The sequence below is a fragment of the Calothrix sp. CCY 0018 genome, assembly GCF_963920925.1.
Lineage (GTDB): Bacteria > Cyanobacteriota > Cyanobacteriia > Cyanobacteriales > Nostocaceae > Rivularia.
This window is the reverse complement of the sequence record NZ_CAWUDI010000025.1, coordinates 1-57,671: the sequence shown is the minus strand read 5'-3', so window position 1 is coordinate 57,671 and position 57,671 is coordinate 1. Positions and strand designations below refer to the sequence as shown.

The 57,671-nt window shown below is 37.4% G+C and carries 61 protein-coding genes and 1 pseudogene (1 of these 62 running past the window's edge); 29 read left to right on the top strand and 33 right to left on the bottom strand.

Going from position 1 to position 57,671, the window contains the following annotated elements; all coding sequences use genetic code 11:
• From ACM03V_RS18740 to ACM03V_RS18725, 4 genes are all read right to left on the bottom strand, one after another.
• Positions 1–561, bottom strand: the 5' portion of a protein-coding gene (locus tag ACM03V_RS18740; RefSeq protein ID WP_414622307.1) for a glycosyltransferase family 2 protein. It extends 483 nt beyond the left edge of the window; 561 of the gene's 1,044 nt are visible here — the first part of the coding sequence; it begins with the start codon at positions 559–561; its stop codon lies off the left edge, out of view.
• Between the two features lie 252 nt (positions 562–813).
• Entirely contained in the window at positions 814–2,289 is a 1,476-nt protein-coding gene (locus ACM03V_RS18735) for an NAD(P)/FAD-dependent oxidoreductase (protein ID WP_414622306.1), read from the bottom strand.
• 41 nt (positions 2,290–2,330) lie between these two features.
• Entirely contained in the window at positions 2,331–3,353 is a 1,023-nt protein-coding gene (locus tag ACM03V_RS18730) for a glycosyltransferase (RefSeq protein WP_414622305.1), read from the bottom strand.
• 412 nt (positions 3,354–3,765) lie between these two features.
• Positions 3,766–5,025, bottom strand: coding sequence for a hypothetical protein (locus ACM03V_RS18725; RefSeq protein ID WP_414622304.1), 1,260 nt, complete (start codon positions 5,023–5,025; stop codon positions 3,766–3,768).
• A 263-nt stretch (positions 5,026–5,288) separates the two neighbouring features.
• On the opposite strand from ACM03V_RS18725, the pseudogene ACM03V_RS18720 reads away from it, so the two are divergent.
• Positions 5,289–5,525, top strand: a pseudogene (locus tag ACM03V_RS18720) (ISAzo13-like element transposase-related protein); the annotation flags it as partial.
• A gap of 264 nt (positions 5,526–5,789) precedes the next feature.
• Here ACM03V_RS18720 and ACM03V_RS18715 read toward each other — a convergent pair.
• Positions 5,790–6,113: a hypothetical protein gene (locus ACM03V_RS18715; protein WP_414622303.1), complete on the bottom strand. Its 324-nt coding sequence runs from the start codon at positions 6,111–6,113 to the stop codon at positions 5,790–5,792.
• 328 nt (positions 6,114–6,441) lie between these two features.
• On the opposite strand from ACM03V_RS18715, the gene ACM03V_RS18710 reads away from it, so the two are divergent.
• The gene (locus tag ACM03V_RS18710; protein ID WP_414622302.1) at positions 6,442–6,879 is read left to right on the top strand and encodes a peroxiredoxin; all 438 of its coding nucleotides are present in this window, start codon (positions 6,442–6,444) and stop codon (positions 6,877–6,879) included.
• 90 nt (positions 6,880–6,969) lie between these two features.
• On the opposite strand, the gene ACM03V_RS18705 is transcribed toward ACM03V_RS18710, so the two are convergent.
• From ACM03V_RS18705 to ACM03V_RS18695, 3 genes are all read right to left on the bottom strand, one after another.
• Entirely contained in the window at positions 6,970–7,392 is a 423-nt protein-coding gene (locus tag ACM03V_RS18705) for a hypothetical protein (RefSeq protein WP_414622301.1), read from the bottom strand.
• Positions 7,393–7,431: 39 nt separating this feature from the next.
• Positions 7,432–8,328: an ABC transporter permease gene (locus ACM03V_RS18700; RefSeq protein ID WP_414622300.1), complete on the bottom strand. Its 897-nt coding sequence runs from the start codon at positions 8,326–8,328 to the stop codon at positions 7,432–7,434.
• Positions 8,329–8,435: 107 nt separating this feature from the next.
• Complete coding sequence (locus ACM03V_RS18695) at positions 8,436–9,455, bottom strand: ATP-binding cassette domain-containing protein (protein ID WP_414622299.1); 1,020 nt, start codon at positions 9,453–9,455, stop codon at positions 8,436–8,438.
• 287 nt (positions 9,456–9,742) lie between these two features.
• On the opposite strand from ACM03V_RS18695, the gene ACM03V_RS18690 reads away from it, so the two are divergent.
• Positions 9,743–10,159 (top strand): hypothetical protein, encoded by a 417-nt coding sequence (locus tag ACM03V_RS18690; RefSeq protein ID WP_414622298.1) that lies wholly within the window; start codon positions 9,743–9,745, stop codon positions 10,157–10,159.
• 454 nt (positions 10,160–10,613) lie between these two features.
• Here the strand turns inward: ACM03V_RS18690 and ACM03V_RS18685 are convergent, their stop codons facing one another.
• The 7 genes from ACM03V_RS18685 to ACM03V_RS18655 form a co-directional block, all read right to left on the bottom strand.
• The gene (locus ACM03V_RS18685; protein ID WP_414622297.1) at positions 10,614–11,114 is read right to left on the bottom strand and encodes a YceD family protein; all 501 of its coding nucleotides are present in this window, start codon (positions 11,112–11,114) and stop codon (positions 10,614–10,616) included.
• Between the two features lie 85 nt (positions 11,115–11,199).
• Positions 11,200–11,715 (bottom strand): protein jag, encoded by a 516-nt coding sequence (locus ACM03V_RS18680; protein WP_414622296.1) that lies wholly within the window; start codon positions 11,713–11,715, stop codon positions 11,200–11,202.
• Positions 11,715–12,869: a membrane protein insertase YidC gene (gene yidC / locus ACM03V_RS18675; RefSeq protein ID WP_414622295.1), complete on the bottom strand. Its 1,155-nt coding sequence runs from the start codon at positions 12,867–12,869 to the stop codon at positions 11,715–11,717. Before yidC ends, ACM03V_RS18680 begins: the two co-directional genes overlap by 1 nt.
• 264 nt (positions 12,870–13,133) lie before the next feature.
• Positions 13,134–13,526, bottom strand: coding sequence for a PH domain-containing protein (locus ACM03V_RS18670; protein ID WP_414622294.1), 393 nt, complete (start codon positions 13,524–13,526; stop codon positions 13,134–13,136).
• The gene (rnpA, locus tag ACM03V_RS18665) at positions 13,513–13,935 is read right to left on the bottom strand and encodes a ribonuclease P protein component (protein ID WP_414622293.1); all 423 of its coding nucleotides are present in this window, start codon (positions 13,933–13,935) and stop codon (positions 13,513–13,515) included. The genes ACM03V_RS18670 and rnpA overlap by 14 nt, the downstream gene beginning before the upstream one ends.
• A gap of 34 nt (positions 13,936–13,969) precedes the next feature.
• Positions 13,970–14,104, bottom strand: coding sequence for a 50S ribosomal protein L34 (gene rpmH, locus ACM03V_RS18660; protein WP_414622292.1), 135 nt, complete (start codon positions 14,102–14,104; stop codon positions 13,970–13,972).
• 193 nt (positions 14,105–14,297) lie between these two features.
• Positions 14,298–14,819: a DUF2808 domain-containing protein gene (locus ACM03V_RS18655; RefSeq protein ID WP_414622291.1), complete on the bottom strand. Its 522-nt coding sequence runs from the start codon at positions 14,817–14,819 to the stop codon at positions 14,298–14,300.
• Between the two features lie 893 nt (positions 14,820–15,712).
• Between ACM03V_RS18655 and ACM03V_RS18650 the strand changes: the two genes are divergently transcribed.
• From ACM03V_RS18650 to ACM03V_RS18640, 3 genes are all read left to right on the top strand, one after another.
• Entirely contained in the window at positions 15,713–16,873 is a 1,161-nt protein-coding gene (locus tag ACM03V_RS18650; protein ID WP_414622290.1) for a Re/Si-specific NAD(P)(+) transhydrogenase subunit alpha, read from the top strand.
• Positions 16,874–16,983: 110 nt separating this feature from the next.
• Entirely contained in the window at positions 16,984–17,271 is a 288-nt protein-coding gene (locus tag ACM03V_RS18645; protein WP_414622363.1) for an NAD(P) transhydrogenase subunit alpha, read from the top strand.
• 95 nt (positions 17,272–17,366) lie between these two features.
• A complete protein-coding gene (locus ACM03V_RS18640; protein WP_414622289.1) occupies positions 17,367–18,764 on the top strand; it encodes an NAD(P)(+) transhydrogenase (Re/Si-specific) subunit beta in 1,398 nt (465 codons plus the stop codon).
• An 806-nt stretch (positions 18,765–19,570) separates the two neighbouring features.
• On the opposite strand, the gene ACM03V_RS18635 is transcribed toward ACM03V_RS18640, so the two are convergent.
• The 3 genes from ACM03V_RS18635 to ACM03V_RS18625 form a co-directional block, all read right to left on the bottom strand.
• Positions 19,571–20,116, bottom strand: a complete 546-nt coding sequence (locus tag ACM03V_RS18635) for a hypothetical protein (protein ID WP_414622288.1) — start codon at positions 20,114–20,116, stop codon at positions 19,571–19,573.
• Between the two features lie 98 nt (positions 20,117–20,214).
• Positions 20,215–20,526, bottom strand: coding sequence for a sugar-transfer associated ATP-grasp domain-containing protein (locus ACM03V_RS18630; protein WP_414622362.1), 312 nt, complete (start codon positions 20,524–20,526; stop codon positions 20,215–20,217).
• Positions 20,527–20,760: 234 nt separating this feature from the next.
• Positions 20,761–22,038, bottom strand: a complete 1,278-nt coding sequence (locus ACM03V_RS18625) for an ABC transporter substrate-binding protein (protein ID WP_414622287.1) — start codon at positions 22,036–22,038, stop codon at positions 20,761–20,763.
• Between the two features lie 395 nt (positions 22,039–22,433).
• Here ACM03V_RS18625 and ACM03V_RS18620 point away from each other — a divergent pair, with 395 nt between their 5' ends.
• A complete protein-coding gene (locus ACM03V_RS18620) occupies positions 22,434–23,936 on the top strand; it encodes an MFS transporter (protein WP_414622286.1) in 1,503 nt (500 codons plus the stop codon).
• 275 nt (positions 23,937–24,211) lie between these two features.
• Here ACM03V_RS18620 and accD read toward each other — a convergent pair whose 3' ends face one another.
• The 4 genes from accD to leuB form a co-directional block, all read right to left on the bottom strand.
• Positions 24,212–25,198, bottom strand: a complete 987-nt coding sequence (gene accD, locus ACM03V_RS18615) for an acetyl-CoA carboxylase, carboxyltransferase subunit beta (RefSeq protein ID WP_414622285.1) — start codon at positions 25,196–25,198, stop codon at positions 24,212–24,214.
• A 614-nt stretch (positions 25,199–25,812) separates the two neighbouring features.
• Positions 25,813–26,649 carry a prepilin peptidase gene (locus ACM03V_RS18610; RefSeq protein ID WP_414622284.1) on the bottom strand — a complete coding sequence of 279 codons (837 nt, stop codon included), beginning with the start codon at positions 26,647–26,649 and terminating at the stop codon, positions 25,813–25,815.
• Between the two features lie 221 nt (positions 26,650–26,870).
• On the bottom strand, positions 26,871–27,131 hold the full coding sequence (locus ACM03V_RS18605) for a hypothetical protein (RefSeq protein WP_414622283.1): 261 nt from the start codon (positions 27,129–27,131) through the stop codon (positions 26,871–26,873).
• Between the two features lie 147 nt (positions 27,132–27,278).
• Positions 27,279–28,364 (bottom strand): 3-isopropylmalate dehydrogenase, encoded by a 1,086-nt coding sequence (gene leuB, locus ACM03V_RS18600; RefSeq protein ID WP_414622282.1) that lies wholly within the window; start codon positions 28,362–28,364, stop codon positions 27,279–27,281.
• Between the two features lie 473 nt (positions 28,365–28,837).
• Here leuB and ACM03V_RS18595 point away from each other — a divergent pair, with 473 nt between their 5' ends.
• From ACM03V_RS18595 to ACM03V_RS18565, 7 genes are all read left to right on the top strand, one after another.
• Positions 28,838–29,788 carry an ABC transporter ATP-binding protein gene (locus ACM03V_RS18595; protein ID WP_414622281.1) on the top strand — a complete coding sequence of 317 codons (951 nt, stop codon included), beginning with the start codon at positions 28,838–28,840 and terminating at the stop codon, positions 29,786–29,788.
• A gap of 112 nt (positions 29,789–29,900) precedes the next feature.
• Positions 29,901–31,622 carry a hypothetical protein gene (locus ACM03V_RS18590; protein ID WP_414622280.1) on the top strand — a complete coding sequence of 574 codons (1,722 nt, stop codon included), beginning with the start codon at positions 29,901–29,903 and terminating at the stop codon, positions 31,620–31,622.
• A 129-nt stretch (positions 31,623–31,751) separates the two neighbouring features.
• Entirely contained in the window at positions 31,752–33,377 is a 1,626-nt protein-coding gene (locus ACM03V_RS18585; RefSeq protein ID WP_414622279.1) for a hypothetical protein, read from the top strand.
• 189 nt (positions 33,378–33,566) lie between these two features.
• Positions 33,567–35,024 carry a signal recognition particle protein gene (ffh, locus tag ACM03V_RS18580; RefSeq protein ID WP_414622278.1) on the top strand — a complete coding sequence of 486 codons (1,458 nt, stop codon included), beginning with the start codon at positions 33,567–33,569 and terminating at the stop codon, positions 35,022–35,024.
• 707 nt (positions 35,025–35,731) lie between these two features.
• On the top strand, positions 35,732–35,992 hold the full coding sequence (gene rpsP, locus ACM03V_RS18575; RefSeq protein ID WP_414622361.1) for a 30S ribosomal protein S16: 261 nt from the start codon (positions 35,732–35,734) through the stop codon (positions 35,990–35,992).
• On the top strand, positions 35,955–36,392 hold the full coding sequence (locus ACM03V_RS18570; RefSeq protein ID WP_414622277.1) for a KH domain-containing protein: 438 nt from the start codon (positions 35,955–35,957) through the stop codon (positions 36,390–36,392). The genes rpsP and ACM03V_RS18570 overlap by 38 nt, the downstream gene beginning before the upstream one ends.
• A gap of 190 nt (positions 36,393–36,582) precedes the next feature.
• Positions 36,583–37,536: a PhoH family protein gene (locus ACM03V_RS18565; RefSeq protein ID WP_414622276.1), complete on the top strand. Its 954-nt coding sequence runs from the start codon at positions 36,583–36,585 to the stop codon at positions 37,534–37,536.
• A 111-nt stretch (positions 37,537–37,647) separates the two neighbouring features.
• Here ACM03V_RS18565 and ACM03V_RS18560 read toward each other — a convergent pair whose 3' ends face one another.
• Positions 37,648–38,739, bottom strand: coding sequence for a WD40 repeat domain-containing protein (locus ACM03V_RS18560; protein ID WP_414622275.1), 1,092 nt, complete (start codon positions 38,737–38,739; stop codon positions 37,648–37,650).
• A 271-nt stretch (positions 38,740–39,010) separates the two neighbouring features.
• Between ACM03V_RS18560 and ACM03V_RS18555 the strand changes: the two genes are divergently transcribed.
• The 3 genes from ACM03V_RS18555 to ACM03V_RS18545 all read left to right on the top strand — a co-directional run bounded on the left by ACM03V_RS18555 (position 39,011) and on the right by ACM03V_RS18545 (position 42,010).
• Complete coding sequence (locus ACM03V_RS18555; RefSeq protein ID WP_414622274.1) at positions 39,011–39,664, top strand: bifunctional 4-hydroxy-2-oxoglutarate aldolase/2-dehydro-3-deoxy-phosphogluconate aldolase; 654 nt, start codon at positions 39,011–39,013, stop codon at positions 39,662–39,664.
• 101 nt (positions 39,665–39,765) lie between these two features.
• Positions 39,766–40,269 (top strand): L,D-transpeptidase, encoded by a 504-nt coding sequence (locus ACM03V_RS18550; RefSeq protein WP_414622273.1) that lies wholly within the window; start codon positions 39,766–39,768, stop codon positions 40,267–40,269.
• Positions 40,270–40,960: 691 nt separating this feature from the next.
• A complete protein-coding gene (locus ACM03V_RS18545; RefSeq protein WP_414622272.1) occupies positions 40,961–42,010 on the top strand; it encodes a transporter in 1,050 nt (349 codons plus the stop codon).
• 96 nt (positions 42,011–42,106) lie between these two features.
• Here the strand turns inward: ACM03V_RS18545 and ACM03V_RS18540 are convergent, their stop codons facing one another.
• Positions 42,107–42,835, bottom strand: coding sequence for an HAD family hydrolase (locus tag ACM03V_RS18540; protein ID WP_414622271.1), 729 nt, complete (start codon positions 42,833–42,835; stop codon positions 42,107–42,109).
• A 220-nt stretch (positions 42,836–43,055) separates the two neighbouring features.
• On the opposite strand from ACM03V_RS18540, the gene ACM03V_RS18535 reads away from it, so the two are divergent.
• Positions 43,056–43,526, top strand: coding sequence for an ABA4-like family protein (locus ACM03V_RS18535; RefSeq protein WP_414622270.1), 471 nt, complete (start codon positions 43,056–43,058; stop codon positions 43,524–43,526).
• Between the two features lie 151 nt (positions 43,527–43,677).
• Here the strand turns inward: ACM03V_RS18535 and ACM03V_RS18530 are convergent, their stop codons facing one another.
• Positions 43,678–44,391: an ROK family protein gene (locus ACM03V_RS18530; RefSeq protein WP_414622269.1), complete on the bottom strand. Its 714-nt coding sequence runs from the start codon at positions 44,389–44,391 to the stop codon at positions 43,678–43,680.
• A 320-nt stretch (positions 44,392–44,711) separates the two neighbouring features.
• On the opposite strand from ACM03V_RS18530, the gene ACM03V_RS18525 reads away from it, so the two are divergent.
• Both ACM03V_RS18525 and ACM03V_RS18520 read left to right on the top strand, forming a co-directional pair.
• A complete protein-coding gene (locus ACM03V_RS18525) occupies positions 44,712–45,212 on the top strand; it encodes a 2TM domain-containing protein (protein ID WP_414622268.1) in 501 nt (166 codons plus the stop codon).
• A 164-nt stretch (positions 45,213–45,376) separates the two neighbouring features.
• On the top strand, positions 45,377–45,721 hold the full coding sequence (locus ACM03V_RS18520) for a winged helix-turn-helix transcriptional regulator (protein ID WP_414622267.1): 345 nt from the start codon (positions 45,377–45,379) through the stop codon (positions 45,719–45,721).
• 130 nt (positions 45,722–45,851) lie between these two features.
• Here ACM03V_RS18520 and ACM03V_RS18515 read toward each other — a convergent pair whose 3' ends face one another.
• The 6 genes from ACM03V_RS18515 to ACM03V_RS18490 form a co-directional block, all read right to left on the bottom strand.
• Positions 45,852–46,286 carry a salt stress protein, Slr1339 family gene (locus ACM03V_RS18515; RefSeq protein WP_414622266.1) on the bottom strand — a complete coding sequence of 145 codons (435 nt, stop codon included), beginning with the start codon at positions 46,284–46,286 and terminating at the stop codon, positions 45,852–45,854.
• 27 nt (positions 46,287–46,313) lie between these two features.
• Positions 46,314–46,919, bottom strand: a complete 606-nt coding sequence (locus tag ACM03V_RS18510) for a vWA domain-containing protein (RefSeq protein WP_414622265.1) — start codon at positions 46,917–46,919, stop codon at positions 46,314–46,316.
• A gap of 267 nt (positions 46,920–47,186) precedes the next feature.
• On the bottom strand, positions 47,187–47,792 hold the full coding sequence (locus tag ACM03V_RS18505) for a vWA domain-containing protein (protein WP_414622264.1): 606 nt from the start codon (positions 47,790–47,792) through the stop codon (positions 47,187–47,189).
• A gap of 66 nt (positions 47,793–47,858) precedes the next feature.
• Entirely contained in the window at positions 47,859–48,464 is a 606-nt protein-coding gene (locus tag ACM03V_RS18500) for a vWA domain-containing protein (RefSeq protein WP_414622263.1), read from the bottom strand.
• Between the two features lie 162 nt (positions 48,465–48,626).
• Positions 48,627–48,821 carry a phosphodiester glycosidase family protein gene (locus tag ACM03V_RS18495; protein ID WP_414622262.1) on the bottom strand — a complete coding sequence of 65 codons (195 nt, stop codon included), beginning with the start codon at positions 48,819–48,821 and terminating at the stop codon, positions 48,627–48,629.
• Positions 48,822–48,843: 22 nt separating this feature from the next.
• Positions 48,844–49,548 carry a phosphodiester glycosidase family protein gene (locus tag ACM03V_RS18490; protein WP_414622261.1) on the bottom strand — a complete coding sequence of 235 codons (705 nt, stop codon included), beginning with the start codon at positions 49,546–49,548 and terminating at the stop codon, positions 48,844–48,846.
• A gap of 196 nt (positions 49,549–49,744) precedes the next feature.
• Here ACM03V_RS18490 and ACM03V_RS18485 point away from each other — a divergent pair, with 196 nt between their 5' ends.
• A complete protein-coding gene (locus tag ACM03V_RS18485; protein WP_414622260.1) occupies positions 49,745–50,569 on the top strand; it encodes a pentapeptide repeat-containing protein in 825 nt (274 codons plus the stop codon).
• Between the two features lie 121 nt (positions 50,570–50,690).
• On the opposite strand, the gene ACM03V_RS18480 is transcribed toward ACM03V_RS18485, so the two are convergent.
• Positions 50,691–51,032 (bottom strand): ArsR/SmtB family transcription factor, encoded by a 342-nt coding sequence (locus ACM03V_RS18480; RefSeq protein ID WP_414622259.1) that lies wholly within the window; start codon positions 51,030–51,032, stop codon positions 50,691–50,693.
• A 66-nt stretch (positions 51,033–51,098) separates the two neighbouring features.
• Here ACM03V_RS18480 and trxA point away from each other — a divergent pair, with 66 nt between their 5' ends.
• From trxA to ACM03V_RS18455, 5 genes are all read left to right on the top strand, one after another.
• Positions 51,099–51,440 (top strand): thioredoxin, encoded by a 342-nt coding sequence (gene trxA / locus ACM03V_RS18475; protein WP_414622360.1) that lies wholly within the window; start codon positions 51,099–51,101, stop codon positions 51,438–51,440.
• Positions 51,441–51,663: 223 nt separating this feature from the next.
• Positions 51,664–52,329, top strand: coding sequence for a dTMP kinase (gene tmk, locus ACM03V_RS18470; protein WP_414622258.1), 666 nt, complete (start codon positions 51,664–51,666; stop codon positions 52,327–52,329).
• A 162-nt stretch (positions 52,330–52,491) separates the two neighbouring features.
• Positions 52,492–53,433: a DNA polymerase III subunit delta' gene (locus tag ACM03V_RS18465; RefSeq protein WP_414622257.1), complete on the top strand. Its 942-nt coding sequence runs from the start codon at positions 52,492–52,494 to the stop codon at positions 53,431–53,433.
• Between the two features lie 266 nt (positions 53,434–53,699).
• Positions 53,700–53,840, top strand: coding sequence for an excalibur calcium-binding domain-containing protein (locus ACM03V_RS18460; protein WP_414622359.1), 141 nt, complete (start codon positions 53,700–53,702; stop codon positions 53,838–53,840).
• Between the two features lie 130 nt (positions 53,841–53,970).
• The gene (locus ACM03V_RS18455; RefSeq protein ID WP_414622256.1) at positions 53,971–54,984 is read left to right on the top strand and encodes a YkvA family protein; all 1,014 of its coding nucleotides are present in this window, start codon (positions 53,971–53,973) and stop codon (positions 54,982–54,984) included.
• Positions 54,985–55,306: 322 nt separating this feature from the next.
• Here the strand turns inward: ACM03V_RS18455 and ACM03V_RS18450 are convergent, their stop codons facing one another.
• Entirely contained in the window at positions 55,307–55,441 is a 135-nt protein-coding gene (locus tag ACM03V_RS18450) for a hypothetical protein (protein ID WP_414622255.1), read from the bottom strand.
• A gap of 423 nt (positions 55,442–55,864) precedes the next feature.
• Here ACM03V_RS18450 and ACM03V_RS18445 point away from each other — a divergent pair, with 423 nt between their 5' ends.
• The 3 genes from ACM03V_RS18445 to ACM03V_RS18435 all read left to right on the top strand — a co-directional run bounded on the left by ACM03V_RS18445 (position 55,865) and on the right by ACM03V_RS18435 (position 57,635).
• A complete protein-coding gene (locus ACM03V_RS18445; protein ID WP_414622254.1) occupies positions 55,865–56,881 on the top strand; it encodes a sulfate/molybdate ABC transporter ATP-binding protein in 1,017 nt (338 codons plus the stop codon).
• Positions 56,882–57,276: 395 nt separating this feature from the next.
• Positions 57,277–57,468 (top strand): DUF433 domain-containing protein, encoded by a 192-nt coding sequence (locus ACM03V_RS18440; RefSeq protein ID WP_414622253.1) that lies wholly within the window; start codon positions 57,277–57,279, stop codon positions 57,466–57,468.
• Entirely contained in the window at positions 57,465–57,635 is a 171-nt protein-coding gene (locus tag ACM03V_RS18435) for a DUF5615 family PIN-like protein (RefSeq protein ID WP_414622252.1), read from the top strand. Before ACM03V_RS18440 ends, ACM03V_RS18435 begins: the two co-directional genes overlap by 4 nt.
• Positions 57,636–57,671: the final 36 nt, after the last annotated feature.

The following is a 57,671-nucleotide window of genomic DNA, read 5'->3' as shown; positions in this document are numbered from 1 at the left end:
GAATACTTTGGTACGAACCAACATGACGTGGAACTCGCAAAGTTCGGTTTCTGTACGCTGTAACTTGACTCGCGGATCTGTAATTTGTTTACCTTGCTTGTACATTTTCTCCCGCAATCGCCGTCTACCTTTTGCATCAACGACAACACGAGATTCTCCACCTGCAAAGTGAATTTCTTGATGTAAAGGCAAGTATTGAAACATTAACGGCCCTACTACTGTAGCTTCCGTTTCTTCGGAACAGTCAATTAAAGCTTTTAACCATCCCGAAGCAGGAATAATATCGTTATCTACAAAAGCGACATATTTGGTATCTACTTCTGCTAAACCAATATTTCTAGCTTTATTAGGAGTTAAATAATAGTCGGTGCGAATTAATTTAAAACCTTTTTCCTGGGCTTGATTTTGCAAATATTCGCCTGTCTTTTTCGGGGAATTTCCGTCTATATATATTAGCTTAAACGGAATTTGAGTATTTTCATAAATGCTTTCCAAGGACTCGCGGGTATAGCTAAAGCGTTCGCGAGGGGAAACAATAATTGTTACTTGAGGTTCGCTCATAGCTGATTATATTTCAAAAATAAGGGTTGGATAAATTGACTGATAGGGAACAGAGAATGGGGAATAGGAAATAGGCAACAGGAGAAGAAGACGATGTTAGTTATTGTTGCTAGCTTTTTAAGTATGAATTAATTTGAGAATATAGGATTCCTCCGTAGATTTTTATTAGCGTTTACCTTTATGTGCGGCAAGCGCGTGTCTGTTAGGACATAAAAGACAAGCGTACACTTTCTGTTCCCTGTTGGCTGTTCCCTATTTATTATTTTTAGAGGCTACAGCAGTCAGATCGTTATCATCTTCTGATGAAGAGACTTCCTTCCATTCTTCTTTGGTAAAATCCTCGTGATAAGAACGTTCAACATTCACGTTCCACAAATCGTGTTTCTCTCCTAACAGATTTTTTGCTGCTAACAAAGCTGTAAGCATCGAGTGATCTTGGTTATTATAACGATGCATTCCATTACGACCAGTAGTTTGCAGATTTTCAAACTGTGGCAAGTAATTTTGAATCACGTCTAAATGCTGGCGATAATCGCGGTCGTAGACTGGATAGGCTTTGGGCTGGCGAATTACAGTTCCGTCTTCTACAACCGCATCTCCAGCTAATCCTAAAGTTTTTAATTCTTGTTTGGCTAACTCAATTAATTCTTCATCTGTTTTTGACCACAAATCATCGCCAACATTGCTGAAATATTCCATACCCAAGCAAGTTTTACTAGAGTCAGGAACCATTTGAGCGCTCCAATTCTTGAAGTTCTGAATCCGACCTACTTTCACCTGTGGAGAGTGAATATAAATCCAGTTATCGGGAAATAAATCTGGTGCATCTATAATCAACGAGACTATCAGAAAATCGCGATATTTTAGACCGTTTGCAGCTTGTACTACTTCGGTTGGTAATGCCGGGTCCATTTTTTGAACCAGCTTATTCAGAGGCATACTAGAAATATAGTTATCTGCCTCAAACTGAATCAAATTATCATCGCGTTCGGCAATAACTTTAGTAATACGCTGCCCTTCACGCTCCATTCCTAATACTTTCGTATTCATATGCACTTCACCGCCGGCTGCTTCAATCTTTTCGGCGAAGCGTTCCCACATCATCCCTGGTCCCAATCTGGGGTAATCAAATTCTTTAATTAAAGTCTTGGTATCATTTTTGCCAAACAAAGCATTTAATACTGCTGTTTTTACCGATAAACCTTTGATACGCTGAGCCGCCCATTCAGCTTGAATCTGATTGCAGGGAATACCCCAAACTTTCTCGGTATAGGTTTTGAAAAATGTTTTATAAAGGCGATCGCCAAAGCGATTTGTCACCCACTGCTCTAAATTATCTTCGACAGGAAGCGGTTGACGCTTTGCTTGCAGGTAAGACCAGATAATCAGAAAACTTTCCGATATACCAAGCTTCTGAAGGGTGTCAAACGCACTCAAAGGATATTGAAAAAACTTACCTTGATAATAAATCCGCGACATACGCGGAGTCTTGATAAAATCGTTTTCAAGAACTTCATACCAAAGGTCTTGCACTTCTTGAACTTTGGTAAAAAATCTATGCCCGCCAATATCAAAGTGATACCCTTTATACTTCTCAGTCCTAGAGATTCCACCTACTTTGTCTGATTGTTCTAAAACTATTGGTTTAATGCCATGCTTGACTAAATGGTAAGCTGCGGTAAGACCTGCTGGACCGGCTCCGATAACGACAACTTGATTGTTTTTCATAGTTTCAATAAAGGGTGTGTTTGTTTGCGATGTGCTGAATATCAAGTAGTAGAAATATCTAGTTTTGATAAGAACGACTCATGCCATAAATAGTTGCTCGTACCAACAGCAAAGGCTAAACCGCCGTAAAAGTAATAAAACCAATGCCAAGGAATCACCCGCAATGCAAAACCTAAGCCACGTTTTGCATAAAAGAAATGATAAACCGCAAAATTGAGCCATAGCATAATCAGACTCAGTACCGCAGCCACAGCGAAAAATCCAGACCACCAAAAACCTAAAATTAAAGATGTCAATATTCCATAGACTAAAATTACGCTTAACCGACTAGATACCCCTAAATTCAAATCATTATCTAATTGGCGTTGACGTAAAATTAGTTCAGTCCAAGGTAAAGCACGGTAGAAAATTTCTGCTTTCAATAGAGACACAAAACTCCAATGTTTCAAATGCTTTACGTGCAAATCTTTAAAAAGTTTTATTTGATAACCAGCAAGTCTAATCCGATATCCTAGTTCAATATCTTCTATACTAGGTCGTCGATAATTCTCATCAAATCCACCTAGAGAGAGAAATACTTCGCGGCGAATAGCTCCACAAGCGCCCCAGAATGTGAAAGCTTCTTCACTCGCGATTTGATGGTTATAGTGATGGAATAAATTTTTATACTGAGACAAAAAGTTAGTTTCTCCCGGTTCGTCATCATAAGAACCAATTAGAGCAGCTAATTCAGATTTATTTTCAAAAGCTTTCTTGACTTGAGCGATCGCCGAAGGGGAAATAACGACATCAGCATCTATAAAATAGAGAATATCACTAGTAGCGACACTTGCACCTAAATTCCTCGCCTTAGCAGGGCCTCCATTAACAGGCATCCTGATTACTTTCGCGCCAAATTCTTGCGCTACTAACCAAGAGCCATCTGTATCTGCATCCGAGACTACAATTAATTCATCGGTCGAAATCGTTGATTCTGTCAGACTAGATAAACATTGACGAAAACTTTCTCCTCCGTTGTGTACTGGGATAATTACTGAAATACTTAATTCAGTAGGAGTAACCATTACTAATTAATTCCTCACCATTTTATATTAATCAATAGCTATCTAATTAGTTAATCGTTGAACGTAAGATAAGATGCGTGTTCTCCAGATACCCTCTCATAACCTTAATACTTACTCTAATTATTAAAAAACAATAAGATGCTGTTCAAAACATATTAAACAAAAATTTGCCTAAACTTTATCAATGTAAAGTTGTGATGAATATGAAATTATAGAAACAAAAAAATATATCAAATAAAGATGTTAAAAACATCTATTTAAGTCTAATTGCAGTTAATGCATATACTTAATGTATTGTTTCTAGCTACAATAAATATCTTATTCGACTAAATTGTTTGTTTAAACTAAAAAGACTTACTTCAAATGAGAGAGATTTGTGTAGACACTTAAGCATACTAACTGCGGAATAAACTTAAAATTTTAATTTCAGAATATTTTGATTATCTAATATTTTTCTTGATTTCAAATACCAGAAGATAAGTAATAACGGAAGAATGTATTTATCCCAAGGATATGCCTTCATCATTAAACCGCAGTGTATAAATAAAATAAAAAAAGCAATATTAAACCGAGAAAATCTTAAGCAAGCTAATAAAGCTAAGATATAAAGCAAAATATTTTTTACAAAATCATTTGGTATAAATCTTAATATTCTAATAAATATTCCATGAGCTTCTGTAAGTGGAAAAACTATACATAAGAACAATAAAAAAGCAGCTAAAAAGCAATTTTTACCTGTTATAATTTTACTCCATGAAATTTTTGAACGAAATAAAATAAACTCTGGGATAACAAAATATAAACCAACGCAACTAAGAATAAACCAACTGCCGCTAAGGTCTATAGACCATAATTTTTGCTGTACTGCTGGTACTGCACGTGCTGTCATACCGGCTTCAGGGGCTATACCTTCAAAAAGTACTAACCAACCTATTATTGATAATGATGCGATTAATGGCATTAGCCAGCGAATAGGATGTATTCGGTTTTTAGCTAAATAATCTGCTTCAATAGCTTTAACCTCTGCATTATTTTCTTTTTGTCTTGAATTAACAGCTTTTCTTAAACGATATATTCGGATTTTAATTATTGAATAATTAATGAGTTCAACAACAAAGATAGCCAATGGAAAAGCTAACATAAATTGACGCGATGCAATTGCTAAAATGAAAGCAGAACTGCTAAGTATATGCTGAGAACGATTATAAAACCAAAAGCCTAGCAAAACAAAAAATGCAGCAATAATATCAGTGTAGAGACGACCACTTAATATTAGGTAGTAAGGAAACAACAATAAACCACATACGCTTAAAAAAGATTTTTTTGTCACTTTTCCTTTTGGTAATCCAATCAGACAAGTCATACAAAAAGAAATTATAAAATTAATAAATCTTCCGGAAAATATTCCCCCTTTAAATAGATACTCTAATCCTCCAAATATTATAAATGGTAGTGGTGTATTGAGTTCACCATAATTACGAAGTAAGTCCAAACTAGGAATTAAGCTATCGCTAAATCGCAAACTTGTTTTCCAGTAATGTGGTTCGTCCGTTGTTGGAGGATATTGAAGTTGATTGAGAGCGATAAATAATATTAAATAAATGACAATTACACATATCAGAAAAAATATGGTATACTGATGTTTTTCCCTAAATCCATGTTTATAAAACATTATTTATTTCCATAAAAATTGATTGAACAAATTTTTTAACAATAGCCTCATTTAGTAAGTATCTAAATAGTTGGAAGTGATTACTCTCGAACAATAATATCTTATTTATAACGAATTATATACGTAATATACATCAGCATCTTTACGTAAGATGCCATGAAAAGCATAAAAACAAATTTCTTTTGATATTACGGGCAATTCTTTGATCTAAAACCCCAATCGATTGGAGATACCAGAAAAGAATTAAAAGTGGAAGTGCATATTTATTCCAAGGGTATACTTTTAGCATTAACAGTGATTTAATTGTTGATGTTCTTGAAGATTTTTGAAAAACACAGAGTTGCCGATTTTCGGAAATTAAAACACTGATTCTAAATCAAGACAATCATCCAGAGAATAATTTTCGACGGACTCAATTTATGAAACGTATGGTAAATTTTGCTCATCAATATCAATTGAACATACGTTTTCGTGTAATTTTATATCCGGCACTTTTTTAACCATAATATTACTAATAATGGAAGCATATACTTATCCCACGGATATGCTCTTATCATTAAGTCATTAAGCCGCATTGCATTAATATAATCCAGAATCTAAGACTAATACGACGATAGAAGCTTAAAAAAGCTAATAGCTCAAGAGAATAAAGTAAAATTAGTTTGGATAATTCATTAGGCAATAAACGCAAAAATATTATTAATATTTTCTTAACCTGATAGAATCGCTTATATTGCCAAGCTAAGGAGTATCAATAAATACTCCTATTTTGGCACCCGGAGTAAAAATGAAGCAGTATTTTCCGCTTTAATAGTAGTATTTCGATCTAAAATTCCAATTGATTTTAGATGCCAGAAGATAATTAAAAGAGGAAGCAGGTATTTATCCCAAGGATATGCTTTCACCATCAATACGCTATTTACTAGTACAATCCAAAAAGCAAGATTGGGACGATAGGAAAACCTTACAGAAGTAACTAATGCTAAAGAATAGAACAAAAGCAACCTGAAAAAATCGTTTGGGAATAATCGTGCAATTTTAATTAAAATTCCGTGACCTTTTAAAGGTGGAAAAACTATAAATAGCATTTATGTATGTTTGATATTTTTTTTAGTATAAGAAAGCTAATAATTTAGCTATAATTTGACTTCTATCAATTTAGACTGCGGAATTAGTTAAATTTGATAATTTTGACAAATTAATAGTCATTTTGTTCCAAAAGCCGATATTTTTTATATTTTATTGTTTTCGATAAAAAGCACCATGTACTTAGTTCTAAAAACGTAAGCGTAAGTTACGTGAATAAAAATATTCTAAGGAATCTTATAGTTACTACTGGTAAATAATTTATAAAAAGCGGAAATATTCACGATAAAATACTCACTGCAACAGATTCAAATAAATCTAACCAAAAATATGCCTCTACCAGTTGGAACCGAAGCCCCAAGTTTTACAGCGAAAGATACTAACGGTAATACAGTTTCTTTGTCAGATTTTAAAGGAAAGACAGTAGTTATGTACTTCTACCCAAAAGACGATACCCCTGGTTGTACTAAGCAAGCCTGTAGCTTCCGAGATGCTCAATCGCAGTATCAAAGCAAAGATATCGCGGTTTTAGGTGTAAGTGCTGATGATGAAGCTTCTCACCAAGCATTTACTCAAAAATTTAATTTGAATTTTCCCTTGCTAGTTGATACCGATAAAAGTTTGATTCAAGCTTACGATGTTGATGGTGGCGGCTATGCAAAGCGCGTTACTTACGTTATTGGTACTGATGGCAAAATTTCTCAAGTTGACTCTGATGTTAACACCAGTACTCACGCTGAAGATGTCTTGAAATCCTTGGGATTATAAATTTGACATCAGTTAACCAACATTAACAAAAGAGACGCGATATATCGCGTCTCTACAATAATTATTAAAAATTAGCTAGATTCACTAATTCTAATTACCAGCAGCAGGTGTAGTTTGCGCTGGTGTGTAAACTGGGAACACAAAATCAAACTTTTGTTGGCTTGTAGGTTGTTGCTGCTGACGTTGTTGAAGCAGTTCTTGCTGTCTTTTACGAAATGTATTTGCTTCAGAATTTATTTGCTGTCTATTTTGAGAAGAAAATCCTTGCCAATCCAAAGTACCAAGCTGCGAGCGATGAATCAAATCCATTGGATTGAAGTTGCCGCTTTCAGTACCGTTAAAAGAAGTTCCATCACCTTGTTTTGTATCAAATGGATCTGCTTGATAGCTTGATGGTACAGAAACATCTTGACTGGTTTGAGCAAAGCTTGCGGATGGCGCAACGATACAAGCAATCCCTATCCCTGTAACAGTAGCAGCAACTAATTTATTGAATTTTGACGATATTTTCATTAAAGTTTCCCTTATATGACTCGAATTAATTCTTCTATTCTACGCAAGAGTACGACGTAAGCGGGATTGAATGCTTAACAATGCTACAAGCGCAAAGCCTAACAATACAAGTATTGCACCGCCAAAAGTTACGTCACCCCAGAAAGCCTGCATTACTACACTATTAAATCCCCAACTTTCATGGATATATAGATAGCGAATTGGTTCGATCGCATAGCTGAGAGGATTGAGTGCTGCCACAACCTGCAACCACTTGGGCATAAATGACAGGGGAGCTAAAGCCGTACTCGCGAATAATAGCGGTAAATTAGTCACAAAAATCACGGCTATTAACTCAATATGTCCCGGTAAAGCAAAGGCTAAACCCAACGAAAGAGCCGTTACACCTAAAGCCAGTAGAAAAACTATCAAGGCGATCGCGCTCAAACCTGCGGCGTTAGGGATACCCGCACCTATAAACGACGCAGCAGCGACAATTATTGCTGCTTGCAACAAAGTTTGACTAACAATAAAAATTGCTGAAGCAAAGACAATAGAAAAACGCGACGCTAAAGGAGCAACTAACAAACGATTCAAAAAGCCGAATTCTCGGTCAAACATGATTGGTAAACCAGCATTTAGCGCTCCAGCAAATGCTGTAAAAACTATTATTCCAGCAGTTAAAAATTGACCGTAATTTGTAGTATTACCAAAAATTCCTTTTGGTGCATTTTGAAAAAGTGCGCCAAATAAAACCAGCCACATTACAGGTTGAATAATGCTGGCCACTAAAGTAGAAGGGCGACGCTGTAACTGAATAAATAGACGACGAGTCAAAGCCAAAGTTTCTTGAACTAATTCGCCGAAAGCACTTTGATTGGCATCGCTATACAGTTGCGGCGATGCAATTTTCTGTAAATTAATATCCGATTTGGAAGAAAAAACAGTACCACTCATGACAATTTTAGATTTTGGATTTTGGATTTTGGATTAAAAGTTTATAGCTAGGAGTTAGGAGTTAGGAGTTAGGAATTCAAAATTCCCTATTCCCCACTCCCTACTTTCTATTTCATACTTTGTTTCTTTTCAGCTTTCATGTCTCTGGTACCTACGGCAGCTAGTTCGGCATCCATTAAAGTTCTTCCTGTTGCTGCTAAATATACATCATCTAAACTGGGACGAGATTGTGCAATCCCGAAAGTTGGTAAATCGGCATCATTTAAAGCTTTTTGTATAGTAATCAAAGCATCATTTTGCTGAGAAACTACCAAATTCAATGAGTTACCTTGAGCGCCATTAACGATTACTTCTTGAACGAAAGGTAAGGACGCGAGTAAAGTTTTTGCTTTTTCTGCTTCATCATCAGAAGTAAACTCGCGAATGCGAAGAGTAACTCTATCTCCCCCTACTTTATCTTTTAATTGTGATGGTGTTCCTGTAGCAATTACCTCACCGCGATCGATTATTGTAACTCTATCGGCTAAAGCATCAATTTCTTCTAAATAATGGCTGGTAATTAATACTGTTGTTCCTGCTTCTCGCAATTTTCGCAGAAATTCCCACACCACAAAACGACTTTCGATATCAAGCCCCGCAGTTGGTTCATCTAAAACCAGTACGGTAGGTGCGTGTAGCAATCCCGCTGCTAAATCCAAGCGTTTGCGTAAACCGCCAGAATAACTACCCGTTTTTTTATTGGCGTATTCTTGTAAACCTAGTAATTCTAAAACTGTATCAATCCGCTCTTTGGTAACTTTTGCAGGTATGTGGTAAAGCGCTGCTTGAAGTTGCAACAGTTCTCTTCCGGTAAGCACTTTATCTAAAGCAACCTCTTGAGCAACGTAGCCAAGACGTTTTCTCGCATCTCTAGGATTATCTATTGCTGAGATACCAGACACTTCGATTTTGCCAGCATCAGGTGTAGTCAGAGTACACAAAGCACGCAAAGTAGTAGTTTTTCCAGCACCATTAGGACCAAGTAAACCGAAAATTTCCCCTTGCTCTACCTTAAAGGAAATATTCTTCACGGCTTGGGTAGTGCCGTAACTCTTCTTTAAATTTTCGACTAAAACGGCAGCAGCCATTGGACATTAACTCTTAAATATACAAAACTCAACAAATTCTATCTTCATTTTAGAAGTGAAGCGACAGTTTTTAATTAGGTCATAAGGAATAGTTAGGAGTTAAGAGTTAAGAGTTAGGAGTTATTATTCTTCCCCTTGTCCCCTTCCCCATGCCCCTCTCTCCCCATCCCCCCATCACCATAAAGTCGCAACAAATGTATCAAGGCACTTAAAAGAGGTATTTATATCGATTACGTTGTTGGGATAGGAGTGTAAAAATTGTCTTAAAACTACGGAGATTCACCCTCATGGATGAACGCCGTCTGCAAGAGTATGTTGCTCTGATTAAACAACTTCTAAATTGTGGCAACGGAGAGGAATTTGTAATCTTAAAAGCCAATACAAAATTGGTTGATGAAGATTTAATTATGGTGATGGAACAGATAGCCATCAAAGCTGAAGAAACTGGTGCAACTCGAACTACTAAGTTTTTAAGACATTTCGCTAAGCAATTAAAGGGTATGTTAGCACAAGCAACAAAGACCTTTAATTCTGAAGATAATGAACGTCATAAAGCTTATTTAGAACTTATTGAAACGTTAATGAGTTGCCCTCGCGGAACTGAAGCGGAAATATTGCGAAATAATCAAGATTTAATTGATACGCAATTCATTTTGACCTGTTTGTGTTACCCAATAGCCGACAATTACCTTAGCGATATCTAATTGACTGGTTTTTGTTTGTGGAGCAGGTTCAACTGTGGTATCTACAGATTTTTTGCTTTGTTCATTACAACCCAAACAGATCATAAGAATAGAAGCAGTAATTGAAAATTTAAGAAATACTATATATAAAATAGATTTCACTGCGATTTATCTCTAAAAAATTGATTGTATAATCGCATATTAATGTTAACTTCGCGATGTCTTGCTTCTGTTACTAAATCTGAAACTGGATCGAAGGTATCGACGATTTACAAAGCGGTTAGGCTTCGACTTCTTGTAATCAAATTGGTATTCAGCTAGAAGCTCATCATCTGAATTATGTGATTTTTCTGCCTGCGTTTTGCTCATAATATTCACGTTCTTCAATCATGCTTTAATTAATATTAAAAAAACCCAGTGTTTCCAAAAAACCAGGTTTCTAAACAGCAGCAATTATTATAATTTATATCCTGCATTACAACTGTCTTTTCAAAGATTGTAAAGAAGCCCAACGACTATCAATTGGTTTATCTTCTGTACTATCTTGATTTGGTTGTATTCCCGGACATTTTTCTTCGCATAATTGACGCTGGGGAATCTCTAAACACATTTGTTCGTATAGCCAAACGCTGGGATGAAAGTATCCATATGGTGATACACTTTCTACTAATTCGTCTAAAGCAACTTCTCTTTCGGCAAGAAATTCTTCTTCAACTTCGGCTTCTTCATCTAACCAAATAATTTCTGAAGTATCAAGTCGAACCCGATGATTGTATTGTTGTAAACAGCGGTTGCAGCTTAAGGTCATAATTGCTTCAGCTTGTGCCGTTACTTCTAAAAAATTACCGCGATGCTCGACGCGAATATTGCCGCGAACTGGCGTTAAAGTATTTAAACCTGGTAGAAATTCTTTAACAACTATATCTTCTATCGGTTTTGACGCTTGAGCAAGCTGGGGAATATAAATTGCGTCCATATTATTCACCATTTATTGATTTTAAATAATCTTTAAAGGAAGAAGGTAAGGGAATATTCTATATATCCCCAACCCTCAAATCTACTTACCATACTGCTGGACGTATAACCAGATGGCGATGTGGTTCTTTACCTTGACTGAAGCTTTCTAAGTCTTCAAAACCCTTTAACAAAGTGTGAACTTGACGACGTTCGGCTGAACTGAGGGATTTTACTTCCACTTCTTGTCCGGTGTTACGGACTCTATCAATTACTTCTTCTATCATGCCGCTAATTTCGGCTAACCGAGTAACGCGGTAGCCGTTTAATTCGACTGTATAAGATGCTTGTTCCTCAGTTTCTTGGTTCAAGTTAAGAATAGAATTTGCTAGATACTGAATTGCATCTAGCACTTTACCATCGCGTCCAATCAAATTTTGGATTTGATTTTCGGTTAATTTGGATTCATCAATTGTCAACCAATAGCTATTAAGAGAAAGTGGATCTTTTTCTCCCAAGGTGTTTTCCTCTTTATTGCTTTTAATCTCCACAGAGAACCCAGATAATTGCAGCAATTCTTCTAACCACTGCTCCCCGCGTTTCATCCGAGTATCGCTCATCATCAGCTTGTTGCTTTCTTTTTACTACTTTTCGGTTCAAACGGTAGCGCTTTTGCTTCTGCGCTTAAGGCTTCTTTTTCCTGTGCGTCCACAATTTTTTGTATGTCTTCCGGTAAGGGTTCTTTGGAAAGGATGTAAGTTTGTAGGGTTTGGAAAACGTTACCAATTACCATATACATCAATACCCCAGCAGGTAACGGGAAGAATAAAAACATCCCGGAAAACAAAATTGGAGTCAGTTTAGCTACAGTATTCTGCTGTGGATTATCAGTTGCATTATTACCTTGTCCGGTAATTAACTGGCTCACGTAAAGCGAAACGCCAAACAGTGCAATCATACAGACGATATCCCAACGAACGGTACCATCGTCATCAAATGCGCCCACTCTACCCAAAGCCTGGATAAACAAAAAACCCGTGTCTGCTGCTAATCCAGGAATGTTTCCTTGAATAGTCACATCTCCGGGCTGTAACGCTTCTATATTACCTTCTGAATCAATGCTGATCCGTTCTGCTCCTTTAGTTACTTTCCACTGAGGCAGTAACTTATTCTTATTTTCTGGGTGCTGCTCCAAAACCTCTTCAAACGGTTTACCATCAACTGTTTGATATTGAAGCTTGGTGTGTTCTCCCACAGCTAACTTATTTCCACCGGGAAGAATCGCAGCTACTTTTATGCGATCGCCTTCATCAACATAAATACTTGAAGGTTTTGTAGCGAATGCAGATGGTTGAATTCGTTCGATTTGTTCGCTAGGCAAAATGTCTAAATTGACATTGTAGTTTGCAGTAGCGAAAGGCGAACCCCGTAATGTTGCAAAAAGTGCTAGCAATACAGGCATTTGCAGAAGCAAAGGAGCGCAACCAGCGAGCGGATTGCCGAATTCCTTTTGAGTATTCATCATCTCTTCTTGCTGCTTCTGCGGATCGTCTTTATATTTTTCTTTGACTTCCGCCATCCGCTTTTGCATTACCGGCTGCACAATCTTCATCTTCCGCATATTGCGAATCGATCCCGCACTTAAAGGATAAAGTGAGAAACGGATGATTAATGTTAAAGCAATAATCGCCAATCCATAACTAGGCACAATGCTATAGAACAAGTCTATGATTGGCAGCATTACATTGTTCGAGAGGAACCCAATACCAAAGTCCATTATTTTGAATTCAACCCTATAGACACTAAATTAACTGAATCTAATTTATCGAAATCCCGATCAAAAATGTGACTAGCTATCCTACGGATAGCCGCACATTTTTTCAAGTACCGATAGTCCAATCTGTGAAATAGATAGATATAGCACCAATTCAAAACTAAAAATTGTTTTTAATTATTTTTAATTATTTTCAAATTTGTATTTTGAATTGATTCATCTTGAGGCACGGCTACCAAAAACCTGGCTTTTTTGAAGACGATTAACTTACTTTTTCTCAGCATCGGCAAACTTAGGATTTCTAGCGCTTACCTGCTGGGAAATATAACTTTCAAGTTCCCGAAACTTAGGAAGCGCTCTTAATTCTAAACGGCTACCATCTCTAAGAGTTAGTACCATATCGCCCCACAAGCCAACACCACGGGGAACTGACGCTATTTTCACAACTTCCGAGTAAATTATGTCCGTGCGATCGCGTCCCATCCAACCACCAGTGACTGATATACGCCGATCGGTGATCCGGTAACGCAGCCACAATGCTCTAACAATAGCCCCAACAGCTAACGGTATACCAACAATAGTAAGTCCAATCAGTATACCTATAATTAGATCCCCAATATGAGGACCACCTTCATAATAAACTTCTTCACGAATGCCCATTTATGACCTCGGCTTTTACCAACAACTGCTCTAATTCTTGCAGAAATTGTTTGCTTCCGCACTCTTGTTGTGCGGCTGTTGGTTTTACAACTACCACTAATCGCCATTCGGGGGCTAGTTTCGGTAATAATTCATATAAAACAGCTGCGATTTGCCGCTTCAGTCGGTTGCGTACTACAGCTTTTTTACTAACTTTGGTACTAATCGATATACCAATTCGCGGTGGAGTGAGTGAGGGAAGCGTTTTTTCTCGTTCCGAATCGTCGGGAGTATCCCAAGAAGGTAGCTTGTCATTACGCGGTTGTAATGCTCTCAAGGTCATGTAATAACCATGACAGCGAAATCCTTCCCGGAAAACTGCCCTAAAATCGTGTCGGGACTTGAGTCGATTTGAAGACGGCAAAGCCAATATCAAATACTCCTAACCTTTCAACACAAAACGTTTAAACGCTTAAACGATGACGACCTTTTTTTCTTCTAGCTCGAATCACGTTTCTACCATCCGGTGTCCGCATTCTCGCACGAAATCCAGAAGTTCTCTTTCTCTTACGGACAGTGCCGCCTAACGTTCTTTTCATAATTTTCCTTCCTGGCACCTGTTAAAAATTACAATCAGCTATTATACCATTTAATTTTTAAATTTTAAAGCTAAATTAAATAATCAGAGATGGGGAGATGGGGAGATGGGGAGATAGGAAAGATTTTAAATCTAAAATCCAAAATCTAAAATCTATTAAATTCCTAACTCCTAACTCCTAACTTCTAACTCTTTTAATTAATGCTGATAATCCAAGTTCCTACATAGCGGGTTAACGCTGTTTTGTCGCCGGGAGATTGAATTAAGCAGTTAAAGTAGAATGTTCCAGGAAAATCTGGGTTTCGCGTGTTGGATAACTGCAACTCGACGCTCTTACCTGCGGGGATGGCTTCTTTAGGATAGAGTTCAAGCACTTTGCCTTGCTTATCCCATTTGACTTCATCTTTAGCTAATTTTGTGGTTTTACTTCCTACTTTGATTTCAATTTCGCCGGTATCGAATTCTCCGTCGTAATAATCTGGGTAAGCTATGACAAATTTCTCTACTGCCATCTTCAGTTTTTTGCCGGGAATTCTTAAACGGTATCGATCCCAGTCACGTGTTTGCCCGCCAAAATCTAATCGGTATGATAGTTGATTTTCGCTCTTTACACCGCTAAACAAAGTTAATCCTGGTAAACCTTGTGCGGAGGTGATAGCTGGCACTCCAGCAAGCAAAAAGCCAGTTACGGCTACAGCAGAAAGTAAACGTCGCATAGTAATCACTCCTCTAGCAGAAATTGTTGTTATAAAGGCGGTACGAAGTTAATGCTCGTAACTAAACTTTACTACTGAATCCCAAATACTTGACGTAAGCCACTTACAAAAAGTGTCACCTTCCGCATTAATATGCAATAATCGCTAAAAAAACAAGTATCTAAAATATCTAACCTAAAAGTATAATTTTTTGTTTGAATCGAATATAGTGGGTGTGAATATTTGGAAGCTTTTACTAATTATTTTAAACGATAGATAATTTTAATTTTGAGGAAAGTAAATACAGCAATTAGATGCATCTTGATTGTGATGAAAATATGATAGTGTTTCTAAATATGTACAACTGTTTCGAGAATGAAGTATTTTGTTAAAAAAATTGAAATAGTTAACCCAACAATTATAGATTGAATTACGCTATCTTCAGAAAGACAAGAGAAAGAGAAATTTTATCTGGCGGAGCTAATTAAACAATATGATTGCTGCTTATTTGCAGGCTTTGTGGTAACAAGATTGAATGCAAACAAAAATGTAGCTAAATTATTATTAAAATATTTAAGTTTGACGAATCTATAGATATTGGTATCAGCAACTAAAGTTTTTTATATGTAAGCAAGTAAAATTAGTATTGTTCAATCCCGAAAAAAAGTTAAAGATAAGACTATATGTTTGGGAATCGACTTAAGATGAACAATACTTAAGTGTTGTAAACTGCCTTCTAAGACCAAAAAAGCATTAAGAGGCTCTATCTATTTTCGCCGCCAAGTGCAATAGTCGTCCCCATCCATCCTGCTTGCTGTTACCAACGGACTTTCCCAGCATAAATGAGGGTTGGCTTAAAGTAATATTCAATATTTTCACTGTTTCTAAAAAATAATTAACGATTAGGAGAATTCATGAGAATCGCAGTTGCTAAAGAAATAGAAGCTAGCGAGCGTCGTGTAGCATTAATTCCAGATGTTGTTTCAAAGTTGGTGCAACAAGGCTTTGAAGTATCGATAGAATCGGGTGCTGGTGAAAAAGCATTGTACAACGATTCTGATTACGAAGCAGCTGGAGCAACAATTATTTCTGATACTGCAAAATTGTGGGGTGAAGCAGATATCCTGTTCAAAGTCAGCCCACCAAAACAACGAGAAGATGGTAGCGCGGAAATTGATTCATTAAAGGAAGGAAGTGTATATATCGGATTTCTTAATCCTTTAGCAAATCCATCCCTTGCCGAGCAGTTAGCTCAACGAAAAATCACTGCTTTCAGTATGGAAATGATTCCTCGCACCACCAGGGCGCAAAGTATGGATGCTTTATCTTCCCAAGCTTCTATTGCGGGTTACAAATCGGTATTAATCGCCGCAGAAGCATTACCGAAATATTTCCCCATGCTGACAACAGCCGCCGGTACCATTGCTCCTGCCAAAGTATTTGTCATGGGTGCGGGGGTTGCTGGTTTACAGGCGATCGCCACAGCTCGACGTTTGGGAGCAATGGTAGAAGCCTTTGATATTCGCCCTGCCGTTAAAGAAGAAGTACAAAGTTTAGGTGCAAAATTTGTCGAAGTTAAATTAGAAGAAGAAACAGCAACCGCTGGCGGTTACGCTAAAGAAATTTCCGAGGAAAGTAAAAAGCGTACTCAAGAAGCCGTTACCGATAGAGTCAGAAATGCAGATGTAGTAATTACAACTGCTCAAGTACCGGGTAGAAAAGCGCCTCGATTAGTTACCGAAGAAATGATTGCCCAAATGAAACCCGGTGCGGTAATTGTGGATTTAGCCGCAGATCAAGGTGGTAACGCAGCTTATACAGAACCTGGTGGAAATGTAGTTAAGAACGGCGTGACAATCATCGGGCCAGTTAACTTACCATCATCAGTACCAGTTCACGCCAGTCAATTGTATTCTAAGAATCTTGTATCACTGTTGAAATTACTGGTAAAAGACAACGCATTGAATTTAGATTTTGAAGACGATATTGTCAACGCCGCTTGCGTCACCCACGATGGTGAAATTCGCAATCAACGAGTTAAAGACGCTTTACAAGCTTTGACAGTTAACAGTTGACAATTATCAACGAACAATGTTAGCGAAGCGTGGCGGAACGCCATACAATGACCAATTTGTCAATTGATAATTGGTCATTGATAACTGATTTTTATTGGAGTTTTTTGGAAATGACAGAAGCATTAATTGCTGCTTTATTCGTATTTGTTTTGGCTTCATTTATTGGATTTGAGGTCATTAATAAAGTACCGCCAACTTTGCATACACCTTTGATGTCTGGTTCCAATGCAATTTCCGGGATTGCTGTATTGGGTGCAATTGTTGCTGCTGGTGCCAAGGAATCAAATCTATCGGTAATTCTTGGTTTGATTGCCGTAACTCTTGCAACTATTAATGTTGTCGGTGGTTTTTTAGTTACCGACAGAATGCTGCAAATGTTCAAGAAGAAAGCAGGTTAGAAGTTAGGAGTTAGGAGTGAATATTAACTCTTAACTAATAGCTAACAACTAACAACTAACAACTAATAACTAACAACTAACAACTATCAAATTTTATGAGCGATTTTCTCCCAACTGGGATACAGATAACGTATTTAGTAGCTTCGTCTTTGTTTATTCTAGGCTTAAAGAAGTTAGGTTCTCCTGCTACTGCACGAAATGGTAACGTAATGGCTGCTGTGGGGATGTTGTTGGCAATTGTCGCAACTCTCTTAAATCAGCAGGTATTGAATTATCAAATGATTTTGATCGGTTTAGCGATTGGTTCCGCTATTGGTGCGATCGCTGCTTATACGGTGCAGATGACGCAAATGCCCCAAATGGTAGGTTTACTTAACGGTTTGGGGGGTTCTGCTTCTGCTTTAGTAGCGGTTGCGGAGTTTTGGCGGTTGCTGGAAACGAATCAGCCAATTGGTTTGGATGTAAATATTTCGATGCTGCTGGATGTATTTATCGGCGGTATCACTTTTACAGGTAGTACCATCGCCTTTGCTAAGCTACAAGGTATTCTCAAAGGTTCGCCGATTACTTATCCTTTGCAGCAACCGATTAATATTTTGCTGTTAGTTGCTTATATAGTCGGTAGTGGACTTTTGATTGTTAATCCTTATAATCTACCCGTATTTTTAGGAATAGTCGGCATTTCATTACTGTTAGGTGTATTGTTCGTTATCCCTATCGGTGGTGGCGATATGCCGGTGGTAATTTCGCTGTTGAACTCGCTTTCTGGTTTGGCTGCCGCCGCCGCTGGTTTTGTGGTGATGAACAATATGTTAATCATCGCCGGTGCTTTGGTGGGAGCAAGTGGTTTAATCCTGACACAAATTATGTGTAAGGCAATGAACCGTTCTTTGTTTAGCGTGTTATTCGGCGCTTTTGGTGGAGCTACTAGTGGTGCTGCTGGTGAGAGTACAACCGAAGGAACTGTTCGCAGCGTCGATCCAGAAGAATGTGCGATGATGTTAGGTTATGCTCGTTCCGTGGTGATTGTTCCCGGTTACGGTATGGCTGTTGCTCAAGCACAGCATGGTGTTCGCGAATTGGCGGATCAATTGGAGCGTATGGGTGTAGATGTCAAGTATGCGATTCATCCCGTAGCTGGAAGAATGCCGGGACATATGAATGTATTATTGGCTGAAGCAAACGTACCTTACGAACAGCTTTACGATATGGAAGATGTTAATCCCCAATTTGAACAAACTGATGTTGCTTTAATTATTGGGGCAAATGATGTTGTGAATCCAGCTGCAAAAAGCGATAAAAATAGTCCAATTTACGGTATGCCCATTTTAGAAGTCGATCGCGCAAAGCAAACGATTGTCATTAAGCGCGGTATGAGCAAGGGTTTTGCTGGCGTAGATAATGGCTTGTTCTACAAAGATAAAACCTCGATGCTTTTTGGTAGTGCTAAAGACATGGTAGGTAAATTAGTTGCTGAAGTGAAGCAGTTGTAATGTTTTATTGGTGACGGGGAAATAAATTTTCAACTTTCAACTGGCATTCCTCCCCAAGGGAAAGCGGCGGAGGAATGCCAGTCTGGGTTTAAGGCACAAAGCATAACCTAGAATTACGCTTAAGTAGAGAAAAAATATATTAGGACTTACGCAAAGCCCTGCCCTTTTTAAGGGGGGTTGGGGGAATCTTATAGTTGGGAATGCCTACTTTCTGGTTGCGGTTGCGTAAGTCCTGTATATGTTTAAATTTTTTGGTTCTTAAATTTTAGAAAATAAAGCTGAAACTCTTGCTCTTAGAGGATGTTTGAAAAGTATTATGTTTTACTTCCAGCACCTAGGAAACCTAACCCCCCTGCCCCCCTTCCCTATGAGGGAATGGGGGTTTCAAAGCCTCTCTCCTAAAAGGAGAGAGGTTTGGAGAGAGGTTCCTAGTATAGTTATTGACGCATTCTTACATTCTCTTAAACAAAATTGTCTTTCTGTTGATTAAATTTATTTAAAAAAAGATTTTTTTTGCTATTAAGAGTTCCCTATTCCCTGTTCCCTTTTTTTATATTTTTTTAGGATACTAAGCGCGGAAGAGCCACTTTTTTCCAAGTTGATAACTAAGATTTTAGCGCTAAAGTGCCGTTAAAAGTATTTATTATAGGCACAAATCAAAATTGTGAAAAATTAATAGTTAGCTGAAACGCACAATTAAATAATAAGCCAAAGTTTTTTGAGCTAAGCAATAAAACTTTACTAAAATGCTTCCATTTTTTAGGCAGACTTTCTAACAAGAGCAATGCAAATTCAGAATTAGCATCTTATTTATTTTCCTTCACTTTACTCAACCAAATCACCGTATCTTCTAAGCCAAGTGCAATCTCACTTCCTAATGTTTCGATATAAATCATTCCATCGCTAATTGCTAAACCTCTGATGGGATACCATGTATTTCGGATGCGGATTAGAAGTTCTAATTGAATTACTCTACCTTCAATTTTTCGCCGATATTTCCACCAAATTCGCCATAGCATACCTGCTTTTTGGCAATGCATTTCATAACCTGGTGGAATCTGGCAGTATTGATATTGATAAAAACCACGACTATCAACTTCTCCCATGAGGATAAAGTTGTATTCAGCCAATACCTGGCTTATTAATTGCCAGTAATTTGACTGGTGTTTAATAAAAAATGGATTTAATGTGCGCTCTAGTTTAGTTGTGGCAATAATCCCTTCTTTTTTTGCCGTTAATTGATTGCTTTTATAAGCTGCTTCACCTCGTAATGTTGAATTTGCTAATAAAACTTCCTTTTTTTGTATGGATACTTTGACAAATTCTCGAATCAAATCAATATCGGATAACATCAGAAACCAGAAATAAGAATATATGTTATCTTACCCATTCAATTCACCGATCTATCTTCCGTATAAATTCTTGTGTTTATCATTACAATATGAAGTTTCTAGTTATTTACCGCAAATTTCTCTTTTGCAAAAGCAATTTTCTCTTCGATTCCGGAAAGTTTATTTACATTTGAATCAATTGTTTTTAATCGCGGAATTAATCCTTCTTGATTGGCAATTTGGATTGAAAGTCCGGGGCGAGCATTGATTTCTAGCAGTAATGACCCTTTTTCTTGATCTAAAACTACGTCAATACCGAGATAGCCAAACTCAGTTTTTTCGCATAACTTCGCTGCCATATCCAAAATAGTATCCCAATGAGGAATTTGGCGATCGCGCAAGTTTGCGCCAGTATCAGGATGTTTCTCTATGTAGCGGTTATTCTGAATAGCCTTCAGTGTTTTCCCGTACCAAGGTCAATACCTAACCCCAAACCACCTCTGTGTAAATCAACTTTACCATCGGAAGCTTTAGGAAAGTTTTCTTTTCAAAGACTTTTGTAACTCCTTCTGTGTTCGTATATCTAAATTTGATTGTGCCACCAGATTCTGATTTCTCATCCGGCTTTTCTAAAATTTCGGCATTATTTGATTACTAATTACTTGTTAATATTCTATTGTTTTAATTTGCTTATTCGCTTCTAACTGAGCTTTTCTCATTGCTTTTTCTAAAGGTTGCTGTCCTAAAATAGCGCTGGTAAATTGATTTTCAAAATTGTTTATAATTGGTGCAGAATATTTTCCAATTTGCCAAGGAATAGCGTAATCGACTCCCGCTACAAATACAGAGCGTAAACTATCTTGTTCGTAACCTAATTTATCAGCTACCGATTTTCTAGTTGGTAAAGCAATACCATTTTCAGTCCATTTTGTCATACCTTGTTTTCCTGTCAGATAAGAAATTAATTCCCAAGCTTCGGCTTTGTGCTTTGCTTTTTTGTTCATGACGTAGGCAACGGTAAATACCATCGTGCCCTTTTTAGCATTTATCGTCGGCACTTCTGCGGTACCAAATTCTAAGTTAGGAAAAGTTTCTTTTAAATAAGGAATTGCCCAGTTTCCTTCTATTACCATTGCGACTTTACCTTGGGCAAACATTTCGCTGCCGGAGTTTGTTCCTACATCTGTTTTTTGTGCGGAAGTTTTTTCTTCTATATATTGTTTGACAGCTAATTGCAATCCTTTCAAAGCTTCAGGGGAAGCAAAAGCTGCATAACCATTTTTATTGATAATTTGTCCGTTGTAAGCTTTGATTTTATAAGCTTGTCTGGCTAATTCGGCAATTTCTCCAAACCCGTATTTATCTATCCTGCCATCTTTATTACTGTCTTCTGTTAATTTATGCGAGTAACTAAGTAATTCTTTCCAAGTGGCAGGAGGATTAGTAAAACCTTTTTCACTTAAAGCTTGTTTGTTAAAAAATAAAGCAAGAGTTGAGTAATCTTTCGGAAGTCCATAAATTTGGTTTTCGTATTTAAAGCTATTTAGCAAAGTTTGTTCAAAATCATTCAAATCAAATTCCGGTTTTATATAACTATCTAAAGGTTCGAGAACATTTTGACTCATCAAGAAAGGTGCTTCTAAAGCATCCAAATAAAACACATCTGGCGCTGCTTCCCCAACCAAACGAGTTTTAATTACATCCATATATTGGTCGTTGATGACCTCATATTTGACTTTTATGGCTGGATGCACCACTTCAAAATCTTGCAGCAATTGTTTCAACAGCTTTTGTTCAACGGCACTTGCACCCCAACCGCTAAGCTTAATAGTAACTATATCTGATGATGTAGAAGGATTTGATAAGAATAGATTATTAAAACCAACTATTACTAAGCTAAATCCTAGCAATATTCCTAAAAAACTAAATAGTTTTTTGTTCATAATGATTCGATTCGCAAACGACAAGGGGAATAGGGAACAGGGAATAGTCTTGAGAACTAAATTTAATGCATCAATTATCAATCAAATCCTGGCAGATTCGATGAGAGATACAAAATACCAGCGTTACAAATCTTTTTGAATATATTTTAGATTTTTTTAATATTTATAACTTCGGATAGAAAAAATATCAAGTAAAACCATTCCCTAATGAGGATTTTTGTTTCAAATCAGTCATATAATGTTTAAAAATTACGAGTAATACTATTACTAAATTGTATTTATATGTATCTTTATTAACTTTTGTAATGTAAGATTAGCAGAAAGTTGTCTACACGACACTTGAAAACATTTAAGTCGGCGATCGCTTAAAAACAACTATTTCTTTATGGTGGCTAATGCAATCTGTTCAGGTAAATACAGAATTTCTTGAAGTTCCAGAAAACACTCAGAGTACTATGAATCCGTCAGTACTTTCTGAGAGCTATAAAATTCAATCTCAAAATCAGAGAATTTCTAAAAATGACATCCGTAAAAGTTTGAAAGCTTCTACTGCGGATGGAGTATTTGCTGCGGTATTTGATATTACTACTACTGGAATTCTGCTAAGTAACTTTTTAGTAGAGTTAGGTGCAAATGTCGTACAGATTGGGATGCTTTCTTCGATTCCCATGTTGGTAAATCTTTTGCAGCCTTTAGGTGCTTACCTTTCTGAGCGTACCGATAGTCGTCACAGCTACTGTTTTTGGACTTATGGTGCTGCTAGATTGCTATGGCTATTTTTGGCGATCGCCATTGGTGCAGCGAGTTGGGGCTGGGGAGATTTGCAAAATCACCAGTTAGTTGTTTTAACGCTGTTGATAATTTTAGCGAGTCACGTATTAAAAGCTTTAGGAAGTGCATCTTGGTTGAGTTGGATGGCGATGCTGGTTCCTCGGCAGTTACGAGGAAGATATTTTGGTGTACGAAATAGTTTTGCTAGTTTTACCATACTGCTTTACGTACCGATAGCTGGTTTAATAGTCAGTTTTTGGCCTGGTGGTACGATGCAAGGTTACGGATTAGTTTTAATTTTAGGTTTGGTTGCTGGTGTAGCAAGTCTTGCTTGTCAGTTTTTAAAAACAGATATTAATCCCAAGTCTCATAATTATTCGCAAGTAAAAGATTTTAATCATAAAACTTCAAATAATATAGAAAAAGAAGAAACTTCAGAAACTACGAATCAAATTTTTAACGAACCTCTTAACCAGCCTCCCAGTATGTGGAAGGATTCAAATTTTTTAATATTCTTGGCTTACTTCAGTTTATGGATGTTTGCTTTCAACTTAAGTACGCCATTTTTTAATCTTTATATGTTGGACACCTTAGACTTAGATGTCAGTTGGGTGAGTGTTTACGGTAGTTTTCAAGCTGGTGCTGGGATGTTAATGCTGATTTTATGGGGAAAATTAGCAGACAAAGTAGGGAATCGCACTATCTTATTTTTAGTAGGAATTTTAGTTGCAGTAATTCCGCTTTTATGGGTGGGAATTGGTGTAGATATTTTAAGTATTTGGTTGTGGTTGCCTTTACTGCATATCCTGATTGGAGGTACCACCGCAGCAATTGAGTTATGCAGCAACAACATACAGTTAAGTATCGCACCCGTAAGAATGCAGTCAGTTTATTTTGCAACCGCCGCCGCTTTTGCTGGTGTTAGCGGTGCAATTGGCACAACAATCGGCGGTTTTATTGCAGAAAATGCCTTTGTCGGAGGCTTATCGGGATTATTTATGATGTCTGTAGGGTTCCGGTTAATAGCACTTGTTCCACTTTTGTTTGTACAAGAAGCTCGGAGACAATCTTTAACCAAGATATTTCAAGGTTTTCGCAAGTTGCAAACAGTTAACAGTCAACAGTGAGCAGTGAGCAGTTAATACTCTTAAATTTTAAAGATAAATCTTGTGTATAGTGATTTTAAATAGCAAACAAGTGGTGGGTAGTGCGTTAACGCACTACGGAAATTAATTGGAATGACTATAGATTTAGGAATATTCGCCGCTAGTTAATGTTTTATTTCATTGATTATTAGTTTGTTTATCCTTAAAACTTTGTAGAGACGCAAGGGTATCGCGTCTCTACATCTAATTTATTAAAACAGGTAACTGTTCACTGGTAACTGGTAACTGGTAACTGTTCACTGATCGCTGTTGACTGCTGATTGTTCTTTGACAACTTTGTGGTTAAAGTTTCTCGTTGTTTCCCACACCAGCAAATTGTTATTCGCTGTCATTGAGGGTGGTTGATGCAAAGCAATTAATTGTGTCAAAGTTTTCTTTAATTGAGTACGGGGAACGATGTCATCTACAAAGCCGTGCTTGAGTAAATCTTCCGCGCTTTGAAAGTCTTCAGGTAATTTTTCTCGCAAGGTTTGTTCAATTACTCGTCTACCTGCGAAACCAATAGTAGCTTTTGGCTCTGCCAAAATTATATCGCCCAACATGGCAAAACTTGCAGTTACTCCACCAGTTGTAGGATTAGTCAAAACAGGAATGTAAAGAAGTTTTTGTTGATGGTGAAGTTCTAATGCTGCTGAAATCTTCGCCATCTGCATCAAGGAGAGCAATCCTTCTTGCATTCTCGCTCCACCAGAAGTACAGATAATAACTACAGGGTAGCGTCGCTGGGTAGCTTGTTCGATCAAACGTGTCAGCTTTTCCCCTACAACAGAACCCATGCTAGCACCGATGAACCGGAAGTCCATTACGCCTAAAGCGATGGGTAAACCATTTATTTCTCCCAAACCCGTTTTTACAGCATCTGTTAAACCAGTTTTTTGTTGCATATCTCGCAACCGATCACTGTAGGGTTTGCGATCGTGAAACTGCAAGGGATCTGTAGGAAGCAGATGTTCATCCATTTCCACCCAGGTATTAGTATCTATAATTTGACGAATGCGTTCATCGCTATTAACTCGATTGTGATGTCCGCATTCGCTACAAACCATTTGATTTGCTTTCAAGTCTTTCGTATAAGTCAGCACAGTACACTTAGTGCATTTGTGCCACAATCCATCAGCAATTTCACGTTCTTGACGTTCAACACTAATAGATTCCGTTTTACGTCGGTTCGCAAACCAATCAAATAAAGATTTAAAACCGCGTGTTTCGTCGTTGTTTGCCATGTGTATCTTATGCAGGTGAATTATATGTCAAATTTAGTCAAGAATACGGGGAATGTTATATTCTGTCTTCTGTGTGAATGTTAATAATATTAAAAATATATAACTTTTCACGTCAGACACTTATATTATTCCTCAATGTTTTTCTAAGCAATAGAGACAAGAAGTTAATCATCCGTGCTTTTCAGCTTAACGAAAATATGTAAAACAATTCAAGTCTTATAATATATGTTTGTATAACTTCCTCGACCGTAATGCAGTTCACAACGGACGATGCAACAGTTCATGCTTGTAATAAATATTCCAAGACAGATTATCTAAAAACAAAGTTTCTCGGTTTGCCCGCTCGAATATCGCAAATCCGAAGACAATAGTTACAACAGCGCTTAAAATTCACAATTAAATATTTTTTTAGCCACAGAAAGATAATACCAAATCCTTAAAAGATTTAATGGTAATTAATTTTACAGTTATTAGGTATCAGGGAACAGTTACCAGCTATTAAGGTTAAAGGTTAAAGGGTAAAGGTTAAAGGTTAAAATTCTTATCCCCCCATCTCCCCATCCCCTCACCTCCCCATCTCCCCATCTCTCCATCTCCCCATCTTCCCATCCTCGTCAGTTTCCTTGAAAAAATAATTGTAAATAAGTAGATAAAATCGCTTCACCGCAAAAAAGGGCGATCGCCGAACCCAAGGCTAAGTAGGGACCGAAAGGAAAGGGTTTATTTCTTTTTAAGTTTTTCTGTGCTGTGAGAATAACGGCACTTTCTACTGCAACTCCGGCAATACAAGCAATAAAGCTGGCTAAAAGTAAATATTTCCAACCCAGCCAAGCTCCCATCATGGCTGCTAATTTGGCATCTCCTGCTCCCATTGCTTCTTTACGAAAAACAATCGTACCGATACGGGCAATTCCATCAAACAACCATAGTCCCAAAACTGCTGCTGCAATTGCTAGCATCGTTTGATTGAGTAATCCCAACCAACCCGAATTTGATGTAAATCCTAATAATCCTAATATCATTTGAAATAAAATACCTAACACTAAACCCGATTTTGTAAGTTCTCCGGGTAGTGTCATCGTGTCGAGATCGATTATCGATAGCGCTAATAACCAACTACAAAATAGCCAATAACCTATAGTTAATGGCGAAAATTGAAATATTACAAAAACCAGTACAAATATTAACCCCGTAGTAGCTTCTACAATCGGGTAACGAGGAGAGATTTTAGTTTTACAGTAGCGACAACGCCCCCGCAACCACAACCAACCCAATACCGGAACGTTATCGTAAGCTTTTAGCCGGTTTAAGCAACGGGGACATCGGGAAGGAGGATAAAGAATCGACAAACCAGCAGGTAGTCGATAAACTACAACATTGATAAAGCTGCCAATAGATGCACCTAATAAGAAAACAATTAAACTTGCCGGTACGACAATCCACTCATCCATCAAGTTATTCCAAAATCATTCGTCCAAAGTAATTGCTAATTTCTAATAAGTAATTAGTAATAACCCTTAAGTACGTGATTTCAAATAGGGAACGGGGGATAAGGGGATGGGGGGATGGGGAGACAAGGGGACAAGGAGAATTTAAGCTTTTGACCTTTAACCCTTAACCTTTGACCTTAATTACTCCTAACAACTAACAACTAACAACTAACAACTAACTCCTAATACATATGAGATTCGATTTGATTTAAGGGAACGAAACACTCTTGGGGTAAAAGAACTGGTTGCTGTGTAAAAATTACTTTTCCTCGATGATTGCCGCGATTAATTGCTACTCCTGAAGGTTGTCCAGCGATTTCTGGATGCACTTCGCAGTATGTATAGTAAATTTGACCCGCAGCTCTGATGATAGAAGAGTCAATCAACGGAGATTGCGTTACGGGATTTGTAAAATTTTCTTGCCCTTGTCGTAATGCGTACACGAATTACTTATGTTTTATGACTAGGTTTGCAATTAAGTTTATCCAAAAGTTTCCGGTAATGGGAGTCTAAATTTATTCCGACGGAAATTAGAAATCTAATTATTTTTGTGATTATTTTTCTAATTACTTTTGTAATTACTTTTGTAATTACTTTTCTAAAGCTTGAATCAGTGCTTCACCCATAGCTTGGCAACCGACTTGATTCATTCCTTCGGACATAATATCTCCTGTACGGAAACCTATCTGTAATACTTGAAATACCGCGTTTTCTATGTAGTCTGCTGCATCCGCTTGGTTTAAACCGTAGCGTAGCATCATTGCTGCACTCAAAATTTGTGCTAGAGGATTGGCTTTATCTTCTCCTGCAATATCGGGGGCTGAACCGTGGACTGGTTCAAATACTCCGGGGGCATTTGCTCCTAGACTAGCAGATGGTAACATACCTATACTGCCGGTAAGCATGGCTGCCGCGTCGGAAAGAATATCGCCGAATAAGTTGCCAGTAACGATAGTATCAAACTGTTTAGGGGCGCGTAGTAGCTGCATGGCAGCATTATCTACATAAAGGTGGCTTAATTCCACATCTTGGTATTCTTGAGCTAGTTTAGCGATCGTGGTGCGCCACAATTGAGATACTTCCAAAACGTTAGCTTTATCTACAGAACAGAGTTTACCTCCTCGTTTGCGGGCTGCGTCAAAAGCGACTTTACCAATGCGTTCAATTTCCGCTTCAGTATACGCCATTGTATTTATTCCCCGCTTTTCGCCAGTTTCCGTTTCAAAAACTCCTTTGGGTTTACCAAAATAAATTCCACCAGTCAGTTCGCGCACTACCATAATATCAACGCCTTCTACAACTTCTTTTTTGAGAGTTGAAGCGTCAATTAACTGGGGTATGATTTTTGCCGGACGTAAATTTGCAAATAATTCTAAACCAGCTCGCAATCCTAATAAACCGGCTTCGGGACGTTTATCTGATGGTAATTCATCCCATTTGTAACCACCGATCGCAGCAAGTAAAACTGCATCGCTATCGCGACAAGTGTTTAATGTTGCTTCCGGTAAAGGTTCGCCTTTTGCATCGATTGCCGCACCGCCAATTAAAGCTTCTTGAAATTCAAACTGTATATCAAACTTTTTTCCTACGACTTTGAGTACATTTACCGCTACTGCCATGATTTCGGGGCCAATTCCATCGCCGGGAAGTAGGGTAATGCGGTAGTTCTGGGTCATAGTATTTTTACATATTTGTTAAATTGGGCAGACTTAATATCATACCGGGCAACTGTACTCATTTGTAGAGGGTTGTTGTCCCTTTTTTGAACGGGGAGTAGGAAGTAGGAGAAAAATAAATAAATTATATGTTTTAAAATCAAAATATTTTTACTTAACTTAACAATTTTTGGTCATCACATGAAATTCAATTAATGTTCGTAGTAGCGCTTCAGCGCCTCCGAATCATGAGGCGCTGAAGCGCTACTACAAACCTATTAAAACAAATGAACTACAATATATTGCTGGTTTAATCACGTAGAAATATAGCGTGAAAAGATTAATATGTTTCAGTTTTAGGAAGTAAATACACTGAAAACTTGAAGTTATAGTAAAAATAATTATTAATCCTCGAATAATCCTCGAAATCACTCATGTCAAAGCTGTAGGTAAAAGTTAAGTTAGTAGATAAACATCAAACTTACCTAAAAAGAATGGTAAAAGAATTAGCAATTCGTACCAATGGGCTATACAAACAATTTGACAAACATATAGCCGTTAACAATATTGATTTAGAAATCGGTGAAGGTGAGGTTTACGGACTTATTGGACCAAACGGTGCTGGAAAAACATCGCTGATTAGGATGTTAGCAGCAGCTGAAGAGCCAACCGCAGGAGAAATTTATTTAAATGGCGATCGCCTGCGTCGGGATAAAACAAATCCAACCCTGAAGCGTCGTTTGGGCTATTTACCCGATGACTATCCTTTATATAAAGAGTTAACTGTTTGGGATTATCTAGATTATTTCGCTCGGTTATATCTTCTCAAAGAACCCAAACGTACCAAACGATTACACGAAGTTTTAGAGTTAATCCAACTAGGAAATAAGCGTAATAGTTTAATTTCTACCCTATCAAGGGGGATGAAACAGCGGTTGTGTTTAGCTCGAACGATTATTCACGAACCGATTATACTGCTGCTCGACGAACCAGTTTCAGGACTCGATCCCATTGCCAGGATGCAGTTTCGGGAAATCATCAAAGTATTGCAGGAAGCAGGAATGACAATCTTGATTTCGTCCCACGTTTTGAGCGATTTAGCCGAATTATGTACCTCAGTAGGAATTATGGAACTCGGCTTTTTAGTTGAAAGCACTTCGCTGCAAGAACTTTACAAAAGTTGCGCTACCCAACAAATAGTGATTTCAACTTTAGGAAAACAAGAAGCGCTATTAAGTGAACTGAAAAATAATCCGTTAGTAGAAGAGTGGGAAATATTAGCAAATCAAAATAGCGTCAAAATCAACTTTACTGGGGAAGAAAAAGACTCTGCTGATTTATTACGTTCTCTTATTACTGCTGAGATTCCTATAAATGAATTTCACTGTACCCAAGAAGACTTAGAAAGCATTTTCCTTAAACTTGGACACAAACAAGCTTCTTAAGTTTAAAGGTCAAAGGTTAAAGGTTAGAGGTCAAAGGTTAAATAATAACTCTTAACTCCTAACTCCTAATTCCTCACTACTATCAACTAACCATTAACAACTAATTAATATCATGCTAAATTCAATTGATAAAATTGGCGATTGGAATCCGCAACTTTTAAGGGAATTGAAAGGTCGTTTGAAACCCTTTCCAGTTATTATCGCGTTTATAACATCTCTAGCTACTCAATTAGTAATATTTCTATATCAATTACGAGAATTTCCTAGTAATCCTGAAAATGAAAGTGAAATTAGTATTGATTTTAAATATTGTGAGGCAACAAATATTGTCAAAGACCAGTATGCAAGATGGGTATCATGTCCTACAAATCAAATTAATATGCAACTGTGGTGGCAAGAACACTGGAAATATATGTTTCTATCACTGTGCATAATTTTTATATTTACGCTTTTGGTGGCAGGAAGTTATTTGATAATTAATGACTTATCACAAGAAGAACGTAAAGGTACGCTGAATTTTATTCGCCTCAGTCCCCAATCTGAAACAAGTATCTTTACTGGAAAAATGTTGGGTGTTCCAGTTTTGATTTATCTGGTAGTTCTCGCTGCAATTCCTTTTCATATATTGACTGGAATCATTGGAAATATTCCTTTTGGCAATATTTTATGCTTCTACTTAACACTTGTAGCTAGCTCTATTTTATTTTATAGCTTTGCTTGTTTATTTGGTGTATTCGGTGGTTCTGCGCTTAGTGGTTTTAAACCTTGGTTGGGTAGTGGTGTAGTTTTTCTATTCTTATGGATGTCAATACAAGCATTCGGGAATAGTCAATATCACAACTACGCTGCTTTTGCTACATTATTTAGCCCTACAAATATAACTCATTATCTTTTCCCAGATTTATTTAATTCTCAAACTCCAGGCTTACAAGAATTACAGTTCTTTAATTTCGCTGTAGGAAAGAGTTTGATTGGTGTAATCGCGTTACATTTATTAAATTATGCATTATGGACGTATTGGGCTTGGCAAGCACTAAAACGTTGTTTCCGCAATCCTAATGCAACGATTGTTAGTAAACAACAAAGTTACTTAATTTTCACCTGTTTTGAAGTAGTACTTATCGGATTTTTTATCTCAGAACATTATACTAATTCTGAATATCGTAGCTCTTGGGAGAATTTTCATGAAGGTATGGGTGCTTTATATGTATGGAATCTGCTTCTACTTGCGCCATTGTTCGCTCTAATTTTAACTCATCGTCAAACCATACAAGATTGGGCAAGATTTAGATTTAATCAAAATGGAAATAGTCCAGATTATCCCAAAAAATCTTTACTTTCAGAATTAATATTTGGTGAGAAAAGCCCAGCTATTTTAGCGATGGCAATCAATCTATTAATTGTCATAAGTGCTTTTATCGTATTATTTGTAAAAGCAAGTGTTGCAATTTCGTATACTAGCGATAACATTTTAAGATTTCTGGGTAGCTTATTGCTGTTTGTCAGTTTGATAATGATTTACGCTACCATTGCTCAAATCATGCTGATGTTGAAAAATTCTAAACGCACTTTATGGGCAGCGGGAACAACAAGTGCATTAATAATTGTACCGATAATAATTTTAGGTACTTTAAACGTACAGCAATCGAATATTTTGTGGCTATTTACAGTTTGTTTCTGGTTCGCTGCTGAAAAGTCTACATTTCCTATTATTTTGAGTGCTTTTCTGTGCCAAGCAGTTATTTTAGGGTTGTTGAATTGGTATTTAATCAAGCAGGTTAAATCCGCCGGAGAATCCGCTAGTAAAGCAATGTTTTCTCAAGCGAAAGTTTAAGATTTAAAGCTAGCAATTAATTTTTTCAGTTTTAATTGCGTTTTCTTCTTACTCCTACAAATTATATGGAGGGTTTGAACTCCAAATTCTAACTCTTCATCCCTAACTCTTTATAAATAAGGTCATACGATGCTTAATTTCATAGATCAAATAGGTGAATGGAATCCACAGCTTTTTCGAGAATTAAAAGGTCGTTTAAAAAAGTCTCATGTTGCAATCGCTTTATTTATATCTCTAGCTCCTCAATTATTCATATTGCTACTCCAGTTCGAGAGTAATCAAAACAAGGAAAAATATTTGAATTTTTGGCAACCAGAAGAATGGAGAATGGTATTTATCTCATTCAACATGATTTTTATTTTTACATTGCTGGTTGGGGGAACTTATTTAATTATTAATGATTTAGTCAAAGAAGAACGTGATGGTACGCTGAATTTTATTCGTCTCAGTCCGCAATCAGAACTTAGTATTTTTACTGGAAAGATGTTAGGAGTTCCAGTTTTAATTCATCTGATGATTATTACAGCGATTCCTTTTCATCTATTCGCTGGAATCAGTGCAAATATCCCCTTCAGCTATATCTTGTATTTTTACTTAACCCTTGTAGCTAGCTGCATTCTATTTTATAGCTTTGCGTCACTATTTGCGATATTCAGAGATACTGATTTTAAAGTTAGTAAACCTTGGTTTGCTAGTGGTGCAATTTTAATATTTTTAACGATTTCTGCATCTTGGGAACATTTTAATATTCATTATTATTATGCATGGGTCAGAATGTTTAGCCCTATGGAGATGAATAATTATTTATTTTCTGGTTTATTGAACGAGCATAATAGTTCGGGGTTCTACAACTTAAGTTTTTTAAATTTACCTTTAGGAAAAAATGCTGTTTCTTTTTTAGCTTTATATTTAGTAAATTATGTATTGGCAATTTATTGGGTTTGGCAAGGATTAATACGTTGTTTTCGCAATCCGAACGCTACGCTTCTTGGAAAACGACAAAGTTATTTGTTAGTAGCAACTTTTAATTTTGTACATTTGGGTTTTTTAATGCATGGAAACTTGACGAATCAGCAAGATTTCATCACTGAAATTATTTATCTATACATATGGAATCTGCTACTATTCCTGGCTTTATTAGGTGCTATTTTACCTCATCGTCAAGCGATACAAGATTGGGCAACTTTTAGACTACAAAAAAAACCTAGCGATCGAGTTTTACTCAAAAACTCTTTACTTTCTGAATTAGTCCTAGATGAAAAAAGCCCTGGTGCTTTAGCTATCGCTATTAATCTTTTGATTGCTGCAAGTTTTGTTGTTTTACTCATACTAATGAAAGGAAAAGCATATGAATACAAGGGTATAAGTTTATCTTTTATAGTTACTATATGCATAATCTTTTTTATTAGCTTAATTATGATTTATGCTAGTATTGCTCAAATTATGTTGATGGCTAAAAATTCTAAGCGTAATTCATTGGCAACAGGAACTACAGCTACAGCAATTGCATTGCCAATACTAATTGGGTCTATTTCAAGCATTTCGATATCAAGTACAGACCATGTGGATAGCACTTTATGGTTGTTTACAGTTGTTTTTCCCTACGGTTTTGTAGATACTACGGCTATTAAAGTTTTTAGTGTATTTATTTGTCAATTAGCTATTTTAGGTTTACTCAATTGGCATTTAATCAAGCAAGTTAAATCGTTAGGTGAATCCGCAACTAAAGTAATATTTTCTCAAGTTAAAGTTTAAGGTTTGAACTTGGTAGGGAAAAATGTTTCACCGCAACGCAATGACTCCCCTTTTTAAAGGGAGCTTTGCCTAAGTCTTCACCATGCAAGTAGTAATGGCTGCCTACCGCTAGCTTTTAGCAGTTAAAAACTATTAAGCTGGTAGATAACGCTTGAATACTTTGCTGGCTTCCTTAATAGTAATTGAATTATGTTTGACGCATTAGCCGACCGTTTAGAATCTACCTGGAAAAAGCTCCGGGGACAAGGTAAAATCTCCCAATCCAATATTCAGGAAGCTTTGCGGGAAGTACGTCGCTCCTTGTTGGAAGCGGATGTCAACCTCCAAGTAATTAAAGAATTTATTAGCGAAGTTGAAACCAAGGCACAAGGTGCTGAGGTATTGAATGGAGTACGCCCCGGCGAGCAGTTTATCAAAATCGTTCATGATGAACTAGTAAATGTGATGGGGGAAACTAACGTTCCCCTAGTGCAAGCCGAAGAGTCACCTACTATTGTGTTGATGGCTGGTTTGCAAGGTACTGGTAAAACCACCGCTACAGCTAAGCTGGCATTACATCTGAGAAAATTAGAACGCAATTGTTTGATGGTGGCGACAGACGTTTATCGTCCTGCTGCGATCGATCAGTTAATCACTTTAGGAAAACAAATTGATGTCCCGGTATTTGAACTGGGAAGCGATGCAAATCCAGTTGAGATTGCCCGTCAAGGTGTGGAATGTGCAAAGGCGGAAGGAATTGATACAGTAATTATTGATACCGCTGGTCGTCTGCAAATTGACGAAGACATGATGGCAGAATTAGCCAATGTTAAACAAGCCGTCCAGCCTCATGAAACGCTGCTGGTAGTGGATGCAATGACTGGTCAAGAAGCAGCAAACTTGACTCGTACTTTCCACGAAAAAATTGGTATTAGTGGTGCGATTCTTACCAAGTTAGATGGTGATAGCCGTGGTGGTGCGGCGTTGTCAGTGCGGCGAATTTCCGGGGCACCAATTAAGTTTGTTGGTGTCGGTGAAAAAGTCGAAGCCCTACAGCCGTTTTATCCCGATAGAATGGCATCGCGGATTTTGGGAATGGGAGATGTCTTAACTCTGGTAGAAAAAGCCCAGGAAGAATTTGACATCGCCGATGCTGAAAAAATGACAGAGAAAATGCTGTCGGCGCAGTTTGATTTTACCGACTTTCTTAAACAACTGCGTTTGTTGAAAAATATGGGTTCCCTTGGAGGCATCATGAAGATGATTCCAGGGATGAACAAAATTTCCAACGAGCAGCTAGAACAAGGGCAATCTCAGCTTAAACGTTCCGAGACGATGATTAATTCCATGACTCCGGAAGAACGGAAAAATCCGGATTTATTGGCGAGTTCTCCCAGCAGACGGCGACGGATTGCGAAGGGATGCGGTGAATCTAAGTATAGAGAAAAAGATGTCAGCAAGCTGGTAAGCGACTTCCAGAAAATGCGGAGCATGATGCAGCAAATGGGGCAAGGTAACTTCCCTGGAATGCCGGGAGGAGGCGGAATGTTCGGCGGTGGAGATCCGATGGCTGCCGGAAATGCTCCTGGTCCCGGATGGCGCGGTAATGCTGGCGGTAAGAAGAAGCCGAAAAAAGCCAAGAAGAAAAAAGGTTTTGGTACGCTTTAACAGTTACTTTGTTCTTAAACAGAAAAACAAGCTGGATAATCCAAAATCTAAAATCTAAAATCCAAAATTGAGTAAGCTGAATAATCCAAAATCTAAAATCCAAAATCCAAAATTGAGTAAGCTGGATAATCCAAAATCCAAAATCCAAAATCCAAAATCTAAAATCTAAAATCCAAAATTGAGTTGCCTTTAGATTCAATAGCGCTTCATGCCGTGCAAGTGCTAAAATTATCATCTGCTACTTGTGGGAATTTTTGACCTTCCACGGGGAGAGGCATTACCTTTTTTTTAGGGAAAATGCTTTCATAATGTTAGATGGATTTGTTCCGAACTCTAGTTGTAAATCAACACCTAACAAAGCAGGAGAATAACCTCTTAATCGTCAACAACCCAGGTCTGAAGACACCGGGCTTCTAGCCTAAGACTTTAAATCGTAGTTGACCAGACTTTCGTTAAAGGCAAGCGTTAAAGAACCTACCAAGGGATGCGTAGCTAGTCCCCTGCTCTAGAACCAGAAGATTAAACAGGTTTATTGGGTTAAGCCAGTGTCTTTTGGAAAGTACCGACCTTTAACTGTGTCGAAGCTAACATTACTTAATTGCGGGCTAACCACCCATCGGGAAAATGCCACTATGGTTAAAACCACACGCGGCGTTTTTCCTCTCAGTTCTAAAGACTCTGAGTTTCCAAACTACCGAGATTTTCTTATGATTAAACTGCGCCTTAAGCGAATTGGCAAAAAACGAGAAGCAAGTTACCGCATAATTGCCATCAACAACCTTACTCGTCGTGATGGCCGTCCCCTCGAAGAATTGGGATTTTATAATCCTAGAACTAAAGAAGTAAAATTAGACGTTGATGGTATTGTCAAGCGACTACAACAGGGCGCTCAACCAACTGACACCGTGCGTCGCATTTTAGAAAAAAATAATGTTTTTGAACAAGTCCGTGCAGCAACTGCATCCTGATACAGTAACAAATACCGATTCCGGTACAACTCCCGATTATGTTGGTCTAGTAAATTTTTTGATGCAGCCATTTTTGGAATCTCCAAACTCTCTAAGTGTTGATTGTGAAATTTCTCCCAGTACCAAACGAGCTTGGATTCGCATTGCCTTTGATAGTGCAGATAAAGGTAAAGTTTTTGGTCGTGGAGGACGCAACATCCAAGCTATTCGCACCGTGATTTCTTTGGCTGCTCAAGCTGCTGGAGAATCGGCATATCTAGATATTTACGGTAGCAACGATCGAGTTGATGTACCCGCATCTAATAGCGAAGAACGGCATCGAGTAGTACCAATGCCCAAACCTAAAGTAAGACGTGGTGACGAACGTAGAGATTTCACCAAGCCCCAAACTCGCATTTGAATGAAACAACAAAAGTTGTTTCTTGTTTTATTCGCTATCAGCCCTACGGCTGATAGTAAATAGAAAAGATTGTTAAATATTAAGAAAATTAAGAAATATTGCTATTTTCACCAATAGGTCAGAAAATAAGATTCATCTCCTATAAAGGGAGTACCTTGTAAAAAATTACTGGTAACAAAGAATAAATACTATGGCAGATGCCATAACAATAGAACTGCCCGACATCCCAAGTGCTATGGCATTAGCGGGAAACCAAGAAGAAAACCTCAAGCTCCTAGCGCGACAAACTGGAGCGACTGTAGTACTGCGCGGACAAGAATTATACGTTAGCGGTACTGAAAAACAAATCGATTTGGTTACTCGATTGCTAAAGTCTTTGGAAGATATTTGGACAAAGGGCAATACACTATCTGTCACAGATATCTTGACAGCGCGTCAAGCCCTTGATACTCATCGAGAAGATGAATTGCAAACATTACAAAAGGATGTACTTGCAAAAACTCGGCGTGGCGAACAAATTCGCGCAAAAACCTTTCGGCAGCGACAGTATATTGAAGCAATACGCAACCGTGACTTAACATTTTGTATTGGTCCGGCGGGTACTGGTAAAACATTTTTGGCGGTTGTTGTCGCCGTTCAAGCATTGCTTGATAATAAGTACGAGAAGCTAATTTTAACTCGTCCTGCGGTTGAAGCAGGTGAAAAACTCGGCTTTTTACCTGGCGATTTGCAGCAAAAAGTTAATCCTTATTTGCGCCCGCTTTACGATGCAATCAACGAATTTATCGATCCAGATAAAGTACCGTCGTTAATAGAAAGAGGCATAATCGAAGTTGCGCCACTAGCTTATATGCGGGGAAGAACTTTAAATAATGCCTTTGTAATTGTGGATGAAGCTCAAAACACCACACCAGCGCAGATGAAAATGCTTTTAACTCGTTTGGGTTTCCGTTCCCGCATGGTAGTAACAGGTGACATGACGCAAAGCGATTTACCATCACAGCAGAAATCGGGATTAGTAACAGCCTTTCAAATTTTAAAAAACGTAGAAGGTATAGCCTTTTGCGAATTCTCTCAAAAAGATGTCGTGCGTCATGCTTTAGTACAGCGTATTGTTGCCGCTTACGAGAAGTATGAGAAGTGAGAATTGGTAGTTGGTAATTAGTAATGGAATAATTAGAGGGGGAAGAGGGGGTAGAGGGGGTAGAATTTTTAATCCAAAATCTAAAATCCAAAATCCAAAATCCAAAATTCTTTACGGCATTCGTCGAATGATGATGGGGAATTTTGAATTGTAAGCTCCGCCTCCCTCACCTATGGCAATGGTTTTACCGTCGGGGCTGAATGCGGTACTTGTAGGATAAAGTTGGTCGTAATTTTGAGGGTTGTTGGCGGCTTCAACTAAGGTTTTTATAGCTTTTCCGGTTGTTAAATCCCATATTGTTACTGCACCATCTAATGTGGTTGTGACAATGGTTTTGCTATCGTTTCCTAAAGTTGCAGAGGTAACTCCTTCGATGTCGGATACCCCAAAGCGATTTACTAGTTTACCTGTACTTAAATCCCAAACGTTGATTTTTGGATCTGTGGAGTTGACAAGATATTTTCCGTCGGGAGTAAAGCCGATAAAGCTAATAAGGTTGTCGTTTCCCTTGATATTACTAATTAATTTTCCCGTTTCTATATTCCATAACTTAACTGTTTTGTCGGAATCGTCTTGAAGTGAACCACCACCGCTAGCAAGAGTTTTTCCGTCTGGGCTAACTGCAACCGAACGCACGGGGCTGGTATGCCCTGTTAAAGTACGCTTTCGTATACCTTTATCTACATCCCAAAATATAATTGTTTTGTCGTAACTACCGCTGACAAGAGTTTTACCATCTGGGGTTATTGCCAGGGAAGTCACTCCTAAAGTATGTCCTTTGAGGGTGCGAAGTAATTTTTTGGTTTTCATATCCCATACCTTAACTACCTTACTGGTATTAGGTTCTGCCGTTCCTCCAGCAGTGAAAAACAGTTTTCCATCGGGACTAATAACAACGTCATTTACCCCGTCTTTATGTCCATCAAGGGTACTAATCAGTTTACCATTATTCAGGTTCCAGACTTTTACGGTGTGGTCATAACTACCGCTGACTAAAGTTTGCCCATCTGGACTAAAATCTAAAGCTTCGATAGTCCATATGTGCCCCTGTAAAGTAAAAGCAGGTTTGGATTGTGAAGATGCTGTATTTGATCGCGGTGCGGTTTGAGCAAAAGTGCGATTTAATTGACTTCCACCGATAATAACTGCGACTGCTGCAACCGAAGCTATAAAGCTTTTGTGAAAAAATTGTTTGTGAATCATCCGAATTGTTACAATTGCGTTTATTTACTTAGCTTTTATTACATTAACTATACATATATACACAATCAATCAAAAAAAAGATGAAAATTTAGGGTTATTCCTCCTCGATAGTAGAAGATAGAAGATAATTCATATTAATAAATAAGTGATTATTTTTTGAGCAAAAAAAATGTGACACCTATATTCTAGGATGAATTGGTTTTATACAGCTTAAATATCATAAAAAAAGACTTGAAATCAAAGTTTTGCAATTTATAATTATCAACGCCCAATGCCCAATGCCCAATTATCAATTCCTAATTCATATTGGTTGACACTTTTAAAAAAACATCGTGTTATTGCTGTTATTCGTGCCCACAAAAAAAACTTGGCTCGAAAAATGGCTTTAGCAGTCGCATCTGCTGGGATGCATTTGATAGAAATAACTTGGAATACTCCCGAAGTTGCCGAGTTAATTGAACAACTACGTGTGGAATTACCTGACTGTATTATCGGCACGGGTACGCTGTTAAATCTACAACAAATGCAACAGGCTGTAAATGCAGGAGCGCAATTCCTTTTTACTCCCCACGTTGACTTAGCAATAATTCAAGCGGCTGTTAAGCAAAAGGTGCCAGTTATACCGGGAGCGCTAACTCCAACTGAAATTGTTACAGCTTTCATTAATGGTGCAAGCTGCGTCAAAGTATTTCCCATCCAAGCAGTTGGTGGCGCTGAATACATCAAAAGTTTGCAGGCTCCTTTAGGACAAATTCCCTTGATTCCAACCGGAGGTGTAACTGTAGAAAACGCAGTTGAATTTCTCAGAGCAGGTGCGATCGCTATTGGGTTGAGCAGCGAGTTGTTTCCCAAACATATGATTCTGTCTGAAGATTGGGATTTAATAACTCGACGGGCAGAAATATTACTCGAAAATATAAATTAAGATAGAAATAGAGATATTCATAGCTTGTGACAGAAATCAGTTGTTAAATACAGCTATAAAAGAAAATAAGCAATAAACAACTATATTTGAGACTTTTTACCATGAAATCATTAATTAAACCTCAGTATATTCGCTGTTTAAAAGTTTTAGTAGCAGGAATAACACTCTCGGCTAGTTTTGTCAGTCTTCCTACAAGTAAGGCTTTAGCGAATCAAAAAGTTAACCAAAAAGTTAGACAACTCAAGAATTCCAATAAACGCTGGATTCAAGTAGATTTATCAGAGCAAAGATTAATTACTTGGGAAGGGAATAAACCTGTTTTTGGGGTTATTGTTTCCACTGGCAAAAAATCAACTCCTACACCCACTGGCGTTTTTAATATTTATACAAAATTAGTCAAAACTCGAATGAAAGGTGAAGATTACGATATTCCTAATGTTCCCCATACTATGTATTATCAGGGTGGTTATGGAATTCACGGCGCATTCTGGCATAACAATTTTGGTACCCCAGTTAGTCACGGTTGCGTAAATGTAGCGCCAAATCATGCCAAAAAAATATTTAATTGGGCATCGGTAGGAACAACAGTAGTTGTGCAACGTTAGGAAATTATCAAATAATATAGGACTTACGCAATCGCAACGAGAAATTAGGCATTCCAAACGTTCAGATCCCCCCAACCCCCCTTAGTAAGGGGGGCTTTGCGTCTATAATAGTTGACACAAACTCGGTATCTTCAAGATGTCGGGTTTATTTGTTTAAAAAGATAATTAGATGAAAAATACTGCGGCTAGGGATGCTCATCTCACAAAAATGTATTTATTTCAAGTAAAATGAATTTTAATTAACTGTTCGTTAAATTTATTAAAAGCTTCAGAGAAGACATTAATTAGATAACAACAAAATTTATATTAAAAAGTAATTTAATTATTTAGAGCAAGTATGACAAGCTGTCTTTTGTGAAAGAGATTTTGGATTTGATACTATATTCTTCTGTTTAATTACTTACTAAAAACAGAGGTTTATAAATTGAAGTTAAATTATTATCAATCTAGTTTGTCTATCATCAGTATCGTTTTAACTCCGTTAGCAGCTTTTGCGGAAGTTAATCCAGAATCAATTACAAAAACTGAAAATAATATTATAGAATTAAGTATAGAAGATGACATAATATAAAAAAGCAATTTAGTTAAAAAATTAATTCAGTCAAAGCAATTAACTAAAACTCAACAACAATCTAAAAAAAACGCAGCCATTTCTACTTCTGCTGCTGACTTAGATATAAATAAACTAGATTTGAATCAACCAAACTTACATAAATTTCCTAAGTCTTTCCCCAATCAATTATTAACTGAAAATTCAAACAGTAACAAATTAATAGCAGATAGCAACCATAATAGTGACCCCAATAAATGGTCTGGTTCCCGCCCCGACGGACACGCACCGATTGGAGTGATGGGAGATCATGCTCATAAAAAAGGAGAATTTATGTTCTCTTACCGCTATATGTTTATGAATATGGATGGTAATCGCGACGGTACAAATAGTCTTAGCGATCGCGAAGTTTTGCAGGATTTTATGGTAACGCCCGTAGATATGACCATGCAAATGCATATGCTTGGAGGGATGTACGGTGTTAGTGACAATTTGACTCTGATGGCAATGTTGCCTTATGTTTCCAAGGAAATGGAACATCTTACCCGTATGGGTGGACGCTTCACAACAAATTCTGAAGGATTCGGGGATATCAAAACTACAGCGCTATATACAATTTTTAATCAAGATAAACAGCGGGTACATTTAAACCTTGGAGCTAGTTTTCCTACGGGTTCAATTAACGAAAAAGACGACACTCCAGCAGGTGAAGATCAAATTCTTCCCTATCCAATGCAAATAGGTTCGGGTACTTTTGATTTGTTACCGGGAATAACTTACTTAGGTCAATCTGGAAAGGGTTCTTGGGGAGCGCAAGCTTTAACAACATTGAGATTGGGCAAAAATGATCGCGGGTATCGTTTGGGGAATAAATATCAACTTTCGGGTTGGGTTGCTCGTAATTGGACGGATTGGTTGAGTACTTCTTTACGATTAATAGGAACAACTTGGGGAGATATTGACGGTGCTGACGATCGCCTAAATCCGATGATGATTCCTACCGCAGATCCAGATTTAAGAAACGGTACTCAAATTAATTTAGGTTTCGGCATTAATTTGTATGCTCCTGAAGGTAATTTACAAGGTTCTCGTTTAGCGATGGAATTTGAATTACCTATTTTGCGGGATTTAGATGTGCCACAATTAGAAACTGATTGGCAGTTTACACTTGGGTTGCAATCGTCGTTTTAACTGCTCGCGATCGATTCGTTTTCCCGCAACCGTTGGGAGAGGTAGCAATACTACGTCTCTACAATCGGTAAAAATTGATTGATCGTTGGTAATTGATTAATCAACTTGAATCTCATCTAATTTATTAATAACCACATCCGCATCTCGAACATTATCCGACTTACCAATCCAAGTAATACCAATACAGCCAGCGGCTTTTGCACTGCTTGCCATTTGCATATCAGCAACGGAATCTCCTACCATCAACGTAGCGCTTGGCTCTACTTGCAATTTTTCGCAAGCTTGCAAAAATAAAGCTGGATCTGGTTTAAAAATATTACCGTCTACTCCCATTTCTAAGTTTATATAGTCACCCAGTTGATGAACTTGTACAAACTGATTTACTTCTGGGGTTGTCGCTGCTGAAAGTATACCCAGCTTTAATCCTGCTTGCGAGAGCTTTTGCAATATTTCTGAACTACCTGCAAATAAAGGTGAAGGAGAATCACCCAGATATTTATCTGCTTCATCTAAACTTTTACTGGCTATATTTAACGATTCAATCCAACCTCTACCCGTTTCTGCAATATAAGCTGCCGCTGCTATTTCTGTTTCCCGACGACTTGCTACAGCCATTAATCCCGCAGCATCTAAAGTATCACCATTGACACCAAATGCCATTAATAAAGGTTCGCCAATACCCGGTATTTGCGCGTCTATAATTCTGGCTGCTTTTTGGGCAAAGTTACGTAAATTTACCTCTGAGTCTTCCAAAGTACCGTTTTTATCAAATAAAATTGCTTGTATATTAGAAAAAGTTTTATCTTTACATTTAATATTTACCAAGAGATGCTACCCCATTCAATTTTATATTTTAGATTATATCCTTACGGACACGCTCCGAAGACTGGATTTTGGATTAATGCTTGAGTTATTCTACTATTTTATCTGGTTTATGAATCAGAATAATAAATATTTTTTATCCACAGCAATATGATAGGAAATAATAAAATGTACGCGATACATCTATACTGATTATTATCGATATTTAACGGGGAGTTTTTTTATGTATGTCAGCGAACTATTTAATATTGCGAATCTTTTTGTTTTACCTTTTTGGGCATTGATGATTTTTCTGCCAAAGTTGAAAGTTACGCAACGAGTAATGCAATCGTATATTCCATTTATACCTTTAGCTGGACTATATTTATATTTATTTATTAGCAGCGTTACACCCGAAAATGCAGAAGCTTTATCAAACCCCCAATTAGCAGATATAGCTCGATTTTTTGGCGATGAAACTGCTGCTGCAACTGGATGGATTCATTTCTTGGTGATGGATTTATTTGTGGGACGCTATATATATTTAGCTGGTGTTAAAACAAATGTTTGGACTTTTCATTCCCTCGCACTTTGCTTATTTGCGGGACCATTAGGTTTACTTTCTCACATTTTGACCTACTGGATTTCTCAAAGATTATTTTCTAAAGAATCAATAGAAAATACAGCAGATACAATATCACCTACTAGTACCTAAAAATTGTACTTTTACATTGTATATTGCTTTGTTTTCTATTCTATTCCCACTGTTCCCTGTTCCCTATTCCCCATTCCCTTTCTTTTTACATTGCTTTGTATTCTATTCTATTCCCACTGTTCCCCATTCCCTATTGCCCATTCCCTTTCTTTTAATCCCGCCACAATGCAATACCACCTAATAACCCAAAAATATTAGGAATAACTTTTACGTTAGCGGATAAATCTAAATTGATGTTTTCTGCTTCACCTCCACCAATATATAGATAATCATAGTTAAACAAATGTTGTAAATAATCTATAGCTTTCTGCAAACGTTTATTCCATTTTTCAGCGCCAATTTTTTCTAAAGCAGCACGCCCTAATTGTTCTTCGTAAGTTTCACTTTTACGAAAACGATGATGTCCCATTTCCAGATTCGGAACCAATTTACCATTTACAAATAAAGCGGAACCAAATCCCGTTCCTAAAGTAATTACCAGTTCGACACCTTCGCCATAAATTGCAGCTAAACCCTGCATATCTGCATCATTGACTACTTTGACGGGCTTTTTGAGCAGCACAGACAAAGCTGTTGCTAAATCAAAATCGATCCAATCTGGATGTAAATTAACCGCAGTATTGGTTATTCCATTTCGCACCACACCAGGAAATCCAACCGAAACCCGTTCAAATTCACCTGCCATTCCAGCCAACTCTAAAATCGCTTCAATCACTAATTTTTTAGAAGCAGGTTGGGGTGTTTCTACCCGCAATTTCTTGGTTAAAGGATTTCCATTAACATCCAAAACCATTACTTTTACACCACTGCCACCAATATCAATCGATAATGTACGGATATTTTCGTTAGATTCCACAGATTCCACTAAAATTTCTCCCAAACTTAAAAAGCAATCTCCAATTTTAATTTTCTTATTTATAGGTAAAGTACAGGTTAAGGGAGAGGGATGGGGTGAAGAGGAGACAAGGGGAGATATATATATTATTAACTCATCACTCCTAACTCTAACTTTCAATCCAAAATCCGTCGATGCTTAGTTTTGGGGGAAGAACATCTACACCCTAAACTTTCCGCAAAATCTAAAATCCAAAATTCAACTGATTGATTTGTTACTCTAGAATAATGGCAGTAATCTGTGCTTAAAAAAGAAATTCTCTATTAAAAGTAATAGAAGAGATGATAAGTATGACAAATTCGGGAGATAAAATTAGTCGTTGTTATAGCCAGGAAGACGTACAGCAGATTTTGCAGTTGGCGATCGCACGTCAAGTTGATGATGATAAGGAGTTTTCTCACGAGGTGCTTCTGGAAATCGCTGCGGAGTTGGATATTTCCCCGGAAAGTCTTAATTTAGCAGAAGCAGATTGGGCAACGAAACAGGGCGAAATTCAGCACAGACAAGCATTTAACCTGCATCGTCAAAGAAGATTCAAAAAGCGTGCTGGTAATTTCGCGATTGTTAATACTTTTTTACTATCGATGGATTTGCTTACGGGTGGAGGTATTAACTGGGCGCTTTACATTTTACTCTTCTGGGGTTTGTTTGTCGGCTTAGATGGCTGGAATACTTTTCAAATGAAAGGTGAAGAATATGAAGCAGCTTTTCAAAGATGGTATCGCAAGAATCAATTAAAACGTTCTGTTGATAATATTGTCAGTAAGTTTATAAAATTTACTTCTAGATAAATCTTGTCTAAAATTACGAGTTGCTAATTGATTGCTGCTCAATATGCCGATTAATTTTATAGCAATTTTTATTCATTAATTTAAAAACTTAAAACTCAAAAACTTGATATGATTTAATATATCGAGTTTCTGAGTTTAAGATTCGGTATTAATTAAAGTTTGCTATGAAACGATTAGTAAAAAACTCTAAAAAGATGGTTAGCTGTGAAGTAGAAACTACGCTTAAAATCATCGGAGGGCGTTGGAAAGTATTGATTATTAGAGAATTACTATTAGGTGTAAGACGCTTTGGAGAATTAGAGCGTGCTTTGCCTGGAATTACCCAAAAAATGCTAACCCAACAATTAAGAGAAATGGAACAAGATGGAATCGTACATCGCAAAGTTTATGCTGAAGTTCCCCCAAAAGTAGAATATTCGCTAACTTCTTTAGGAGAAAGTTTGCAACCAATTCTCAACGCAATGCATGAATGGGGAGCGAAGCAGTTATCAGTGAGCAGTGAGCAGTGAGCAGTTATTAGTTACCAGAAAAATATTATCTTTTTGAAATTTGAATACTATATTTAGTGCTATTTAATAATGCGATTATTAATTATTAAAGAGTTCTATTTTGAACGTGATAACTGCTAACTGTTCACTGTTAACTGTTCAAATACTCAATTGCTGCTTCTAACTTGGAAGGATAGCTTTGAGCAAAAGTTTCAAACCACATTCCTTCGGTAGATAATGGTTCTAATTTATTTAACCATTCTTGAGCTTGAACTTTTAACGCTTCTAACTGTTTTGCTTTAATTTGTTCTTGTCGAATTCTTTCTTCTTCAAGTTTTTGCTGTTTTTGTTGTTCTTCTAATAATTTTTTTTCTTCAACATCTTGTTTAACTTCAGCCAATATATTATCGATTACATCTCCTTTAGATGATGATGATGTAAAAAGGGAGGAAGATGGAGATGAGTCAAGCTTTACTTTCTTTACTTTTTTAACCTTCTTCGCTTCCTCTGTTTTCTCTACTGGGGAATTAGCCGATTGCTGATATTCAGCTTGAAGTTCGGACAATATTTTATCGATGGAATCCATTTGTTTAATTGTGATTAATGGCAATAACTAATCAATAATTGCATTTAGCAACACTTCTGAAAGGCTGTAGTCTTCCATATCATCCATTGTAATTGTGTCACAGATATCAAACTTGGCTCCAGCACTTTGCATTTCGTCATCCAAGACTTTGAGAAAGCGAGTTGCATGAGGATCGGTTCCAACTTGAATAAAAGAAATTGCCAATTCTTCATCTTTATCCATGCGACGAGAAGTTTCGATAATTACTTTCATTACCGCTTTCCTGTCGTCGGGTTCACCATCGGTAATTACTAAAATTGTCTCACCATTTTCCTTTGTTTCACCCGCAGCTTTACGCTGAAAATAATTTTCTGTAGCGTGTTTCAATACCGAAGCCAAATCGGTTGTTCCGGAGGGATCGTTTTCTTGAAAAATCTGCATAACTTTCTTGGATGTAACATTTTCGTATCTTTTGAATCGTCCAGAAAATGTATAAAGAGTAATACCATCTGGATCGAATTGCTCGCATTTACTCGCTAAAGCAAAAGTTGATTCTTCTGCTGCAACCCATCTGGTTCTACCACCTTTTTGGTCGGGGGTTGCCATGCTACCACTTTTATCGATAATTAAGGTATAGTCGCGATTTTCTAACATTTATTAATTTTCCTGTAATTAATTTATTTTGGTTCATCCGTACAAGCGGATGCTAATTAAACATCTAAAAAAAAGGGAACGGGGAACAGGTAATGGGAAACGGAACAAAAAGAAGTTATGAATAAATAAATTTGTTTTAAAAATACATGAATACTTAGATAATAAGCTTTCTAAGAATTTTTGTACAATTCTTAGCATACTTAGAACTGAAGAACTTTCATTTATTAGTATTAACTTTTTCCCTATTGCCTGTTCCCTATTCCCTAATTAATCAGTAATTGCATTGGTTAATATCTCAGTAAGACTCATATCTTCCATCTCATCGAAAGTTACGGTGTCGCAAATATCAAACTTTGCACCAATTGATTCCATTTGATCGTCTAAAGCTTTGAGAAATTTCATTGCTTCAGCATCTCTACCAACTTGAACAAGGGATATTCCTAATTCTTCATCTTTTTCCATCTGCTGAGAAGCCTTAACAATTACTTCAAAAACCGCTTTCCTGTTGTCAGGTTCACCATCAGTTACAACTATAATTGTTTCCCCATTGGCTTTGGTTTGACCTGCTGCTTTACGTTTAAAATAATTATCTGTAGCATCTTTAAGAACACCTGCTAAATTAGTAGTACCCGCAGGATCGTTTTCCATAAATATTTGCGCGACTTTATCTGAAGTCACATCGTCAAAACGCTTAAATTTACCAGAAAACAGATAAACCGTCATCCCATCTGGGTCTAATTTTTCACATTTTCTAGCCAAAGCAAGAGTAGATTCTTGCATTATTTCCCATCTACTTTTACCACTTGCTTGGTCGGGTGTTGACATACTACCGCTTTTATCAATAATTAACGTGTAGTCGCGATTTTCTAACATGAGTTAATTCTCCTATAAGTTAATTGATTTATTTATTAGTATTACCCATTAGCCATTACCCATTACCTAATCAGTAATTGCATTAGTTAATATCTCTGCAAGACTCATATCTTCCATATCATCGAAAGTTACAGTGTCGCAAATATCAAATTTTGCACCAATTGATTCCATTTGGTCATCTAAAGCTTTCAGAAATTTTGTTGCTTGAGTGTCACTACCAACTTGAACAATAGAGATTCCTAATTCCTCATCTTTTTCCATCTGACGGGAAGCATTAACAATTACCTCAAAAACTGCTTTTCTATCGTCAGGTTCACCATCAGTTACAACTAAAATTGTTTCCCCGTTGGCTTTAGTTTGACCTGCTGCTTTCCGCTTAAAATAATTGTCAGTAGCATCTTTGAGAACACCTGCTAAATTCGTAGTGCCCGCAGGATCGTTTTCCATAAATATTTGCGCGACTTTATCTGAAGTCACGTCGTCAAAACGCTTAAATTTGCCGGAAAACAGGTAAACAGTCATGCCATCGGGATCGAACTGCTCGCACTTTCTGGCTAAAGCAAGGGTAGATTCTTGCATTATCTCCCATCTGTTTTTGCCACCAGCTTGATCGTTCGTTGACATACTACCGCTTTTATCAATAATTAACGTATAGTCGCGCTCTTGAATCATTTTATTAGCCTTTTAATTTTGAATACGCTACTAGTTTAGCTTTTGATTTTTGACAACGCATCTAATGCAAATGCTTTGTAATAATCATTTAATTAATTTATTGACTATCCGAGAGTCAAGTAGCTCAATTTACAATTAATAGATATTTTGGAGACACTTAAATTACAAACCATCTGCGTAATCTGCGTAAAAACCCAACTGATTAGCAACCGGACGTTCGCGCATTGGTAGTTTAGTATGAATCGGTGCATTTAGCAGCTTTGGTTTATTATTCTTTGACATTACTAAAGTGGTTGAACCCCCACCATCTAAATTCAAAGCTGTATATGCGCCCAAACCTTGAACAATTTGTGTCAACTCCGCAATCGTAGCTCCTTCGCTATAAAGTGGCTGTTTCCCATCTATAGCAATCAGCCGTCATAATATTTCCTTGTTTATTAATTGCAACAGCCACCCGTGGATAAGGTTTATCTGGCTCGGAGTCCCATTTTACTGGTTTACCATTTTTAATAAACACATCTTTACCCGCAACACCTTGAAACGTATTTTTAGGACAATCTCCAGTGTCTAAAATTTGGGCGCGGTTGTTTAGAGAAATGCATAAAACTCCCCATTTCGGATCGGCTTTTGAGTAATGCTTTCCATTAGAAATTGCTTGCCCTATAAAATAAGTGATATCTCCAGTATGAGGATAATAATCCCAAGGAGTGTTTTCGCGGAAAGGATGGAAATAATTAGCATTCACAGCTAATTGAAGTTTAAATTTTTGCAAAAATTGCGAAGTCGTTTGCGCCCTTGTATTATTTTTATCAATAGCCTGCGGTGGAGTTACCAGCACTTTCACCCCCGGTACTGATAAATCGATATTTATAATGTGGGCGATTACCGGACGTGCTGTCAAACCAAATTTACGTTTGTAGACAATACCTTTAAATAATTTCTCTTCTAAATCAGTTTGAGATGGACGCGAAAAACATCCCCAGCCATAAAGTATTAGCGGTAATAATACTAGAAAACCAGTTACTGTTATGAAAATAAATCGGTTTAAATATGGAAATTGGCTTTGATTTGTAGGACTATTCATTGGAAGAGAAAACGGGGAATGGGGAACAGGGAATGTTTTAAAAGTACTAAACTAAACTCTACCTGGCGGCTGTAAGTCGCGGCTACACAAGCAAAACCCACCTCCGTGGGTTTAAAAGATACTAGTACACGCAGGTGGACAATGCGAGGTGTAGTAGCGGTTTTAACTTTTAAAACATCCTCTGATAATTGATAATATGAATTCTGAAAATCTTAATTTTTGCAATCAAAATTTACGAAACCGTTCTTTTAAAGGTCAAAATCTGAATGGTGCTAATTTCAGTTCTTCAGATATTCGCGGTTGCGATTTTAGTCATACTTCATTGCGAGGAGCTAACTTTGAGAATGTTAAAGCAGGTCAGACAACTAAAACTTTTTTATCTTTAATTGCTGTCGCTTTTATCACAACTATCATAGTCTTTCATGCAGTTATTCAAATGATATTTGGAGTCATAGAAAGAACCCCAGAAAGTCCAGTTTGGGTATACGGTATTGCTTTATCTATGAGTTTAGCTATGGCCGGTATAGCTTGCACTGCGATGAGTTTAGCTAAGAAAAAAACTATTTTAAAACGTATTACTACAATTATTTCCGGTGCAACTTCAGGAGCAATTTTAGGATTTTTCTATGGTGGAACTGCCGCTGGTGGAAAAAATCCCCAAGTAGCAATTACATCTGCTGTTATTGGAGCATTAATAATGGCAATTAGCAGCTTTTACTTTAAAAAAGGATTTATCCCAATTACTTTATCTGTAGCAGGTACAATTTACAGTTATGGATTTGCTTTTTTAGCAGGAACAAGAGCAATTGCTTTTTTAAGTACTCAAAATCTTATATGGGGATTTATTTTAAGTTTTTTATCACTAACTTACATTGGATTAACTCTCATTTCCCTTTGCTATACCATAAAAAAAATTACTAATTATTCAGTAACATCCTTCAGACGTTCCGATCTCACAAATGCTAGCTTCAACAACGCAAAATTAGGATTTAGCAATTTTACTAATGCAGTCAAGAGTTAGGAGTGAAGAACATTTCAGGTTAAAGGTTAAAGTTTAAAGTTTAAAATTCTTCTTGTCTCCTTTCTTCTCAATGCCCAATGCCCAATTACCAATTACTAATTACCTATTACCTATTACCTATTTAAACAGTTTGCTTGACTGCTTCTTGAGGCATGATAAATGGTTGAGCGGAATTTAATACAGCCTCTAATAACCCTGGAAATAATTCTTCTAAATCTTCAGTTCGCAGGGTGTTTATGTGCTGAGTTCCTTCTTTTCTGGTTAATACTAAACCTGACTCTCGCAATATTTTAAAGTGATTGGACATTGTTGACTTCGCGATCGCAAAATCAAAGTCCCCGCAGCATTGCTCTTTCTTCGTCGCTAACTGTCGGACAATCTCTAATCTAACCGGGTCCCCTAATGCATAAAGCACTCCCGCTAAAGATATATTTTTTTGCTCTGGGTGATAAAGAAATCTCATTGTTGCAGGTTATCTTAAAAAGGTCTATATTTTAATTATTCGGTTTTATCGAACTATAGAAATAATATTAATAGGAGGACAAGTATGTCATCCATTACAAATGTAACAGAAGCCACCTTTAAGCAAGAAGTCCTTGAAAGCAAAGTTCCGGTACTGGTAGACTTCTGGGCACCTTGGTGCGGTCCTTGTCGGATGCTTGCTCCGGTAGTAGATGAAGTCGCCCTTGAATACGAAGGACAGGTAAAAGTGGTGAAATTAAACACTGACCAAAATCCTACTGTTGCCAGTCACTATGGCATTCGCAGCATTCCAACGATGATAGTATTTAAAGGCGGTCGGCAAGTCGATACGGTTGTAGGCGCAGTACCAAAAACAACCTTGAGTAAAACTTTAACACAGTATCTCTAACCTAGAAAGAGTTACAAATTAGAAGTTAGGTGTTAAGAAATATTGCGTAGGTTGAAAAGTAAAATCGAAAAACTGTTTTGATTTGCTCTTTAATTAATTTTGGAAAATCATAGACTTACACCTCTCTCCTAAATAAAAGGAGAGAGGCTTTGACGATAAAATATTATTTTTGGTGAGGTAAAGATGATATTTTTGCATAGTCGGCGGCATAATCTTTAAATGTATGAACGGTAAATTAATTGTCTTTGAAGGGGTAGAAGGTTCCGGTAAAACTACGCAAATGCAGCTTTGTAGTGAATGGCTGCAAAGTTTAAGTATACCTGTTGTGACAACTCGCGAACCGGGGGGAACTCAACTGGGATTGCATCTTCGTTCTTTATTGTTGGAAAGCAGTAAAGATAAAGCAATAAGCGCCACAACAGAATTATTATTGTACGCCGCCGATCGCTCTCAACACGTAGAACAAGAACTACTTCCGAATCTAGAAGCGGGAAAAATAATATTGTGCGATCGCTATATTGATTCGACGATAGCCTATCAAGGTTACGGTCGCAATTTAGACATAAATTTGATCGATCAACTTAACTCTATTGCCACATCTGGATTGAAAAGTGACTTAACCTTGTGGTTAGATTTAGACGTTGAGCAAGGAATGGCACGCAAGCAAAAAACCGGCGAAAAAGCAGATAGAATCGAACAAGAAAAAATAGAATTTCATCGTCGGGTGCAGAAGGGGTATAAGGAGCAAGCAGCTTTATCTTCAGAACGAAATTTTAGAATAGAAGCTAGTTTAAATAAAGAAGACGTGCAAAAGCAAATTCAGCAAATATTAAATTCTAAATTGGAAGAATGGGGAATTGGGAATTGGGAATTGGGAATTGGGAATTGAAAAATAGAATATCTACACAAACAAAACCCACCTTTGTGGGTTATTTTATATATAAAAATTAAAAGCAATTAGTCCACGCAGGTGGACTTTGCCTGTATAGGCGCCCAGCGTACCGTGTTAACTAATAATTGATAACTGATCCCTGATAACTGCTCACTGAAAATGGATTTCTTTGCACCGCTCATAGGGCAAACCCAAGCTGTAGAATTACTTTCATCAGCTGTTGCAAAAGATAGAATTGCACCGGCATATTTGTTTGTGGGTTCTCCTGGAATTGGACGAAGTTTAACAGCAAAATGCTTTTTAGAATTGCTATTTAGTCAAAAGAATAAAGATATTAATGTTGTTAAAAGCAAAATAGAAAAAAGGAATCATCCCGATTTACTTTGGGTAGAGCCAAGCTATCAACATCAGGGTAAATTATTCAGTGCTAAAGAAGCCGCAGAAAAAGGTTTAAAGCGCAAAGCACCACCGATAACTCGTTTAGAACAAATTCGCGAAATAACGGAATTTCTCAGTCGTCCACCTTTGGAAGCGCCGAGAAATATAGTAGTGTTGGAACAAGCTGAAACTATGGCGGAATCGGCTGCAAATGCTTTACTTAAAACCTTGGAAGAACCTGGCAGAGCAACGTTAATTTTGATTGCACCAACACCCGATTCTATCTTGACAACATTGGTTTCTCGATGTCAAAAAATTCCTTTTTACTGTTTAGATACAGCCGCAATTTCTCAAGTATTAACATTCTCGGGACACAGTGAAATATTGAATCATCCTACAGTTTTGAATATAGCAGCAGGAAGTCCGGGAAAAGCAATTGAAGCTTACGAACAAATGCAAAATATTCCCTTGGATTTATTACGTTCCTGTACTCAAGCACCTAAAAGTTACCGCTCTGCATTAGAATTAGCAAAACAAGTTGATAAAACTTTAGACAACGAAGCACAGTTGTGGTTAGTTGATTATTTGCAACAGTCATATTGGCAAAATTGGCGACAACCAAGCATTATTCAACAGCTTGAAAAAACTCGTAAAGCATTACTTTGTTACGCACAACCGCGTTTAGTTTGGGAATGTATGTTTTTGTCGTTGGTTGTTAGTTGATCGTAGGTTGGGTTAGACGCACAAAATGATTTAATTATTAACCGATCAATAAATTTCGCGTCGTAACCCAACATAAGTAGGTGAACGTAATTAAATATAAGACAAAACCTCACCCTGCCTACGGTTTCCCTCTCCTTCCACCAGGAGAGGGATTGAGGGTAAGGTTTTATATTTAATTTTACCCAGTTACTTAGCTTAAGTGATGTGATTGAACGCAAGCTACAAAATCTACTGCCGTTGATAATAAGCAGCCAGTTACTGCAAGCATTGGTGAAGTTATTCCTCCCCAATCTGGTAGTTGTAAAGAATTAAGGGCACGAGGCATCAAAAATATTAACGTTGCAGTTAACCCGTGGGCTAAGAAGAAGGATAGGGATGATGATGGGATTGCTTGTGAATCAAAGTAAAAATATCTTCCAACTAAAGATAGATTTTGCAGAATTTGACAATAGCTCATTTACTTTTATCTGGTTTGATGCATAGTCACAGAATATTTGCTTATATTTAGAAAGTGACTGTGAACATGAGGTGATGGGTATGGGAATCAAAGATAGGTTTTTTAGAAAATCGAAACAGGAATCCGATCGAGCCGAAAATCCACCAACTATAGATATCCAACCATTACCCCCAGATGAAACACCCTTGGAAGCGAAAAAGGGATTTATGAAACAAATGTGGAATAAGTTTCGTAAAGACTCGCATTCTGATCAAACAGTAAATATAGAAGTAGAAGCTAAAACAGAAATTTCACCAGATATTAAACCAATCGATCCAGAAATAGAAACTGAAACTAATAAAGAAGTTAATCTAAAGAATAAATTGCAGTCGATTATACAAAATGTATTTAAAAAAGATACGGATACTTCTGCTGAATTGCCAAATCAAAATACAATTGAAGAAGTGAAACCGCAAGTTGTTAGCGAACAACCTGTAAAAACGAATGCAAAAACAAGTTCTAATAAAATAAAGAAGTTATTTAGTCAGTTAACTCAGAAAGAAAAAGAAGCAGCAAAAACAGAAGAAGTTATTGAAGAAGTAGAAGAAAGATTAGAAACTACCAGCAATTCCGGTAAAATCAAAAATATATTTAAGAAACTGGTTAAATCTGTAAAACCGCAGAATATTCAGAAAGATATTCAGAAAATAACCGAAAAATTACCATCAATGAATCGAGGCCCTATTAAAGAAATTTGGCCTAAAATTCAATCATTATTCCAAATGGTTTTAGATCCCAAAGCCGCTTGGACATCCAAAGCATTAGCAATAGGTTCCTTACTTTATCTAATCTCTCCCTTCGATGCGATTCCCGATGTAATTCCCGTATTAGGGCTTACAGATGATGCAGCAGTGATTCTTTCCGTTGTCTCTACTTTAGCTGTGGAGGTAAGTAAATATGCCAAGCAATCAGCCAACAAAGGAATTGAAGTTGCAGAAGAATTAGCCGATATCGAAGTGCGGAAATATAACCGTATCGTCAGAATTACATTAACAGGTAGTATCATCGCTGCAATATTGGCGATCGCCGTAAAAATAATCCTTAAACACATCTAATGGAGAACTATTTCAATTTATACAGCATCTTCCGATTAGGGCTGTTCGCAATCACCTTTTTCGGAACAGCTCAGCTAATCATAAATTTGCTGCGCTACAAGCCCTATTATGACCAACTTCCCAAACCTATAAAAGGATTTTTATTTACTACAGGGGGAGCTTTAATAGAAAGGAAATTTAAACAGCATAAACACGATTTTGTGGTAAACGGCATACTTTTAGCCGTTTTAATTTGTTTGAATATAATATTATGGTTCTTCGCGTGATAGTTGTTAGCTGTTAGTTGATAGTTATTAGTTGTTCACTGCTAACTGCTAACTGTTCACTGCTCAATACCTAATTCTTTCAACTTAGCGAGTAATTCTTCTACTCGTTGCTGTGCTGCTGCTTGCAGCTCTGCTATTTTTGCTCTTTCTTCCGCTGTAGAAACCAGTGGTTTATCTTGAGTTAAATACACGATGGTGCGTTACGGCTAAAACAGCATTGTCTTTATCCCGATTCACATTTTCGTGCCGATCTGTACTAGGCTGTTGACTTTGATAGAATTTCTCGGTTTTTATTCATACAAGTTTTATGCCGGTAGCAACCATAATCTTTCTCCCTCACCCCACCCTGAAGGGCACCCCTCTCCAGGAGAAGCGCAGAGGAAAAGGGGGAGAGGGCATTATCTTGAACACCAACGCATTTTTTGCCTGATTTTTTGCGGCTAAAAAAGTACAGAATCAACACCCCAGTAACACACCCTACAATCCAAAATCCAAAATCCAAAATCTAAAATCTAAAATCTAAAATCTAAAATCTAAAATCCATACTGTGGTATATATAAAATACGGTATCCCTACCAACAAACCGTAGATTAGTTACAGAGGATTTTTTTACAGTGGGCATAGTAGTTGAAAGCGCGTGCAAACAGTTTGGCAGTTTTAAAGCGGTTGATAATGTCAGCTTGGAAATCAAAAGCGGCTCGCTGGTGGCTTTATTAGGACCTTCTGGTTCGGGAAAGTCTACTCTGTTAAGACTAATTGCGGGTTTGGAAATGCCAGACAGTGGCAAAATTTTGTTGACTGGTAAGGATGCCACATATCAAAGCGTGCAAGAGCGAAACATTGGTTTTGTGTTTCAGCATTACGCTTTGTTCAAGCATATGACTGTGCGGAAAAATATTGCTTTTGGCTTAGAAATTCGTAAAGAATCGAAAGCTAAAGTTAAAGCCAGAGTTGATGAATTATTAGATTTAGTGCAATTAAGGGGACTCGGTGAGAGATATCCATCCCAACTTTCCGGGGGGCAAAGACAAAGAGTTGCATTAGCCAGAGCTTTAGCGGTAGAACCAAAAGTATTGCTGTTAGACGAACCCTTCGGAGCGCTTGATGCCAGAGTTCGTAAAGATTTACGCGCTTGGTTACGAAAATTACATGATGAAGTTCACGTTACCACGGTATTTGTCACGCACGATCAAGAAGAAGCGATGGAAGTCTCCGACGAAATTGTCGTGATGAATAAAGGGCAAGTAGAGCAGATTGGTACGCCAGCACAAATTTACGATCACCCCGCTACAGCGTTTGTAATGAGTTTTATCGGCCCGGTGAACGTGTTACCAAGTACCTCGCGAATATTCCAAAGTAACGGATTTGATTCTCCACAATCGGAAATGTTTTTGCGTCCCCAAGATGTGATTGTTGAAACTTCCCCGAATGGTACAACAGTTCCCGCTAGAGTGAGTAGATTAATACATTTGGGTTGGGAAATTCAAGCCGAATTAACCTTAGATGACGGACAAGTTGTTACCGCGCATTTGACTAGAGATAGATTTGATGAATTGAATTTGGAACCACAGCAACGGGTTTATGTGAAGCCCAAAGATGCTAAATCTTTTCCGCTTTATTATTCGATTTGATTTTATATTATATTTTTGACCTCTCTCCAAACCTCTCTCCTATGAGGAGAGAGGCTTTAAATCTTGCTAATTTTCATCGATGCTTAAACACATCTTACTCCCTTTCCCTTGCAGGGAAGGGGTTGGGGGTTAGGTCTTTATTTATCGGACTCAACTTAAAATGGCTGTATAAATCTTATTTGTACAAATCATATGTCTTTATTAACTGATTCTATGAACTACCAGTCCTTACTTCGTTGAAGGACTGGTTTCTACATCCAGCCCCGTAAAGGATGATTTTTGACGTTTCACACGACCTAGTTGCTTCATGCTTCCCGCAGTTTTACGAGTACTTAAAAACATAAATAGGTTGAAAAACAATGAAATTTACGCGCATTACAGTAAATCCAAATTAGATGAGTGGAGTTCCTTGTATTAGAGGATTACGAATTCCGGTTGCAACTGTTGTCGGAATGTTTGCTGAAGGAATGCGAGACGAACAAATAATGCAAGCTTTACCAGATTTGCACGCAGAAGATATTAAAGAAGCTCTGAGTTATGCGGCTGTAGTAGTTACCGAACGTGAATTACCTTTAATTGAAGCATGAAATTTTTAGTTGATAATGCTTTATCTCCTTTAATTGCTGATGGGTTAAGGGAAGCAGCTTACGATGCTATTCATGTCCATGAATACGAAATGCAAGCAGCTTCAGACAGTGAGATATTTGTCAGAGCAGTAGATGAAGACCGTATAATTACAGCAAATTGCAGATAAATGAGGTACACTAAATATGGTGCATTAATAATTAAA

Coding starts and splice junctions, on each gene's coding strand:
- rpmH (WP_414622292.1), bottom strand. CDS start 14,104: ATGAAAAGAACGTTAGGCGGCACTGTCCGTAAGAGAAAGAGAACTTCT.
- ACM03V_RS18705 (WP_414622301.1), bottom strand. CDS start 7,392: ATGAAAATATCGTCAAAATTCAATAAATTAGTTGCTGCTACTGTTACA.
- ACM03V_RS18650 (WP_414622290.1), top strand. CDS start 15,713: ATGAGAATCGCAGTTGCTAAAGAAATAGAAGCTAGCGAGCGTCGTGTA.
- ACM03V_RS18435 (WP_414622252.1), top strand. CDS start 57,465: ATGAAATTTTTAGTTGATAATGCTTTATCTCCTTTAATTGCTGATGGG.
- ACM03V_RS18730 (WP_414622305.1), bottom strand. CDS start 3,353: ATGGTTACTCCTACTGAATTAAGTATTTCAGTAATTATCCCAGTACAC.
- ACM03V_RS18455 (WP_414622256.1), top strand. CDS start 53,971: ATGGGAATCAAAGATAGGTTTTTTAGAAAATCGAAACAGGAATCCGAT.
- ACM03V_RS18510 (WP_414622265.1), bottom strand. CDS start 46,919: ATGTTAGAAAATCGCGACTATACCTTAATTATCGATAAAAGTGGTAGC.
- ACM03V_RS18505 (WP_414622264.1), bottom strand. CDS start 47,792: ATGTTAGAAAATCGCGACTACACGTTAATTATTGATAAAAGCGGTAGT.
- ACM03V_RS18525 (WP_414622268.1), top strand. CDS start 44,712: ATGACAAATTCGGGAGATAAAATTAGTCGTTGTTATAGCCAGGAAGAC.
- ACM03V_RS18645 (WP_414622363.1), top strand. CDS start 16,984: ATGACAGAAGCATTAATTGCTGCTTTATTCGTATTTGTTTTGGCTTCA.
- ACM03V_RS18585 (WP_414622279.1), top strand. CDS start 31,752: ATGCTTAATTTCATAGATCAAATAGGTGAATGGAATCCACAGCTTTTT.
- ACM03V_RS18700 (WP_414622300.1), bottom strand. CDS start 8,328: ATGAGTGGTACTGTTTTTTCTTCCAAATCGGATATTAATTTACAGAAA.
- rpsP (WP_414622361.1), top strand. CDS start 35,732: ATGATTAAACTGCGCCTTAAGCGAATTGGCAAAAAACGAGAAGCAAGT.
- ACM03V_RS18610 (WP_414622284.1), bottom strand. CDS start 26,649: ATGGATGAGTGGATTGTCGTACCGGCAAGTTTAATTGTTTTCTTATTA.
- yidC (WP_414622295.1), bottom strand. CDS start 12,869: ATGGACTTTGGTATTGGGTTCCTCTCGAACAATGTAATGCTGCCAATC.
- ACM03V_RS18670 (WP_414622294.1), bottom strand. CDS start 13,526: ATGGGCATTCGTGAAGAAGTTTATTATGAAGGTGGTCCTCATATTGGG.
- ACM03V_RS18550 (WP_414622273.1), top strand. CDS start 39,766: ATGAAATCATTAATTAAACCTCAGTATATTCGCTGTTTAAAAGTTTTA.
- ACM03V_RS18690 (WP_414622298.1), top strand. CDS start 9,743: ATGGATGAACGCCGTCTGCAAGAGTATGTTGCTCTGATTAAACAACTT.
- ACM03V_RS18680 (WP_414622296.1), bottom strand. CDS start 11,715: ATGATGAGCGATACTCGGATGAAACGCGGGGAGCAGTGGTTAGAAGAA.
- accD (WP_414622285.1), bottom strand. CDS start 25,198: ATGGCAAACAACGACGAAACACGCGGTTTTAAATCTTTATTTGATTGG.
- ACM03V_RS18490 (WP_414622261.1), bottom strand. CDS start 49,548: ATGAATAGTCCTACAAATCAAAGCCAATTTCCATATTTAAACCGATTT.
- tmk (WP_414622258.1), top strand. CDS start 51,664: ATGAACGGTAAATTAATTGTCTTTGAAGGGGTAGAAGGTTCCGGTAAA.
- ACM03V_RS18640 (WP_414622289.1), top strand. CDS start 17,367: ATGAGCGATTTTCTCCCAACTGGGATACAGATAACGTATTTAGTAGCT.
- leuB (WP_414622282.1), bottom strand. CDS start 28,364: ATGACCCAGAACTACCGCATTACCCTACTTCCCGGCGATGGAATTGGC.
- ACM03V_RS18570 (WP_414622277.1), top strand. CDS start 35,955: ATGTTTTTGAACAAGTCCGTGCAGCAACTGCATCCTGATACAGTAACA.
- ACM03V_RS18625 (WP_414622287.1), bottom strand. CDS start 22,038: ATGAACAAAAAACTATTTAGTTTTTTAGGAATATTGCTAGGATTTAGC.
- ACM03V_RS18555 (WP_414622274.1), top strand. CDS start 39,011: ATGCCCAATGCCCAATTATCAATTCCTAATTCATATTGGTTGACACTT.
- ACM03V_RS18735 (WP_414622306.1), bottom strand. CDS start 2,289: ATGAAAAACAATCAAGTTGTCGTTATCGGAGCCGGTCCAGCAGGTCTT.
- ACM03V_RS18715 (WP_414622303.1), bottom strand. CDS start 6,113: ATGCTATTTATAGTTTTTCCACCTTTAAAAGGTCACGGAATTTTAATT.
- ACM03V_RS18520 (WP_414622267.1), top strand. CDS start 45,377: ATGAAACGATTAGTAAAAAACTCTAAAAAGATGGTTAGCTGTGAAGTA.
- ACM03V_RS18620 (WP_414622286.1), top strand. CDS start 22,434: ATGCAATCTGTTCAGGTAAATACAGAATTTCTTGAAGTTCCAGAAAAC.
- ACM03V_RS18485 (WP_414622260.1), top strand. CDS start 49,745: ATGAATTCTGAAAATCTTAATTTTTGCAATCAAAATTTACGAAACCGT.
- ACM03V_RS18725 (WP_414622304.1), bottom strand. CDS start 5,025: ATGTTTTATAAACATGGATTTAGGGAAAAACATCAGTATACCATATTT.
- ACM03V_RS18440 (WP_414622253.1), top strand. CDS start 57,277: ATGAGTGGAGTTCCTTGTATTAGAGGATTACGAATTCCGGTTGCAACT.
- ACM03V_RS18500 (WP_414622263.1), bottom strand. CDS start 48,464: ATGATTCAAGAGCGCGACTATACGTTAATTATTGATAAAAGCGGTAGT.
- ACM03V_RS18710 (WP_414622302.1), top strand. CDS start 6,442: ATGCCTCTACCAGTTGGAACCGAAGCCCCAAGTTTTACAGCGAAAGAT.
- ACM03V_RS18685 (WP_414622297.1), bottom strand. CDS start 11,114: ATGGACGCAATTTATATTCCCCAGCTTGCTCAAGCGTCAAAACCGATA.
- ACM03V_RS18695 (WP_414622299.1), bottom strand. CDS start 9,455: ATGGCTGCTGCCGTTTTAGTCGAAAATTTAAAGAAGAGTTACGGCACT.
- ACM03V_RS18635 (WP_414622288.1), bottom strand. CDS start 20,116: ATGTTATCCGATATTGATTTGATTCGAGAATTTGTCAAAGTATCCATA.
- ACM03V_RS18465 (WP_414622257.1), top strand. CDS start 52,492: ATGGATTTCTTTGCACCGCTCATAGGGCAAACCCAAGCTGTAGAATTA.
- ACM03V_RS18480 (WP_414622259.1), bottom strand. CDS start 51,032: ATGAGATTTCTTTATCACCCAGAGCAAAAAAATATATCTTTAGCGGGA.
- ACM03V_RS18560 (WP_414622275.1), bottom strand. CDS start 38,739: ATGATTCACAAACAATTTTTTCACAAAAGCTTTATAGCTTCGGTTGCA.
- ACM03V_RS18565 (WP_414622276.1), top strand. CDS start 36,583: ATGGCAGATGCCATAACAATAGAACTGCCCGACATCCCAAGTGCTATG.
- ACM03V_RS18535 (WP_414622270.1), top strand. CDS start 43,056: ATGTATGTCAGCGAACTATTTAATATTGCGAATCTTTTTGTTTTACCT.
- ACM03V_RS18590 (WP_414622280.1), top strand. CDS start 29,901: ATGCTAAATTCAATTGATAAAATTGGCGATTGGAATCCGCAACTTTTA.
- ACM03V_RS18595 (WP_414622281.1), top strand. CDS start 28,838: ATGGTAAAAGAATTAGCAATTCGTACCAATGGGCTATACAAACAATTT.
- ffh (WP_414622278.1), top strand. CDS start 33,567: ATGTTTGACGCATTAGCCGACCGTTTAGAATCTACCTGGAAAAAGCTC.
- ACM03V_RS18515 (WP_414622266.1), bottom strand. CDS start 46,286: ATGGATTCCATCGATAAAATATTGTCCGAACTTCAAGCTGAATATCAG.
- ACM03V_RS18655 (WP_414622291.1), bottom strand. CDS start 14,819: ATGCGACGTTTACTTTCTGCTGTAGCCGTAACTGGCTTTTTGCTTGCT.